General features: G+C 68.2%; 50 protein-coding genes and 2 pseudogenes (2 of these 52 running past the window's edge). 24 read left to right on the top strand and 28 right to left on the bottom strand.

Features of this window, described 5'->3' with window-relative positions; genetic code table 11:
• On the top strand, positions 1-319 hold the 3' portion of the coding sequence (locus F1D61_RS27615) for a hypothetical protein (RefSeq protein WP_203155264.1). The gene continues 239 nt to the left of window position 1, outside the view; 319 of the gene's 558 nt are visible here — the last part of the coding sequence; its start codon lies off the left edge, out of view; it ends in the stop codon at positions 317-319.
• A 77-nt stretch (positions 320-396) separates the two neighbouring features.
• Positions 397-948, top strand: a complete 552-nt coding sequence (locus F1D61_RS27610) for a hypothetical protein (protein WP_203155263.1) — start codon at positions 397-399, stop codon at positions 946-948.
• A gap of 170 nt (positions 949-1118) precedes the next feature.
• On the opposite strand, the gene F1D61_RS27605 is transcribed toward F1D61_RS27610, so the two are convergent.
• The 8 genes from F1D61_RS27605 to F1D61_RS27570 all read right to left on the bottom strand — a co-directional run bounded on the left by F1D61_RS27605 (position 1119) and on the right by F1D61_RS27570 (position 7208).
• Positions 1119-1397, bottom strand: a complete 279-nt coding sequence (locus tag F1D61_RS27605) for a hypothetical protein (protein ID WP_203155262.1) — start codon at positions 1395-1397, stop codon at positions 1119-1121.
• Between the two features lie 296 nt (positions 1398-1693).
• Positions 1694-2017, bottom strand: coding sequence for a hypothetical protein (locus tag F1D61_RS27600; RefSeq protein WP_203155261.1), 324 nt, complete (start codon positions 2015-2017; stop codon positions 1694-1696).
• Positions 2018-2447: 430 nt separating this feature from the next.
• Positions 2448-3524, bottom strand: coding sequence for an adenylate/guanylate cyclase domain-containing protein (locus F1D61_RS27595; protein WP_135414709.1), 1077 nt, complete (start codon positions 3522-3524; stop codon positions 2448-2450).
• A 160-nt stretch (positions 3525-3684) separates the two neighbouring features.
• Positions 3685-4203: a cytochrome P460 family protein gene (locus tag F1D61_RS27590; RefSeq protein WP_203155260.1), complete on the bottom strand. Its 519-nt coding sequence runs from the start codon at positions 4201-4203 to the stop codon at positions 3685-3687.
• Positions 4193-5227, bottom strand: coding sequence for an alpha/beta fold hydrolase (locus tag F1D61_RS27585; RefSeq protein ID WP_203155259.1), 1035 nt, complete (start codon positions 5225-5227; stop codon positions 4193-4195). Before F1D61_RS27585 ends, F1D61_RS27590 begins: the two co-directional genes overlap by 11 nt.
• A gap of 54 nt (positions 5228-5281) precedes the next feature.
• The gene (locus F1D61_RS27580; RefSeq protein ID WP_135414706.1) at positions 5282-5698 is read right to left on the bottom strand and encodes an organic hydroperoxide resistance protein; all 417 of its coding nucleotides are present in this window, start codon (positions 5696-5698) and stop codon (positions 5282-5284) included.
• 147 nt (positions 5699-5845) lie between these two features.
• Complete coding sequence (locus F1D61_RS27575) at positions 5846-6586, bottom strand: SDR family NAD(P)-dependent oxidoreductase (protein WP_432443327.1); 741 nt, start codon at positions 6584-6586, stop codon at positions 5846-5848.
• A 55-nt stretch (positions 6587-6641) separates the two neighbouring features.
• Positions 6642-7208 carry a TetR/AcrR family transcriptional regulator gene (locus F1D61_RS27570; protein WP_203155258.1) on the bottom strand — a complete coding sequence of 189 codons (567 nt, stop codon included), beginning with the start codon at positions 7206-7208 and terminating at the stop codon, positions 6642-6644.
• Between the two features lie 156 nt (positions 7209-7364).
• Here F1D61_RS27570 and F1D61_RS27565 point away from each other — a divergent pair, with 156 nt between their 5' ends.
• Positions 7365-8957 (top strand): ATP-binding cassette domain-containing protein, encoded by a 1593-nt coding sequence (locus tag F1D61_RS27565; RefSeq protein ID WP_203155257.1) that lies wholly within the window; start codon positions 7365-7367, stop codon positions 8955-8957.
• 16 nt (positions 8958-8973) lie between these two features.
• On the opposite strand, the gene F1D61_RS27560 is transcribed toward F1D61_RS27565, so the two are convergent.
• The gene (locus tag F1D61_RS27560) at positions 8974-10266 is read right to left on the bottom strand and encodes a sensor histidine kinase (RefSeq protein WP_246775569.1); all 1293 of its coding nucleotides are present in this window, start codon (positions 10264-10266) and stop codon (positions 8974-8976) included.
• Entirely contained in the window at positions 10263-11039 is a 777-nt protein-coding gene (locus tag F1D61_RS27555; RefSeq protein WP_203155255.1) for a response regulator, read from the bottom strand. Before F1D61_RS27555 ends, F1D61_RS27560 begins: the two co-directional genes overlap by 4 nt.
• Positions 11040-11248: 209 nt before the next feature.
• On the opposite strand from F1D61_RS27555, the gene F1D61_RS27550 reads away from it, so the two are divergent.
• Together F1D61_RS27550 and F1D61_RS27545 are read left to right on the top strand one after the other, a co-directional pair.
• Positions 11249-12988 (top strand): redoxin domain-containing protein, encoded by a 1740-nt coding sequence (locus F1D61_RS27550; RefSeq protein WP_203155254.1) that lies wholly within the window; start codon positions 11249-11251, stop codon positions 12986-12988.
• A 719-nt stretch (positions 12989-13707) separates the two neighbouring features.
• Entirely contained in the window at positions 13708-14337 is a 630-nt protein-coding gene (locus F1D61_RS27545; RefSeq protein ID WP_135414701.1) for a tyrosine-type recombinase/integrase, read from the top strand.
• Positions 14338-14541: 204 nt separating this feature from the next.
• Here the strand turns inward: F1D61_RS27545 and F1D61_RS27540 are convergent, their stop codons facing one another.
• Entirely contained in the window at positions 14542-15696 is a 1155-nt protein-coding gene (locus F1D61_RS27540; RefSeq protein ID WP_135414700.1) for an epoxide hydrolase family protein, read from the bottom strand.
• 161 nt (positions 15697-15857) lie between these two features.
• Between F1D61_RS27540 and F1D61_RS27535 the strand changes: the two genes are divergently transcribed.
• Positions 15858-16748 (top strand): LysR family transcriptional regulator, encoded by an 891-nt coding sequence (locus tag F1D61_RS27535; protein WP_203155253.1) that lies wholly within the window; start codon positions 15858-15860, stop codon positions 16746-16748.
• Positions 16749-17053: 305 nt separating this feature from the next.
• Here the strand turns inward: F1D61_RS27535 and F1D61_RS27530 are convergent, their stop codons facing one another.
• Positions 17054-17755, bottom strand: a complete 702-nt coding sequence (locus F1D61_RS27530; RefSeq protein ID WP_203155252.1) for an IclR family transcriptional regulator — start codon at positions 17753-17755, stop codon at positions 17054-17056.
• 190 nt (positions 17756-17945) lie between these two features.
• Here F1D61_RS27530 and F1D61_RS27525 point away from each other — a divergent pair, with 190 nt between their 5' ends.
• The 9 genes from F1D61_RS27525 (at position 17946) to F1D61_RS27485 (ending at position 29559) form a co-directional block, all read left to right on the top strand.
• Positions 17946-19280 carry an MFS transporter gene (locus tag F1D61_RS27525; protein ID WP_203155251.1) on the top strand — a complete coding sequence of 445 codons (1335 nt, stop codon included), beginning with the start codon at positions 17946-17948 and terminating at the stop codon, positions 19278-19280.
• Between the two features lie 17 nt (positions 19281-19297).
• Positions 19298-22351 carry a D-2-hydroxyglutarate dehydrogenase YdiJ gene (gene ydiJ / locus F1D61_RS27520; RefSeq protein ID WP_203155250.1) on the top strand — a complete coding sequence of 1018 codons (3054 nt, stop codon included), beginning with the start codon at positions 19298-19300 and terminating at the stop codon, positions 22349-22351.
• 23 nt (positions 22352-22374) lie between these two features.
• Complete coding sequence (locus tag F1D61_RS27515) at positions 22375-23289, top strand: DUF1932 domain-containing protein (protein WP_203155249.1); 915 nt, start codon at positions 22375-22377, stop codon at positions 23287-23289.
• Between the two features lie 247 nt (positions 23290-23536).
• The gene (locus tag F1D61_RS27510; protein WP_203155248.1) at positions 23537-24211 is read left to right on the top strand and encodes an RraA family protein; all 675 of its coding nucleotides are present in this window, start codon (positions 23537-23539) and stop codon (positions 24209-24211) included.
• A gap of 38 nt (positions 24212-24249) precedes the next feature.
• Positions 24250-25569, top strand: coding sequence for an MFS transporter (locus F1D61_RS27505; protein ID WP_432443181.1), 1320 nt, complete (start codon positions 24250-24252; stop codon positions 25567-25569).
• 31 nt (positions 25570-25600) lie between these two features.
• On the top strand, positions 25601-26518 hold the full coding sequence (locus F1D61_RS27500) for an SMP-30/gluconolactonase/LRE family protein (protein WP_203155247.1): 918 nt from the start codon (positions 25601-25603) through the stop codon (positions 26516-26518).
• A gap of 8 nt (positions 26519-26526) precedes the next feature.
• Positions 26527-27468 carry an amidohydrolase family protein gene (locus F1D61_RS27495; RefSeq protein ID WP_203155246.1) on the top strand — a complete coding sequence of 314 codons (942 nt, stop codon included), beginning with the start codon at positions 26527-26529 and terminating at the stop codon, positions 27466-27468.
• Between the two features lie 117 nt (positions 27469-27585).
• Positions 27586-28548 carry an amidohydrolase family protein gene (locus F1D61_RS27490; protein WP_203155245.1) on the top strand — a complete coding sequence of 321 codons (963 nt, stop codon included), beginning with the start codon at positions 27586-27588 and terminating at the stop codon, positions 28546-28548.
• Positions 28549-29109: 561 nt separating this feature from the next.
• A complete protein-coding gene (locus tag F1D61_RS27485; RefSeq protein ID WP_203155244.1) occupies positions 29110-29559 on the top strand; it encodes a tyrosine-type recombinase/integrase in 450 nt (149 codons plus the stop codon).
• Here F1D61_RS27485 and F1D61_RS27480 read toward each other — a convergent pair.
• Positions 29543-30756 (bottom strand): IS3 family transposase gene (locus F1D61_RS27480; RefSeq protein WP_203155243.1). Its coding sequence is split into 2 segments (ribosomal slippage): positions 29543-30477 and positions 30477-30756, totalling 1215 coding nucleotides; the frame shifts between segments, so codons are not numbered across the junction. The genes F1D61_RS27485 and F1D61_RS27480 overlap by 17 nt on opposite strands.
• Positions 30757-30819: 63 nt before the next feature.
• Here F1D61_RS27480 and F1D61_RS27475 point away from each other — a divergent pair.
• A pseudogene (locus F1D61_RS27475) lies at positions 30820-31089 on the top strand (IS701 family transposase); the annotation flags it as partial.
• Between the two features lie 261 nt (positions 31090-31350).
• Here F1D61_RS27475 and F1D61_RS27470 read toward each other — a convergent pair.
• The gene (locus F1D61_RS27470) at positions 31351-32175 is read right to left on the bottom strand and encodes a helix-turn-helix domain-containing protein (RefSeq protein ID WP_203155242.1); all 825 of its coding nucleotides are present in this window, start codon (positions 32173-32175) and stop codon (positions 31351-31353) included.
• A gap of 227 nt (positions 32176-32402) precedes the next feature.
• On the opposite strand from F1D61_RS27470, the gene F1D61_RS27465 reads away from it, so the two are divergent.
• Positions 32403-33227 (top strand): sterol desaturase family protein, encoded by an 825-nt coding sequence (locus F1D61_RS27465; protein WP_048427922.1) that lies wholly within the window; start codon positions 32403-32405, stop codon positions 33225-33227.
• A 20-nt stretch (positions 33228-33247) separates the two neighbouring features.
• Here the strand turns inward: F1D61_RS27465 and F1D61_RS27460 are convergent.
• Positions 33248-34962 (bottom strand): annotated as a pseudogene (locus F1D61_RS27460) (GMC family oxidoreductase).
• A 5-nt stretch (positions 34963-34967) separates the two neighbouring features.
• On the bottom strand, positions 34968-36356 hold the full coding sequence (locus tag F1D61_RS27455; RefSeq protein ID WP_203155241.1) for a UbiD family decarboxylase: 1389 nt from the start codon (positions 36354-36356) through the stop codon (positions 34968-34970).
• 205 nt (positions 36357-36561) lie between these two features.
• On the opposite strand from F1D61_RS27455, the gene F1D61_RS27450 reads away from it, so the two are divergent.
• The 3 genes from F1D61_RS27450 to F1D61_RS27440 all read left to right on the top strand — a co-directional run bounded on the left by F1D61_RS27450 (position 36562) and on the right by F1D61_RS27440 (position 39648).
• Entirely contained in the window at positions 36562-37488 is a 927-nt protein-coding gene (locus F1D61_RS27450) for a LysR family transcriptional regulator (RefSeq protein ID WP_048427920.1), read from the top strand.
• Between the two features lie 133 nt (positions 37489-37621).
• Positions 37622-39079, top strand: a complete 1458-nt coding sequence (locus F1D61_RS27445) for an aldehyde dehydrogenase family protein (protein WP_203155240.1) — start codon at positions 37622-37624, stop codon at positions 39077-39079.
• The gene (locus F1D61_RS27440; RefSeq protein WP_048436754.1) at positions 39076-39648 is read left to right on the top strand and encodes a UbiX family flavin prenyltransferase; all 573 of its coding nucleotides are present in this window, start codon (positions 39076-39078) and stop codon (positions 39646-39648) included. Before F1D61_RS27445 ends, F1D61_RS27440 begins: the two co-directional genes overlap by 4 nt.
• A gap of 2 nt (positions 39649-39650) precedes the next feature.
• Here F1D61_RS27440 and F1D61_RS27435 read toward each other — a convergent pair whose 3' ends face one another.
• From F1D61_RS27435 to F1D61_RS27395, 9 genes are all read right to left on the bottom strand, one after another.
• Positions 39651-40025, bottom strand: a complete 375-nt coding sequence (locus tag F1D61_RS27435; protein ID WP_246775568.1) for a TIGR02444 family protein — start codon at positions 40023-40025, stop codon at positions 39651-39653.
• Positions 40026-40226: 201 nt separating this feature from the next.
• On the bottom strand, positions 40227-41573 hold the full coding sequence (locus F1D61_RS27430) for an MFS transporter (protein WP_200601937.1): 1347 nt from the start codon (positions 41571-41573) through the stop codon (positions 40227-40229).
• A 152-nt stretch (positions 41574-41725) separates the two neighbouring features.
• Positions 41726-42517, bottom strand: a complete 792-nt coding sequence (locus tag F1D61_RS27425; protein WP_048427915.1) for an enoyl-CoA hydratase/isomerase family protein — start codon at positions 42515-42517, stop codon at positions 41726-41728.
• A 58-nt stretch (positions 42518-42575) separates the two neighbouring features.
• Complete coding sequence (locus F1D61_RS27420) at positions 42576-44126, bottom strand: AMP-binding protein (RefSeq protein WP_048427914.1); 1551 nt, start codon at positions 44124-44126, stop codon at positions 42576-42578.
• Positions 44119-44643: a (2Fe-2S)-binding protein gene (locus F1D61_RS27415; protein WP_048427913.1), complete on the bottom strand. Its 525-nt coding sequence runs from the start codon at positions 44641-44643 to the stop codon at positions 44119-44121. The genes F1D61_RS27420 and F1D61_RS27415 overlap by 8 nt, the downstream gene beginning before the upstream one ends.
• The gene (locus tag F1D61_RS27410) at positions 44631-45470 is read right to left on the bottom strand and encodes an FAD binding domain-containing protein (RefSeq protein WP_203155239.1); all 840 of its coding nucleotides are present in this window, start codon (positions 45468-45470) and stop codon (positions 44631-44633) included. Before F1D61_RS27410 ends, F1D61_RS27415 begins: the two co-directional genes overlap by 13 nt.
• Positions 45467-48424, bottom strand: a complete 2958-nt coding sequence (locus F1D61_RS27405) for a xanthine dehydrogenase family protein molybdopterin-binding subunit (RefSeq protein ID WP_200601938.1) — start codon at positions 48422-48424, stop codon at positions 45467-45469. Before F1D61_RS27405 ends, F1D61_RS27410 begins: the two co-directional genes overlap by 4 nt.
• 269 nt (positions 48425-48693) lie before the next feature.
• Positions 48694-49551, bottom strand: a complete 858-nt coding sequence (locus F1D61_RS27400) for an AraC family transcriptional regulator (protein WP_203155238.1) — start codon at positions 49549-49551, stop codon at positions 48694-48696.
• 60 nt (positions 49552-49611) lie between these two features.
• The gene (locus F1D61_RS27395; RefSeq protein WP_203155237.1) at positions 49612-51018 is read right to left on the bottom strand and encodes a sodium:solute symporter family protein; all 1407 of its coding nucleotides are present in this window, start codon (positions 51016-51018) and stop codon (positions 49612-49614) included.
• A gap of 1278 nt (positions 51019-52296) precedes the next feature.
• On the opposite strand from F1D61_RS27395, the gene F1D61_RS27390 reads away from it, so the two are divergent.
• From F1D61_RS27390 to F1D61_RS27380, 3 genes are all read left to right on the top strand, one after another.
• Entirely contained in the window at positions 52297-53130 is an 834-nt protein-coding gene (locus tag F1D61_RS27390) for a hypothetical protein (RefSeq protein WP_203155236.1), read from the top strand.
• Between the two features lie 336 nt (positions 53131-53466).
• Complete coding sequence (locus F1D61_RS27385) at positions 53467-53946, top strand: hypothetical protein (RefSeq protein WP_203155235.1); 480 nt, start codon at positions 53467-53469, stop codon at positions 53944-53946.
• Between the two features lie 458 nt (positions 53947-54404).
• A complete protein-coding gene (locus F1D61_RS27380; protein ID WP_203155234.1) occupies positions 54405-54641 on the top strand; it encodes a hypothetical protein in 237 nt (78 codons plus the stop codon).
• Between the two features lie 21 nt (positions 54642-54662).
• Here F1D61_RS27380 and F1D61_RS27375 read toward each other — a convergent pair whose 3' ends face one another.
• A complete protein-coding gene (locus F1D61_RS27375; protein WP_203155233.1) occupies positions 54663-54824 on the bottom strand; it encodes a hypothetical protein in 162 nt (53 codons plus the stop codon).
• 406 nt (positions 54825-55230) lie between these two features.
• Complete coding sequence (locus F1D61_RS27370) at positions 55231-56121, bottom strand: AraC family transcriptional regulator (protein ID WP_203155232.1); 891 nt, start codon at positions 56119-56121, stop codon at positions 55231-55233.
• 198 nt (positions 56122-56319) lie between these two features.
• Between F1D61_RS27370 and F1D61_RS27365 the strand changes: the two genes are divergently transcribed.
• Complete coding sequence (locus F1D61_RS27365) at positions 56320-56898, top strand: DUF308 domain-containing protein (protein WP_203155231.1); 579 nt, start codon at positions 56320-56322, stop codon at positions 56896-56898.
• A 52-nt stretch (positions 56899-56950) separates the two neighbouring features.
• Here the strand turns inward: F1D61_RS27365 and F1D61_RS27360 are convergent, their stop codons facing one another.
• Positions 56951-57222, bottom strand: partial view of a LysR family transcriptional regulator gene (locus F1D61_RS27360; RefSeq protein WP_203155230.1) — the final stretch only. 589 nt of this gene lie beyond the right edge of the window; only the last 272 of its 861 coding nucleotides appear in the window; its start codon lies beyond the right edge, outside the window; it ends in the stop codon at positions 56951-56953.

Genomic DNA, 57222 nt, shown 5'->3' with positions numbered 1-57222 from the left:
TTCGGCGCGGTCCAGCAGCCCCCAGCGGGCCTACGCCGTGGAGGCGGACGGGACGGTGGCGGAGATCCCCCTCGTCGAGGCGGAGGACCGAATCGATCCCGCGGGCGGGGCCCGGCGCGCGTGGCGACGGCGCTGCATCCGCGCCGGGCTGACGGAGAAGCCGACGCGCTTCACGTTCCAGCGCCACAGCTACGAAGTTGGCGTCGTCTACGACTGGGCTGGGGAGGACTACGTGGCCGTCGTGACGCGAGCCGGTCCCGTGTGCGTATGGGCCCGCGCCGTGACGTACGAGGAGGCCGTCAGCCTCGGGCTAGCGTGACGTACCGAGGATGGCGCGTGTCGTATGCATCGACCCGCGGCATCTTCAAGAGCGTCAGTCCACAGAGGGGATTTCACATGCTGAAGGCGATCTTTGCGGCCGCTGCCCGGGCGCTCGCCGCGATGGGACGCGTTACACTGGTTCCGGTCATCGAGGGCGGGAAGCTCATCTGGCGCGCGGTCCGCACGGCCCTCGTCCCGCCCGATCCCGTCGGGGACGCCGAGGCCGAGCTTGCGCACGAGCTGACAGCGCCTGTAGAGCAGGAGCCGTCCCCGGCGGAGCAGTGGGGCCGCGCCGCGATGCTTTATATGGCGGGCGAGCCCCAGGCCTCGGCCGGGGTCCTCGACGACGCGGCGCGGGCGTATCTCGACGGCCTTTCCGTCGATCAACAAGTCTCCCTGTCGCAGAACGACCCCGCCACCATCGGCCGGCATCTCCTCGGCGAGCGGCTGCTGCCCTCCCTGCCGCGGCCCCCGACGCCTGCGCAGTTCCGCGCCATCGAGGCGGCCCGCGCCGCCGCCGCGGCCGCCGAGGCGCAGCGGGCGCTGGACGGGGACGATTTCAGAACCACGCACTTCCGCGAGGTCCTCGACGACCTCATCGACGAGCCGCTGCCCAAGGCCGCCTGATCGCGCCTCACCGACAAGACGAAGCCCGCCCCGGGCGACCAGGGCGGGCTTTTTCGTGCCCGAAATAAATCTGCGAGAACCGCGTCTTTCTTGCTTAGAGAGCTTGATACTTGCTGCGTGCGCACAAAAAAGCATCACGTGCGCCCGAGATGGCATTCCGTGCGCCCGTCTCAGCCCCGCGCGCGCTTGGCGGCGATGGCCTTCCTGAGGATAGCGTCCCGCAGGCGGTCGTCACCGGCGCGGACCTCGGCGGCGGCGGCGACGGCGGCCGCGACGCGCCGGGCCCGGACGACCGCAGCCTGCCGACGGATGACGGCGGCCTCGGCGTAGGCGGCGTTCAGGTCCAGCCGCTGCGCGATCAGAACCGACCCGAGGCCCAGGGCCCCCGTGGTCAGGACGTTGTCGAAGCTCTCGGCAACCTGGTTGGCGGAGGTGTGGTAAGACGGCATCGGGGCGACCTCCTCGGCTGGGCGTACGTCCAGGAGATCGGGATCCCGGAATCGATGTCCAGCCTCCTCGTGCTGGCGTGGTTACCGAGACCCTGGGCGCTTGTGGATGGCCCGATTTGCCCGCCCTGTTCGTACGCCCCCGACGACAGCGTCAGTAGAGGATGGCGTTCGTATGCTCAGTGTGGCGCCCCGTTACCTCCGCACCGCGTAACGCACGAGCGTCAGACTGTAACGGAAGATCAAACCGACTTTGGCCGCCCCGGATCGACTTCTGGGACGGCTTTAGGCCCTGCCGGTCACTGCACCGCGACGTAGCCCACCAGGTCCGCCAGGGCGGCGTCCTGCGTGGCCGGGGCCGTGAGGGTCAGGACGTCGCCGGCGTTGATCAGGAAGGGGTTGCCGCCGGTCGTCGTGAACGTCGCCACGGCCTTGCCCGCGGCGAAGGCGACGGTGCCGATGTTCGTGCCTTTCAGGGCCAGGGTCAGCGTCGCCGCCCCGGCGGCCGCGGTGCCGGCCTTGGCGGCCGATCCCAGGCGCGAGTTCGCACCCGTCTGGTTCCGGCCGAGGTAGCCCCGCCGGGTAGCCGTCCCAGCAATCGATGCGCGAACTACTGACCCCAAGCGGACCCTCAATCCGCCACCACCGAAGGACCGCATGGGGTGGGTAGCGGCTGCTCAGAAGACAGGTGCCGAGCGGCAAGATCACCCCAGGAGCCATATCTGGTCGTTATTAGAAAAGCTGCCTTCGGCCTATCTCTGAATCAATCAAGCATGCCGTAGATTCATGGTTAAGTATCGAAATAACAAAATTTTATATAATAGCAGTTATTCATATTAATTGCTTAAAGCAAATTAGTGCCGCGACCATAGCTACGGCGAACAAATTACTATTTCTAGTCCGTGTCGTAGAAGCGTAACCTGCCCAGCAGGATGGCAGCTTCGAAGCCCAACATGGATACCCTATTTGACGTTGCGCTAGAAAGCCGTACCACCAGAAGCTTAGTGTGGTAAATTATAAATCACTCGGATCTTAACGTCGCTACGTCGAGGATTATGGGGCAATTTTTGCTGACTTGTGGACGTGGACTGCCGCGATCCGCAGCGACTCCTTGCGGCCCCGCAGGGCACGGACACCGAACTCGGATATGCGGATGTGCCCAGGGAGGTCCCCCAGGCGGTCGAGGAGGTCGCCCGAGACGACGATCTCAGCGCCGAGTTCCTTTGCCAGTCCTTCGAGCCGGCTTGTCGTGTTCAGGGTGTCACCGAAGTACGCGATCTTGCGCCGCTCGAGCCCGATCTCCGCCGTCACTACGGGACCGCAATGGAGCGCGGCTCGGAACCTCGGAACCTCGCCAAAGCGGGCGGTCCATCGCCCGGCATCGGCTTCTACGATACGTAGGACGTCGAACACGCATTCAAGGCAGGCCGCGTCGCGCAGACCGCGCTCCATCGACCAGCTCACCATAGCCATGTCGCCGATGTAGTCGTCGATCGAGCCGCTCGCGCGGCGGACCGGCAGAGCGAGCGCGTTGAAGATTGCCCCAAGCCAGGTCTGGGCGGCGAGGTCGCCGTGCTCCTCGGCAAAGCGCGTCGAGCCTGCCACGTCTAGGAAGAGGAAGATGCGCTCCTCGGTGATCGCTCGGTGGTAGCGCCCGACTAACAGGCTGGCAAAGACGCGCGGACCCATCAGGTCGCGCACGCGCAGGACGAAGGTGACCAGTGCCGAGATCCCGAGAGCGTAGGCAAAGCCAGTCTCCGACATCTTCATCGCAACGTGCGCGTTCGCCATGTAGCCGAAGCCGTGATGGAGGATCGTGCCGGCTACCGCATTGCCGAACACGATCATCGCCACGTAGGTCGCGAGTGTCGCCAGTCCGAAGACCGGCGTCGCGGCGCGACGGCTCCAGTCGCGCCACCGCCGCATCAGCACGCCCCGCTCGTAGAGGAGGACGGGCGCGCCGATGAAGGCGCCGCGCAGGGCGGAGACGAGTGGTTCGATATCGGAGGCAAGACCGTAGATTAGGCCTGCCAGCGCCCCTACGGTAGGCGCCAGGATCCAGAGACCGGAGTGAGAGGATGGCTTCGTATATCGCAGCCCGCCCGATCCGGTTGTCGTACCATCGATCATCGATAACCTACCCCGGTTGCGTTCTCGGAGCCGGATCGGCTTCGGGGCATCCCACCCACTGATGGGTCGCAGGAAATTTCCCGCACGCAACCGTCCCATCGATTGGGGTCCGAGATGATGCTGCGATGCGCTGAGCCACCGCAGCCACGTCGCGCGAAGGTCAACGGGCGTAGCGGGTGAAGACGAAATCGCGCTCCTTCACCCGCGCCTCGTGGCAGGCAAAGCAGGTCTGGTGCTGCGCCTCGTCGACGGGCTTGCCGTCGATGAAGCGGCCGAAGCCCCAGCCGCCCGATTGCGGGTAGCGCGCCGCGTCCTTGACCATGACTTGCACGGTCGTGGCGGGGCCCGGCACCGTCGCCGAATCGAACTCGGCGGAGGGCGTGCGCTTCCAGGCGAGCTTAACCAGGACACTGCCGTCCGGGAACGGCAGCGTGCCGGTCCGGTACGCCTGCACGGCGACGTCGTTGCCGAGCACCGCCCGCAGCTCGTTCAGCGGTGCATCCTCAAGGGCCGGGGCGATCAGGCGCCAATCGCGATATCCGTCAGGAACGGTGATGCCGTAGATCGGCGAGGCTGGCTTCGCCTCGTCTCCGAACGCCTGTACCGCGGCCAGGGCGAGGCCGGCGGCGGCACACAGGAGCAGGGCGCGCCGCCCGCTTGCGTGACGATCAAAAGCCATCGACGTCCACCACCGCTTGCGCGAAGGCCCGCGGCGCCTCCTGGGGAAGGTTATGCCCGATGCCGCCGGTGATCGTGCGGTGCTCGTAGCGCCCGGAGAACTTCCTGGCATAGGCCGCGGGCTCGGGATGGGGCGCGCCGTTCGCGTCGCCCTCAAGCGTGATCGTCGGAATTGCGATAGTTGGGAAGGCGGCGAGCTTGCGCTCGGTCTCGTCGAACCGAGCCTCGCCCTGTGCCAGCCCGAGCCGCCAACGGTAATTGTGGATCGAGACCGCGACGTGGTCGGGATTGTCGAAGGCCAGGGCCGAGCGGGCGAAGGTAGCGTCGTCGAACCGCCACTGCGGCGAGGCGAGCTCCCAGATCAGTCGGGCGAAGTCGCGGGTGTAGCGGGCGTAGCCCTCACGCCCCCGCTCGGTGGCGAAGTAGAACTGGTACCACCACTGCAGCTCGGCCTTCGGCGGCAGCGGCATTGCGTTGGCCTGCTGGCTGCCGATGAGATAGCCGCTTACCGAGACAAGCCCTTTACACCGGGCCGGCCACAGAGCCGCGAGGATGCAGGCGGTGCGCGCGCCCCAATCGCATCCCGCCACGAGCGTCCGCTCGATCTTCAGCGCGTCGAGGAAGGCGACCGCGTCGTGGGCGAGTGCAGCTTGCTGGCCGTTGCGCGGAGTCGCATCCGTGAGAAATCGGGTCGCGCCGTAGCCCCGCAGATACGGAATCAGCACGCGATAGCCCGCACCCGCGAGCACCGGCGCCACCTCGGCGTAGCTGTGGATGTCGTAGGGCCAGCCGTGCAGGAGCAGGACCGGCTTGCCGTCCGCCGGGCCGGCCTCGGCGTAGGCGACCTCAAGGTCGCCGGCTCGGACCCGCTTCAGCGGTCCGAACGACGCGCGAGGCTCCGGTGACGCACTAGGGGTCGTGCCCTGCGCCGCGGCAGGGACGATCCCGGTGACCGTGCCGGCAGCCAACGCGGTGCCGATGTGCCGCAGTAATTGGCGGCGCCCCAATTCCGATGTTGCGCTCATGTATAGTCTCCGATTGTAAGAATGGTCCGCCTCCGCCATTCGGGCGACCAAGCCTCAGGCGACCATCAGCACGACGTCGATTTGTCCGCGGGTCGCCTTCGAATACGGGCAGATCCGGTGCGCCGCCTCGACGACCTGCTCGGTCAGGGCGCGGTCGAGGCCGGGCACGTCGATCGTCAGGCGGGCACTGAGGAAAAAGCCGTCCTCGCCCTGGTTGAGCCCGATCTCGGCATCGATGCTCGGCGGTTGGGGAAGCGTAACGTCGAGCGTCCTCGCCGCACGTACCATCGCGCCCTCGAAGCAGGCGGACCAGCCGGCCGCGAAGAGCTGCTCCGGGTTGGTTCCCTCACCAGCGCTTCCGGGGCGGGACAGCCGTACGTCGAGCCGGCCGTCCAGGCTGCGCGCCGTTCCCTCGCGCCCTCCCACCGTATGGACATGGGCCGTGTACAGGTTGTTCGCGGTCTTGTTCATGGATCGACGCTCCTCCTGGCCAGCCGGACATCGCGAAGGATGTTCGGCGGAATGGGTCGGTCGCAGTAAGCCGTCAGTTTTTGTGCCGAGTGTGTGCTCGAAGGCCGTTTTTGTAAGCGGATGTACGATGCTCTGACGGGTGAGCGTTCAGAGCGTGAAGCCGCCGTCGATGGTGAGGCTTGCCCCCGTGACGAAGCCGGCCTCGGCCCGCGCGAGATAGGACACGAAGCCGGCGACCTCCGACGGGGCGGCGACGCGTCGCAACGGGCTCCGCTCGGAAAGCATCTCGACGGCACCCGCATTGATGTCGGTGTCCGTCGGACCGGGCTGGACGTTGTTGATGGTGATCCGCCGCGGCGCAAGATCGAGCGCGAGCCCCTTCACCATGCCGGCGACGGCGGACTTGGTGAACTGGTAAACGCTCGCCCCAGGCATGCCGGTCCGGAGCGCCACGCAACTGCCGATGGTGACGACCCGGCCGCCATCGGGAATGTGCGGCAGAGCAGCCTGAATCGACAGGAAGACGCCGCGCACGTTGACGTCGATCATCAGGTCGAGGTCATCGAGGGGCACCGCGTCGATGGTCCCGAGCCTCATCACCCCGGCATTGACCACGACGACGTCGAGGGATCCCAAGTTCTCGGTCGCCGCACGTACGGCGTCGCGGATCGCGGCCGGATCGGCGCTGTCTGCGCAAAGTGCATGGGCTTCCCCGCCCCTGGCGCGAACAGCTTCGCTCAGCGCCTCCGCCGCGTCGGCGCGCGAGGCGAAAGTGAAGGCGACCGCGTGGCCATCCTCGGCGAGTCGCGACACGATGGCTGCGCCAATCCCGCGCGATCCGCCGAACACGAGGGCGGTCTTCCGGGCTCCACGATGGTTCAATATCATCATTCACTCCTCTTTCTGGAACGTTCAGTCCATAACGGAACAAAAAAAGGGGGCGCTATCTCAGCGCCCGTAACGCCGTGCGGCCCAGGGCCTCCAGCCTGATCACATCAGCTCCGCCCCGGGCGGCGACCCGGATGCCCGCGAAAGCGGCAATGAGAAAGTCGACCACCTCGTCGGGCTGCAGATCCGTCGAGACGTCGCCGTCGGCCTGTGCCTCGCGAATGCGCGCGCCGATGGCCGCGCGGAGGATCCGGTCGGCTGCCGCGTTGATCTTTCCGACTTCCGGCTTGGAATTTCCGAACTCGCAGATGGCGCCGACACCCAGGCAGGGCTTGCGTGCCTCGTCGACGACCCGCTCCATCATCGCGCGCAGCCCGTCGACGGCCCTTGTCGGGGTCCTCAGCGCAGCCACATGCGCGTGCCCCTCCAGGATGTTGTACCGCTGGAGCGCCGCCTGGTAGAGGCGCCACTTGTCGCCGAACGTGTTGTAGAGGCTCTGGCGCCCGATTCCCATTGCCTCGACGAGCATGTCCGCTGATGTGCCGTCGAAGCCGTGTTCCCGGAACACGTCGATCGCCGCGTCGAGCGCCGTGTCTGGATCGAATGCCTTCGCCCTTGCCATGCTGGACCCATATTGCATTTTTGAATGAACAGTCAATATCAATCGCGCATATCTCTCGTCGGTCCGACCAGGGACCGACAGCCGGAGCCGCGACGCCGATGAGACAGATCCTGACTGCAATGCCCTCCCGCCTTGCTGCCAGGACCGTCTCACCGCATGCCCGCTCAGCTCTCCCTCCTGAACGTCACTTGGTCGGCGCCTGACGGGCGCATCGTCCTCTCGGATCTCTCCGCCAGCTTCGCGCAGGAGCGGACGGGCGTCGTCGGCCGCAACGGGGCCGGCAAGAGCACGCTGCTCGGCCTCCTGGCGGAGCGGCTGCAGCCTACCTCCGGCCGGATCGTCCGCGGCGGGACCGTCGCGCTTCTCCGCCAATTCGCGTGCCTCAATCCGGACGAGACCGTCGCCGATCTGTTCGGGGCGACTGCGGGCTTGGCGCTGCTGCGCCGCGCCGAGGCGGGGGCAGCCGCAGCCGACGAGCTCGCCGCGGCCGACTGGACACTCGAGGAGCGGGTGACCGAGGCGCTAGCCCGGATGGGTGTGCCGGTAAGCCCTGGGACGACGCTGTCCCGCCTGTCCGGTGGGCAGCGCGCCCGGGCGGCGCTCGCAGCGGCGATCTGCGCGCGACCGGACTTCCTGCTTCTCGACGAACCGACCAACGACCTCGATCGCGACGGGCGGCGGGCAGTCCACGCAGTGCTGCGGGGCTGGCGCGGCGGCGCGGTTGTGGTCAGCCACGACCGATGCCTGCTGGACGCGATGGATGCCATCGTGGACTTCGAACCAACGGGGGCCCAGCGCTATGCGGGCGGCTTCGAGGCCTATCGCCAGGCGAAGGCAGCGCACCTAGCCGCGGCCGAGAACGACCTTGCGCTGGCCGAGAAGCGGGCGGCAGACTCCGCTCGTCGCGCACAGGAGACTATCGAGCGCCAGCAGCGCCGCGACGCGGCCGGAAGCCGCCGCGCCGCGCGGGGCGACCTTCCCCGCCTCCTCGCCGGGGCACGCCGGGACAACGCCGAACGGACGGCCGGCGGGAGCGCGCGCCTGGCCGAGCGGCAGCGAGCCTTCGCAGAGTCCGACCTGGCGCGGACGCGCAACCGGATCGCGTCGGTGAAGCCGGCCGTCCTCGCAGTCCCGCCGAGCGGCCTTCACGCCGACCGTCAGGTCCTCGCGATCGAGGACGTGACGGCCGGCTACCGGCCGGGGCAGCCTGTCCTGACCGGCCTGTCTTTGGCGATCACGGGACCTGAGCGCGTCGCTTTGGGCGGATGCAACGGATCGGGCAAGTCGACCCTGCTCGCCATTGTCGCGGGCCGCCTCAGCCCGTGGTCGGGACGGGTATCAGTCGGCGTGCGCGCCGCCCTGCTCGACCAGCGCCTCGGCCTGCTCGACCGCGACCGGACTGTGGCGGAGAACTTCGCGCGCCTCAATCCGGGAGAGGACGCGAACGGGTGCCGGGCGGCCTTGGCGCGGTTCCAGTTCCGCGCCGCTGCCGCCGACCGGACCGTCTCGGCTCTGAGCGGCGGCCAGCAGGTCCGGGCGGCGCTAGCCTGCGTGCTTGGCGATGCGGCGCCACCCCAGCTCCTGATCCTCGACGAGCCGACCAACCACCTCGACCTGGAAGCGGTCGAGGCGCTGGAGGCGGGGCTTGCCGGCTACGACGGCGCGCTCCTGGTCGTCAGCCACGACGAGGCGTTCCTCGGGGCCTTGCGGATCACGCGGCGCGTCGGCCTCGACGATCCCGCCGAATGACCTGCGCGAGGCGCGTTCAGGCGAGCGTCACGATGGCTTCGAGACCGCCGCCCGCGCGGTTGCTTAAGGTGAGCTTGCCGCCGAGCGCGGCGGCGAGTTGGTCGGCGATGGCGAGGCCTAGCCCGGTGCCGCCGGTGTCGCGGTTGCGCGACTCCTCCAGTCTCACGAAGGGCAGCAGCACCGCCTCAAGCTTGTCCGCCGGGATGCCGGGCCCACGGTCCAGCACCGCGATGGCGAGCCGGCCCTCCCTCGCCCGCACGTCGATCTCGGCTCGGCCGGCGTAGCGCAGGGCATTGTCGATCAGGTTCGTGAGGATGCGACGCAGGGCCTGGGGGCGCGTCGCCACCGTGGCGTCGACCAGGGCGGTGAGGGTCACGTCCCGACCGGCGTCCTGGTAATCGAAGACGAGGCTCTCGATGAAGGCGCGCAGGTCGAGGCGGGCCGTCGGCTCGACGTCGCCGTGCACGCTGCGGGCATAGGCGATGCCCTCGCGCACCAGTGCCTCGACCTCGTCGAGATCAGCCAGCAGCCGATCCTGGTCGGGCCCCTCGGCGCCCGTCTCGACCCGCAGCCGCATCCGGGTGATCGGGGTCTGGAGGTCGTGGGAGATCGCCGCCAGGATGCGCACGCGCTCGTCGAGGTGGCGAGCGATGCGAGCCTGCAGCGCGTTGAAGGCTCGTCCTGCGCGCGCGACCTCGTCCGGCCCGGCCTCCGTGAAGCGGGTCGCGGGCCGGCCGGGCTCCAGCCGGTCGGCAGCCTCGGCGAACCGGGCTAGCGGGCGCACCGCCAGCCGGACGGCGAGCCCGACGCAGGCCGCCAGCGCGAGGAGCTGCACGCCCAGGGCCACCGGCAGCCACGACGCGGCCGGCCGCATCGCCGGCCGCACGTCGATGGTGAGTTCCGCGCCGTCGGCGAGCACGGTGTGCCCCTGCAGTCGCTCGGTCGGCGCCGGCACCGTGTCGAACCGAACGGGGAAGCGTGGCGCCAGGGCAATGCGGATCTCGTCCGCGATCATCCGCGCCCGGGACGGGAGGCCAAGCGTTCCGGCCGCGCCGGGACCGAGCTCGTAGCGATAGGTCGGCCGGTCGAGCAGCGGCAACCACCCGGCCCTCTCCTCGGCCGGAAGACGATCCAGCAGGGCGACCGCAACGGCGACGTCGCGCTGGAGCGTCGTCAGCATGACCGCCCGCGCCGACTGGTCCCGTTCCAGGAGCATGATCGCGAAGGCCAGCCCCTGCCCGCACAGGAGCCCGGCGAGCAGGATCAGGAAGAGGCGGCTGCCCAAGCTGCCCGGCAGGCGCGGCCTCATCCGTCGCGCGCCTGCGCGGCGGCAACCGACCATTCGTCGCGAGCCTGCGCGATGACGACCGGCATCGCCAGCACATAGCCCTCGCTGCGCACTGTCTTGATGTAGGCCGGCTCGCGGGCGTCGTCCTGCAGGCGCTGGCGCAGGCGGCTGACCAGGAGGTCGATCGAGCGGTCGAACAGCTCGGCCTCGCGGCCCTGCGTGAGGTTGAGGAGCTGGTCGCGCGAGAGAACCCGCTGGGGGTGGTCGAGCAGGACGCGCAGCAGTCGGTACTCGGCGCCGCTCAGGGGCACGACTGTGCCGGCTTCGTCGAGCAGGTGGCGGGCGGTCGTGTCGAGCCGCCAGGCGCCGAAGGCGACGAGGCGGCCGGCCTCGGTCACCTGGAGGTTCGGAGGCAGCATCCGGGTCCGCCGCAGGACCGCCTTGATCCGGGCGAGCAGCTCGCGGGCCGAGAACGGCTTCACCAGGTAGTCGTCCGCGCCCATCTCCAGGCCGACGATCCGGTCGGTCTCGTCGCTGCGCGCCGTCAGCATCAGCACCGGCGTCGTCCTGTGCCGGCCCGCCCGCAGCTCCCGGCACAGGACGAGGCCGTCGTCCCCCGGCATCATGATGTCGAGCACCACGAGGTCGACCCGGTCCGCCTCGAGGAAGGACCGCATCTGACGGCCGTCGGCGGCCAGACTCACCCGCAGGCCGTTCTTCCTGAGGTAGCCCGAGACCATCTCGCGGATCTCGCGATCGTCGTCGACGACCAGCACGTGATCGATGTGCTCCACGGTTCCCGTCCCCTTTTCGTGCCAGGGATAGCGGGGCCGGGCCCATCCGGCGAGCCGGTTCCGGTAACGCAATGTAGCCGGCCCGGCCGATATCCTTGGGCGGGATCGCGCGGCCGCTACAGAGCAATACAAGGAACGGGGGCGCCGCACACAGGCGGGACATGCGGGGCTGATGAGGAAGGGCGCTCGGACCAAGCAGGAGCCCGCCCGTGATTCTCGCCATCGCCGCCTACCTCGCGGGCGTGCTGACCCTTTTCAGCCCGTGCCTCGTGCCGGTGCTGCCCTTCGTGCTCGCGCGGGTCGACCAGCCCTTCCTGACAGGCACGCTGCCGTTCCTAGTCGGCCTCGGCGCGGCCTTCGTCGCGGCTGCCGGACTAGCCACCCTCGGGGGTGGTGTCGTGGTGTTGCTTGGCACGGCCGGCCGCGTCCTAGCGTTGGGTGCGCTCGCCGTCTTCGCGCTCACGCTCCTGTCGCCCCGCGCCTCGGCGTGGCTGCACCGACCCCTGGTGCGCCTCGGCGGGATCCTGTCGCGGCGCGCGGCCAAGCCGGGTGCCCGCCTGCCGAACGGGGCCTTAGGCTCGCTCGGGCTCGGCGCCGCCACAGGCCTGCTGTGGACGCCCTGCGCCGGACCGATCCTCGGCCTCGTCCTCACCGGGGCCGTCCTGAACGGGCCGGGCTGGCACACGACGGCGCTGCTGGTCGCCTATGCCTTGGGGGCCGCGACAGCCCTCGCCGCGGCCGTCCGCCTGGGCGGCGCGGTGGTCACCTTGATCCGCCCGCATCTGGGGCTAGGCGAGCGCCTGCGCCAGATCGCCGGGGCCGCGATGATCGTGGTGCTTGCCGCGGTCGCCCTCGGGGCCGACGCGGACCTGCTAGCGCGCTATCCTGCGGCAGCGACGACCGCCGTGGAGAACGCGATCCTGACGGAGCTGCGCATCGATCCCGCTCGGGCCGCTCCGACCCGCGCCCTGACTGCCAGCGATCTCCCGGTCGAGGGTCAGCTGCCGAGCCTCGCGGGCGCTACGCACTGGCTCAACGGCGAGCCGCAGACGGTCGAGGACCTGCGGGGTCGGGTCGTGCTGGTCCATGTCTGGACCTATTCCTGCATCAACTGCATCCGCACGCTTCCCACTCTGCGGGCATGGGCCGAGCGCTACCGGGCGCAGGGGTTGGCCGTGATTGGCATCCACGCACCCGAATTCGCCTTCGAGCACGACGTCGGGAATGTCGCGGCGGCGATCCGGCACTTCGCCCTGCCGTATCCGGTAGCAATCGACAACGAGTTCCGGCTCTGGCGCGCCCTGCGCAACTCGTACTGGCCGGCTTTGTACATCGTCGATGCGCAGGGACGCATCCGTCATCACCAGTTCGGCGAGGAAGGTACCGCGCAGTCGGAAGCTGCCGTCCAGGCCCTCCTGGCCGAATCTGCCGGCGGTCGTGCCTCCGGCGGCGGACCGACGCCAACGCGAGCGGCCGGTATCGAGGCCGCTCCCGACCTCGCTCATCTCGCGTCCACCGAGACCTATCTCGGCTCGGACAAGGCCACGCATTTCGCGTCGCCGGAAGGCGTGTCGCCCTGGCCACGCCTCTACACCCCCGGTAGACCGCGGTTGAACGAGTGGTCGCTGTCCGGACACTGGACCATCGACCCCGAATACGCCAGGCTCGATGCACCGGGCGGGAGCACGACGTACCGCTTCCGGGCGCGCGACCTCCACCTCGTCGTCGGGCCCGGACCTGACGGGCTCCCGGTGCCTTTCGACGTGTCTCTCGACGCCGAACCACCCGGCGCGGATCACGGCGCCGACATCGGATCAGACGGCGGCGGCGTCATCTCGGCGACGCGTTTGTACCAGCTCGTTCGCCAATCCGGCGACGTCCGCGAGCGCACCTTCGTGATTCGCTTTCATCGTCCTGGCGCTCGCGTCTATGCATTTACTTTTGGTTGAGCGTATTGAATAATATGATTTACGTATTTCAAATGGTATTATTTCTTATTTGATTGCATATATATTTTATTTAATACATCAATATCCTATAAAAATGACTCATTTCAGTCTAATATACTTATTGGCGGTATTTGAGTGTAATTTATATTTATTTCGCAAGTAATAATAAATATTTAGTAATAGCAATTTTATAGATACTTGTCATCTGGGATACCTAACCGGAATGGTAGACTCGGTTGGCCATATACGGTGAAATTATGGCCGCCGCTTTTAGATTATCCTCTTACCGAGTTAATTGCTGGGCCGGCCTGCTCCAAAGTCCGCATGGGTTTGAGAGCAGCGGCTCAGCACCGACCAACCCGACGTCGCCTGATGGCGCATACTGAACAGGCGGCATGCCGGCTGAGGTCACTGTCAAGATTTCAGTTGGCAACCGTCTGCATGTCCGTTGGAGGCATAGTTCTGGTCCACTGACGCGTGGTCACGTACCTGCACATGGTTGCGGGCGTACCCGCGGAGCGGAAGGGGAGGGGACCTGGGCAGTCGGTCAAAGGCGGCAAGAGTGCACCCGCCTTCATCGATGCACTATCGGGTCTGAGGTGCTGGACCAGCTTCCGCGACTCTCTTCTCGGCATTTGCAGAACCAAACCGCCATCAGCATTAGGCTCAGCGGCATCGGCAGATGTCTCCTGACTTGCTCCTCAATCCAGGAGCTCGTCATGCAGGAAACCTCAACCATTCCGTCTACCACGCGTGTTCCTTGGAACCGTGGCCGTATTGTCGGACCGAAACCACCCCTGAAGCCCAAGCACATCTGGGCCTTGCGAACACGCCTACAGCTCGCCAACCGTACGCGAGACCTCGCCCTCTTCAACCTTGCCGTCGATAGCAAGCTGCGTGGGTGCGATCTTGTCCGCCTACGCGTAAGCGACGTTCACCTCGGCGATGCAGTCCGCCTCCGCGCGACTGTGTGCCAGCAGAAGACCGGAAGGCCGGTGCCATTCGAGATCACCGAGCCAACCCGCGAGGCTCTTGCGGATTGGCTGGCTTCGCGCAGCCTACGAGCGGGCGACTGGCTGTTCCCGAGCCGCTCTCGGCGTGGTCAGCACCTCACTACGCGACACTACGGTCGGCTTGTTGACCACTGGGTCGCTTTGATCGGCCTGGACCCCGCAGCCTACGGCACGCACAGCCTACGGCGAACGAAGGTCGCACTGGTCTACAAACGTACTGGCAACATCCGTGCCTGCCAACTGCTGCTTGGCCATACCAAGCTGGAGAGCACGGTGCGCTACCTCGGCATCGAAGTCGATGACGCGCTGATCCTGTCTGAGCAGACCGAGATATGAGTTGGACGCCGCGGTCGACTTGACCGCGGCGTTTCAGGAAGGAGGTTTGCTTTCAGGCTTCAAAATTGGCGCACAGCCGACGAGGCGGCATGCGAACTGCTGATCCCACGCGAACGTGCGATCCGCCACCACCCAGCAACTGCATGGGGTGGGAAGCGGACCCTCAATCGACGGCGCCGGATCCGCCTGCTTGGGGAGACGCGCTTACCGGATGAGGCCGAAGGTTTCCCTTATGTCGTCGACGAACGCGGCCGGGTTTTCCATCGCGGCGAAGTGGCCACCCTTGGTCGGCTCGTTGAAAAAGCGCAGGTCCGCAAATCGCCGCTCGGCCCAACGTCGTGACAGGCGCACTGCTTCGCCGGGAAACATGCTGATGCCGGCCGGTATCGGGATCGGCGCGTTAGACATCCCTTCCGCTCGGTCCTGGGCGTTCTCCCAATAGAACCTGGCAGCACTCGCACCGGCATTGGGAAGCCAATAGAGCATGATGTCATCGATCATGTGGTCGAGCGGGATCACTCGCTCCGGCTCACCATCGCTGTCGGTCACGTCGCGAAATAGCGCATAGATCCAGGCAGCGAGGCCTACCGGCGAGTCCGCCAGCGCGAAAGCGACCGACTGCGGCCGCGTATTCTGCAGCTGCATGTATCCGGAATGCTCGCTCCAGTAGCGCCCTGCATCGGCGAGCATCGCCCGCTCTTCCGCCGTCGCCTCCGCGATTTCCTCGTCGGCGGGACGGAACATGACCATGTTCAGGTGGATGCCTGCGAGTCCCGGGGCGCGCATGTGCGCGAGAGCCGTCACGACGGCCGCCCCCCAATCGCCGCCCTGCGCCATCCAGCCTTCCCCGTAGCCGAGCCGTTGCATCAGTTCGCCCCAGGCCCGTGCGACGCGCACGACGCCCCAGCCCGGAGCGTTCGGCTGGTCGGAGAAGCCGAAGCCCGGCATCGACGGGATCACGAGGTGGAAAGCGTGTCGCGGGTCACCGCCGTGGGCTGCGGGATCCGACAGGGGCCCAATGACGTCTCGGAATTCTAGGACCGACCCCGGCCAGCCGTGCGCCAGGAGCAGCGGCACCGCGTCGGGTTCTGGCGAGCGCACGTGAAGGAAGTGGATGCCAAGTCCGTCGACGGTGGTGCGGCTGCTGCCCCAGCCGTTAAGCAGCGCCTCAGCGGCGCGCCAGTCGTAGCCGCTGCGCCAACGGTCGACGAGCGTACGCACAGCGCCGAGTGGCGGACCCTGGCTCCCATCCGTGACGGTACCCGTATCGGGCCAGCGGACTCGGGCGAGACGTTGGGCAAGGTCCGCGAGGGTCTCATCCTCAATTCGGATCGGGAACGGCGTGATGGCATCGGTCATGGCACAATCCTCGTCAACCCGCAGAGCCGGGGGTGAGGACGGCGCCCCCGCGTCCTCGTTCATGACCTATCCCCTGCGGATGATCGGGGTGTTATGGCTGGCCCTCACCCCCGTCGTCAGATGGGCGCACCGCGACAGGCTGTTGCCGAACTGGAACGACGATGCAGCTGGATGACCTGCGCGCTTTCGCCCGTATCGCCGACCTGCTAAGCGTGTCGGCTGCGGCGCGCGCGTTGTCCGTGCCGAAATCCAGCATCAGCCGCTCGCTCGCCCGGCTGGAGCGCGATGTCGGAGCCGCGCTGGTCGATCGCTCGACCCGGCACCTGCGCCTCACCGATGCGGGTGTGGCGCTGTACCCGCACGCGTTGCGCATCGCCGTCGACGTGGACGAGGCTGCGGCCGCCCTCGACGGCCTCGCAGGCGTGGCCCGGGGCACCTTGCGGGTCAGCCTGCCGTTCACCGTCGCAGTGGCGCTGGTGTCACCCATGCTGCCCGCGTTTCTCGCCGCCAACCCGAAGGTGCGGGTCGTGCTCGACGTCGAGAACCACTTCATCGATATGCCCGTGGAGCCCGTCGACCTCGTGATCCGGGTCGGAGCACTGACCGATAGCGACCTGATCGCGCGTCGCCTCATGAGCTCGGAAACTTGGACCTGCGCCAGCCCCGCCTACCTGACCGCCAGGGGCACGCCCGCCAGTGTCGCTGACCTCGGAGATCATACGCTGATCGCCTATTCCGACCGCGCAACCACCTGGGGGCCCGGTCCGTTCGGAGACGCCGTGGGGCGCGCGGAATTCCTGCCCGGGGTGGTCGTCTCGGACTCCGCGGCGCTGTTGCCGGTGGTCGTGGGCGGCGGTGGCATCGCCCGCCTGCCCGACTTTATCGCCGCCGCCCCGGTCGCGGATGGCAGGCTCGTTCGCCTCTGGCCTGGGCACGGAGGCGATCTGATCGACATTCACGCGATCTACCCCAGTCGTCACAGCCTCTCGGCGAAAGTGCGGGTTTTTATCGATGCCTTGCTGGCCTGGCTTCATGAACCCGACCGGCGCTGAACCCGCGACGCATGATCTGATCTTCCGTCCAGTGAACAGGCGTGGTCGTAGACGGTCGGGATTTCTCTAGGTTGGCATCGCCCATGAACGGCAGTGCTGAAGCGAGTAGCGCTCGATGCTGCGGGACCGCTCAGAGTCAGGAGCGGCGGTTCCGCGCCAGAAGGCCTCAGGTCGGTTCATGCCGCCAGGCGGCAGACGAACTCCTGACCCGAAGCGGCTTCTCGGCTTCCTTGGCGCCCACGTCCGGAAGGCCGCACGATCCGGACCTTCGCGGCGGCGACGTTGACGATCGGCCTTGCCTCGCTTCACATCTGCGCCCCCAGTTCAGTCGACAGGCGCTCGGCGGCGGCCCGGAGCCCCGGCGCCAGGAGACCGGCCCGCTCGGTGCTGAGGCGCGAGGACGGGCCGGACAGCGCGAGGGCTCCGATCAACCGGCGCCCGGCACCGAAGATCGGCATCGCCAGGGAGGCGACGTGGGGATCGGTGATCCCCGAGGTGTAGAGCGGCAGCTCGGGCGCCGCCGCCGGGTCCACCCGATCGCCGAAGGTCGCCAGCACCTGGGCGATGGCCGATTGGTCCATCGGCCGCATGTCGCCCGGCCGGACGTTCATGCGCAGAGGATAGGGCGAGTCGGCCCGGAACAAGCATAGTCTCTGATTGCCGCGGCGAATGTAGAACGAGGCCGTCTCCATCGACTCGGCGGCCAGGCGCTCCAGCACCGGGACCACCCGCTCCTCCAGCGCGAAGGATTGCTGGTAGACCGAGCCGATCCGCGCCGCCTCGACGCCGAGGCGGTAGCGCCCGTCGTCCAGCCGCTCGATGAGGCCGAACTTCTCGAGCGAGATGCACAGCCGCATGATGGTGCTCTTCACCAAGTCCGTGCGCCGGGCGAGCTCCGTCAGTTCGAGCGCGTCGTCGCCGCGCTGAAACGCGGTCAGGACGGTCAGCACCCGCTCGGCCGAGGCGACGCCTTCGAGCTTGGGTCTCGGTCGGGCCTCTTTCGGCATTCGTCTCACGCTCACGGGTTTCGGGCTTCGCGGTCGCTCCCCTTAGCGGCGCCGCGCGCCGCCGCCAAACCACCCGACCGGGCGCTCCCCCCCTGCGACGTTCGCGCAGGATTCGACGCGCTTGACCCGTCCAGGCGACACCGCTACTCAAAATGAAACGCCGTTGCAAAAACGGCAGGGAGCAAACGTCATGACACGGGCAGGACCGGCGCAGCCGGCATTCTCACCACCGGGTGCGGTCGACGAGGCAGCGCTGCATCGCAAGATGATGTGGCGGATCCTGCCGTTCCTGTTCGTCTGTTACGTGATCAGCTACCTCGATCGCGTGAATGTCGGCTTTGCCGCTCTGACGATGAACAAGGATATCGGCCTCACGGCTACCGCTTTCGGCGTTGGGGCCGGCCTGTTCTTCTTCGGCTACTTCATCGCCGAGATCCCCAGCAACCTGATCATGATGCGTGTCGGGGCGCGAATCTGGATCGCCCGGATCATGATCACCTGGGGCCTGGTCTCGGCGGCGACGGCCTTCGTCACCGGCCCGGTGCAGTTCGGCATCGCGCGCTTCCTGCTGGGCCTGGGCGAGGCCGGGTTCGTGCCCGGTGTCTTCCTGTACTTGAGCCTATGGTTCCCCTCCGCGGTGCGGGCCCGCGCCACCGCCCTGTTCCTGCTCGGCATCCCGGTCGCCAACATCGTCGGCTCGCCGATTTCCGGCGCGCTGATCCAGCTCGAAGGGTTCGGCCTCAAGGGCTGGCAGTGGCTCCTGATCCTCGAAGCGGTGCCGGCGGTGGCTCTGGGCATCGCCTGCCTGTTCGTCCTGACCGACCGGCCCGAGAAGGCGGCCTGGCTGTCGCCGGCGGAGCGCAACGCCCTCGTCGCCAAGCTTGCGGCCGAGAAGGCGGCGATCGAGCAGAAGCACAAGATGACGCTGGCCCAGGCTCTCCGGAACTGGCGCGTCCTGATGCTGGCCTGCATCAACTTCTGCGCCATCGTCGGATCTCTCGGCATCGGCCTGTGGCTGCCGCAGATCATCAAGCAGCTCGGTCTCGCCACCTCCCTCGTCGGGGTGGTGACGGCGATCCCCTATGTCTGCGGCGCGGTCGCCATGGTGGTGTGGGGCCGGATGTCGGATCGCGGCAGCGACCGGACGATCTACCCGGCGATCTCGCTCTTCGTGGGCGCGGCGGCCCTGGTGGCGAGCGCCGTCACGCCGACGCCGGTCCTCACCATAGCGGCGCTCTGCGTGGCGGTGATGGGCATCAACTCCTTCGTCGCCACCTTCTGGGCGGTGCCGTCGAGCTTCCTCACCGGGCGGGCGGCCGCCGGCGGGATCGCCATGATCGTCTCTATCGGCAATCTCGGCGGCTTTGCCGGGCCGTACATGATCGGCCTGGTGCGCGACCTCTCCGGCGGGTTCACCGCGCCCCTCGTCGCGGTCGGCGCCTGCCTGCTGGTCGGTGCAGTCCTGATGCTCGCCTTCGGCCGCAAGGTCCGGCAGGCCGACGGGCCCGTCGCGGTCGCGGCCTGATCCGGGGGGCTGCCATCATGATCCCGCGCCTCGCTTCCCTTCCCGAGACGGCGCCGCTCCACGCGGCCTTCTGCGCCGAATTGCGGGCGCGAAGCTTTGCCGGCGATCTCTCCCTGTCGGGCGCCGACCGCACCGTGCTGGCGACCGACAACTCGATCTACCAGCTCACCCCGCAGGCGGTGGCTTTCCCGCGCTACCGCGACGACCTCGTGCGGATCGCCAAACTGCTCTCCGAGGACCGGTTCGCCGGGATGCGGATCGCGCCCCGGGGTGGGGGCACCGGCACCAACGGCCAGTCCCTCACCGACGGGCTCGTGGTCGACCTCTCGCGGCACATGAACCGGATCCTGGCGATCGATCCGCAAGGCCGCACGGTCCGGGTCGAGGCCGGCGTGGTCAAGGACCAGCTCAACGCGGCGCTCAGACCCCACGGGCTGTTCTTCGCCCCCGAGCTCTCGACCTCGAACCGCGCCACGATCGGGGGTATGATCTCGACCGATGCCTGCGGCCAGGGCTCATGCCTCTACGGCAAGACCCGCGACCACGTGCGGGCGCTCACCACGATCCTCTCCGACGGCACGGTCTGGCACTCCGAACCCCTCGACGCGGCCGGGCTCGCGGTGGTGCAGGCGCGGGGCGACCGGGCCGGGGCCATCCACCGGGAGATCGACCGGATCCAGCGCGAGAACGCCGCGCTCATTGCCGAGCAGTTCCCGCCGCTCAACCGCTGCCTCACCGGCTACGACCTCGCCCACATCCGGCGCGAAGACGGGTTTTTCGACCTCAACGCGGTCCTGTGCGGCTCGGAGGGCACCCTCGGGTTCCTGGCGGAAGCCACGCTCAACGTCCTGCCGCTGCCGAGCCACGCGGCCCTAGTCGTCATGCGCTACGGCAGTTTCGACGCGGCGCTCCGCGATGCGCGGGCGCTCAGCGATCTCGCGCCGGCCTCGATCGAGACCGTCGATTCGACGGTGCTGGCGCTCGCCCAGGGCGATCCGGTCTGGGACGGCGTCGCCGCCTTCTTCCCCACCGATGCGGGCGAGCGGGCCCGCGGCGTCAACCTCGTCGAGTTCGTCGGCGACGGCGAGGCCGTGGTCGCAGCGCAGCTTGCCCGCCTGACCGCCCTGCTCGACGCGGCCGGACCCGTCGCGGGGCGGCGCGGCTACACGATCGCGCGGGCTGAGGCCGAGATCGGCCGGATCTGGACCATGCGCAAGAAGGCGGTTGGCCTTCTCGGCAACCGGACCGGCGAGGCGCGCCCGATCGCCTTCGTGGAGGACACCGCGGTCCCGCCCGAGAACCTTGCCGACTTCATCGCCGCGTTCCGGGCTGTCCTCGACCGCCACGGCCTCGATTACGGCATGTTCGGCCACGTCGATGCCGGCGTGCTCCATGTCCGCCCGGCGATCGACATGAAGGCGCCGGGCGCGGAGAGCCTGGTGCGCGCGGTGACTGAGGAGGTCGTCGCGCTGACGCAAGCCTATGGCGGCCTGCTCTGGGGCGAACACGGCAAGGGCGTGCGCTCCGAGTTCTCGCCGCTTGTGTTCGGCCCGCTCTACCCGGCGCTCCAGGCGGTGAAGGCCGCCTTCGACCCGGGGAACCAGTTTAACCCCGGCAAGATCGCGGCACCGGAGGGCGGCAACCTTCTTACCATCGACGGCGTGCCGACCAAAGGCAGCCACGACCGGGCGATTCCCGCCGAGGTGCGGGCGGGTTACGACGAAGCCTTGCACTGCAACGGCAACGGCGCCTGCTTCACCTACGATTCCGACGAGGCGATGTGCCCGTCCTGGAAGGGTACGCGCGAGCGCCGGCACTCGCCCAAGGGCCGCGCCCAGCTGATGCGCGAGTGGCTGCGCCGGCTGGCGGTGCAGGGAGTCGACCCGCTAGCGGAAGCCCGTGCTGCGCGGACCCGCCCCGGCTGGCGCACCTTCCCGGCCCGCCTCGCCGCGAGCCTGCGCCGACGCGACGACGACTTCTCGCACGAGGTCCACGAGGCGATGGCCGGATGCCTCGCCTGCAAGTCCTGCACCGGGCAATGCCCGATCAAGGTCGACGTCCCGACCTTCCGGGCGAAGTTCCTCGAACTCTATCACGGCCGCTACCTCCGGCCGCTGCGCCACCATGCGGTCGCGGCCCTGGAGCCGCTGACGCCCTGGCTCGCGAAGGCCCCGCATCTCGTCAACGCGGCGATGCGGCTCGGGGCGGGGAGGGCGGTCGGCCTCGTCCACGCGCCGATGCTGTCCGGGCTTGATCTGCGGCGCGAGACGGCGCGCCGCGGCGTGGCCCTCGCCGATCCGGAGGTCCTGGCGCGGCTCTCGCCGGCCGAGCGGCTGGCGAGCGTCGTCGTGGTGCAGGACGCCTTCACCAGCCACTACGACACGCCCGTGCTGCTGGCGCTCCTCGACCTCTTGATCGGCTTGGGGATCCGGCCCTGGCTCGCGCCCTTCCGGCCCAACGGCAAGCCGTTGCACGTCCACGGCTTCCTCGGGGCGTTCGAGCGGGTCGCCGCCGCGAACGCCGCCGACCTCGACCGGATCGCCGCGGCCGGCATCCCCCTCGTCGGCCTCGACCCGTCGATGACCCTGACCTACCGCTCCGAGTACCGCCAGGTCTTGGCCGGCCGCGACCTGCCGCAGGTCCAGCTCGTCCAGGAATGGCTCGCCGGACGCCTCGATCCCCGCGCGACCGACCCCGACGGGGAGCCCTGGTGGCTGCTGGCGCACTGCACCGAGCAGGCGACGGCGCGAGCCGCCGTGACGGCCTGGGCGACGGTCTACCGAGCCTTCGGCCTCTCCCTCGCGGTGCTGCCCTCGGGCTGCTGCGGCATGGCCGGCACCTACGGCCACGAGGCCGAGAACCGGGCGACCTCCGAGCGCATCTACGGACTGAGCTGGGCGAAGCCCGTGGCCGACAAGGGCCGGACCGGCCGCCTCCTCGCCGACGGCTATTCGTGCCGCTCGCAAGCCAAGATCGTCGACGGCGTGCGGCTGCCGCACCCGGTCGAGATCCTGCGCGACCGCCTTGCCACGACGATCCCCGCGCCCCGCCTCACGGCAGCGGCGCACTGACCCCGACATCACTGGAGTTACCCATGACCGAGCGCACGCAATTCCGGTTCGGCCTCGTCGGCTACGGCGAGATCGGCAGCACGCTGGGCGCAGGCCTGCGCGGGGCCGGCCTCGAGCGCATCGCCTGCTACGACAAGTACGCGTTCGACGGGCCATACGCCGACCTGATCCAGGGCCGCGCGCGGGAGGCCGGGGTCACGCTGGTGCGCTCGAACGCCGAACTCGCCGAGGCCGCCGACCTGATCGTCAGCGTGACGCCCGGCGTCGCCTCCCTCGACAGCGCCGAGGCCTTCGCGCCGGTGCTCTCGGAGCGCCACACCTTCCTCGACTTCGCCTCCGCCACCCCGAAGGTGAAGCAGGGCGTCGCCGAGCGCCTGTCGGCCACCGGCGCGCTCCTCGGCGACGGCGCGATCGAGGGCACGCCGCTCCACGGCTATTCCATGCGGATGCTGTCGAGCGGGCCGGCCGGCGAGCGGGTGCGCGACCTCCTGGTACCCTGGGGCATGCAGATCGCCTTCATGGGCCCGGCCCTCGGCACGGCGTCGGGCATCAAGATCCTGCGCTCGGTTCTGATCAAGGGCATCGAGGCGCTGCACGACGAGATGCTGCTCGCCGCCCGGCAATACGGCATCGACGAGGTGGTGCTCGCCTCCGCCTCGAAGACCCTGGCCCGACCCTGGATGGACACGGTGCAGAGCCTGACCCCGTCCGGCGTCATCCACGCCAAGCGCCGGGCCGAGGAGCTGGAGATGTCGGCCGAGGCGGTCGCCGATTCCGGCGTCGAGCCGATCATGGCCCGGGCCATCGCCCAGCGCCTGCGCTGGAAGGAGAGCCTGGGGCTCAAGGACCACTTCAAGGGCCTCGTGCCGGCCACCTACCAGGAGGCACTGGAGGCGATGGCCGAGAAGGCGGGGTTGAAGGCGATGAAGCCGGACTGATCCCAGATCGTGCAGCGACAATTCTCCGCCAACGGTAATCTTGCTCTCCATCGTCATTCCGGGGCCGCGTAAGCGGAGCCCGGAATCCAGAACCGCAGTTCTTTCCGAAGAATACGGAACGCTGTCCGCCTTCTCGTCTCCCACCTGAGCGTCTGGATTCCGGGCTCCGCTTTCGCGGCCCCGGAATGACGCGGTGGATGTCAGATGCCTTGAGCGAAATCAACGCTCTCAACTCCGGAACGCCCCCATGCCCATCGGCTTCAAGATCCATCCCCGCACCCGCACGGTCGACGCCGCCACGGTCGAGAAGTTCAAGGCGATCGCGGTCGCCAACATCAGCGATTCGATGAGCCGCATGGTCCATGCCGGGCCGCGCCTGCGCCCGATGCATGGCGGCGGCGTGCTCTGCGGCGTCGCCCTCACGGTGCGGACGCGGCCCGGCGACAACCTGATGGTGCATGCCGCCCTCAACCGCGCCAAGCCCGGCGACGTCCTCGTCATCGATGCCGGCGGCGACCTCACCAACGCGCTGATGGGCGAGCTGATGCTGGGCCACGCGCAACAGATCGGCGTCGCCGGCGTGGTGCTGAACGGCGCCGTGCGCGATCTCGGCTGGATCCGCGCCAACACGCTGCCGGTCTTTGCCGCCGGCGTCACTCATCGCGGGCCCTACAAGGACGGGCCGGGCGAGATGAACGTGCCGGTCGCCCTCGACGGGATGGTGATCGCGCCGGGTGACCTCGTCGTCGGCGACGACGACGGCGTCGTCTGCGTGCCCTTCGACCAGGTCGAGGCGGTCTATGCCGCCGCCGCCGCCAAGCAGCAGGGCGAGGCCAAGACCATGGCGGCGATCCGGGCCGGCACCGTCGACCGCTCCTGGGTCGAGCGCGCGCTGGAGAAGGCCGGCTGCGAAGGCCTCTGAACGACGCGACAGACACCAGGAATTCGGGAGGACGGGACGTGAGCGCCGCAACAGACGAGCCGCAGACCCTCGAGGCAACGACGATGCGCCGGGTGATCCTCCGGCTCGTGCCGTTCCTGATGGTCTGCTACTTCTTCGCCCTGCTCGACCGGGTGAACGTGGGCTTCGCCGCCCTGCAGATGAACCAGGATCTCGGGCTGACGCCTGCGATGTTCGGCTTCGCCGCGAGCCTGTTCTTCGTCTCGTACTTCCTGGTCGAGGTGCCGAGCAATCTGGCGCTCCAGCGCGTCGGGGCGCGACGCTGGATCGCCCGGATCATGATCACCTGGGGGCTCGTCACCATGGGCATGGCGCTCGTGACCGGGCCGCACTCGCTCTACGTCATGCGCTTCGTGCTCGGTGCGGCGGAGGCCGGGTTCTTCCCCGGGGCGATCCTCTACCTCACCTACTGGCTGCCGAGCCGGTACCGGGCCCGCGTCCTCGCCACCTTCACGGTCTCGATCCCGCTCGCCACCTTCCTCGGCTCGCCGCTCTCGGTCTCGCTGCTGGAGCTGCACGGCCTGTTCGGGCTCAAGGGCTGGCAATGGCTGTTCGTGTTGGAGGGGCTGCCGACGGTGCTGCTCGGCATCGCCTGCCTGTTCGTGCTGACCGACAAGCCGAAGGACGCGACCTGGCTCGAGCCCGCACAGCGCGACTGGCTGGTCTCCCGCCTCGCCGAGGAGGCTGCGGGCAAGACCCCCGTCGGCCACATCTCGCTCTGGGGGCTGATGCGCAACAGGTACTTCCTCACCATGGCGCTGGTCTGCGCCGGGGCCTCGGCCACCGGCAGCACCCTCTCGGTCTGGCAGCCGCAGATCATCAAGTCGTTCGGGCTCACCAACCTCCAGACCGGCTTCGTCAACTCGGTGCCCTACGGCATCGCCACTGTCCTGATGATCCTGTGGGGCCGCCACTCGGACCGCCGGGCCGAGCGCACCTGGCATACCGCGATCCCGCTGCTGCTCGCCGGACTCGGCCTCGCCGTCCTCAACCTCGCGGGCGGCATCACGATGACGATCGTCGCGGTGTCGTTCGCCCTCGTCGGCGCCTACGCCTTCAAGGGGCCGTTCTGGGCGCTCTCGGCCGGCTGGCTCTCGGCCGGCACCCTGGCGGCGGGGCTCGCCGGCATCAATGCCATCGCCAACCTGATCGGCGGCGGGCTGATGGTGAACGTCGTCGGGCTGGTGAAGACCGCGACCGGCAGCTTCGCGCTGGGCCTTCTCCCGGTGGCGCTCCTCGACCTGGCGGCCGCCGTCAGCGTCGTGATGATCAGCCGCTCGCACGCCCGCTCCGTGCGGGCGCAGGCGGTCCCGGCCTGATCGCGCGGTCCCAACCCTTTCGAGGCACCCGATGTTCTTCTCTCCGCCGCCGGCCGTCACGGCCGAGCTCTTCACCCGCCTGCCGGACCACTACCGCACGCGGAAACCCACGGCCTGGGCCAACGCCAACCGGGGCGGCGAGGCGATCGATTCCTTCCTCGAAGGCCCGGTTTTCGACCGCCAGGGCCGGCTCTATGTCACCGACATCCCGCACGGCCGCATCTTCCGGATCGCGCCGGACGGGACCTGGGACCTCGTCGCCGAGTATGACGGCTGGCCGAACGGGCTGAAGATCCACCGCGACGGCCGGATCTTCATCACCTGCTACAAGAACGGCCTCATGCTGCTCGATCCGGATTCGGGATCGGTGACGCCGTTCCTCGAGACCGCGGGCTCGGAGGGTTTCCGGGGCGTCAACGACCTCACCTTCGCGGCGAACGGCGACCTCTACTTCACCGACCAGGGCCAGACCGGCCTCCAGGACCCGACGGGCCGGGTCTACCGCCTGCGCCCCTCCGGCGAGCTGACCTGCCTGATCGACACCGTGCCGAGCCCCAACGGCATCGTGGTCGACACCGCGATGAAGAACCTGTTCGTCGCGGTGACCCGGGCGCAGCAGATCTGGCGCATCCCGCTTGGCACCAGCGGGCTGGTCTCGAAGGTCGGGGTGTTCGCGCAGCTTCATGGCGGAATGGGCGGGCCGGACGGCATCGCGCTCGACGAGGAAGGCTGCCTGATCGTCGCCCATACCGGCTTCGGCTCGATCTGGCGCCTGTCGCCGGTGGCCGAGCCGCTGCTGCGGGTGAGGTCGCCCGCCGGGATCTCGACCACCAACGTCGCGTATGGCGGTTCCGATCGGAAGACCCTGTTCATCACCGAATCCGCCACCGGCAGCATCCTCACGGTCCCGATGCCGGCTCCCGGCCAGCCCCTCTTCTCCCACGCATGAGCGCACCGATGAGCACGATGACGCGGCGCGACCACCTCGCGCTCCTCGCAACCGGCTCCCTCGCGGCCGGGCTCGGCGGCGCCGGCCCGGCCGCCGCCCAGGCCGTGCGCTGGTCCGGCGGCACCGAGAAGCCCCGGATCGCGGTCCCGGCGAACGCCGCCGATTGCCACCACCACATCTACGATGCCCGCTTCCCCCCGGCGCCGGCCGCGACGCTGCGCCCGCCGGATGCGAGCGTCGAGGATTATCGCGCGCTCCAGCGCCGGCTCGGCCTCACCCGCAACGTCGTGGTGCAGCCCTCGACCTACGGCACCGACAACCGATTGCTGGTGGAATCGGTAAAGGCCTTCGGGCCGAGCGCCCGCGGCGTCGCGATGCTCGATGCGAGTGTCACCGCCGACGAGCTGCGCCGCCTCGACGAGGCCGGCATCCGCGGCGTGCGCTTCGGCACGCGGCTGCCGGGCGGCGCGCCGATCACCGATCTCGAACCGGTCGCCCGCAAGATCGCCGATCTCGGCTGGCACATCCAGCTCGTCTCCGAGGGCGAGAAGATCGTCGAGCTGCGCGACGTGCTGGAGCGTCTGCCGGTCCCGGTGGTGTTCGACCACATGGGCCACCTGCCGGAGCCCGCCGGGCCCGACCATCCGGGTTTCCGGGTCATCGCCGATCTGATCGCGAACCGCGGCGCCTGGGTGAAGCTGACGGGCGCCTACATCCTGTCGAAGTCAGGCCCGCCGTTTTACGCCGACCGCGGCCGGCTTGCCCGCGCCTATGTCGCGCTCGCGCCCGAGCGGCTGGTCTGGGGCTCTGACTGGCCGCACCCGACTTCCCCGGCCGAGGGCAAGCCGGACGATGCCGGCCTCCTCGACCTCCTCGCGGAGTGGGCGCCCGATCCGGCCGTGCAGGCCAAGATTCTCGTCTCGAACCCGGCCCGGCTCTACGGGTTCTGACGGGTTTCGGACGAAGCGGCGCAATAAGGACAAGTCGCAGGATTCCCTCTCCCGCACGGGAGACGGGAGATGCGCTCAATGGTCAAACGGCAGAGAAGAACAGAAGGGGAGGTCACCATGACGGCTGTGTTCAATCCGTCGCGACGCGACATGCTGAAAGCCGCCGGCGCTCTTGCCGCCGCCACCTTGCCCCTCGGCGATGCCCTCGCCCAGACCGCCGTGCCGTTCTCGGCCGGCACCGAGCCGCCGAAGACCGCGGTGCCGGCCCACGCCTGCGACTCGCACATCCACATCTTCTCGACGCGTTTCCCCGCCTCAGCCCACTGGAAGGGCCAGCCGGTCGCCGACAGCGACGTCGCGGCCTACCGCCTGTTCCAGAAGCGGATCGGCACGAGCCGGACCGTCGTCGTGACCCCGTCGACCTACGGCATCGACAACCGCGCCACCCTCGACGGGGTGGCGCAGCTCGGGGCGTCGGCACGCGCCGTCGTGGTCGTCGACCTCGACGTGACCGAGGCCGAGCTGAAGGACATGGCCGCCCGCGGCGCGGTCGGCATTCGGGTCAACTTCGTCACCCCGCAATCCTGGGGCGCCACCACGGCCGAGCGCCTGGAGGCGATGGCCCGGAAGGTCCATCCCCTCGGCTGGCACGTCCAGGTCTACATGACCGGCGACCAGATCGCCGACCACGCCGAGGTCCTGGCGCGCCTGCCGACCCCGCTCGTCATCGACCACCTCGCCCGCCTGCTGCCCGGGCAGGGGCTGAACCACCGCGCCGTCCCGGTCGTGCTCAAGCTGCTCGATGGCGGCCGGACCTGGATGAAGCTGTCGGGCGCCTACCTCAACACCACGAGCGGCCCGCCGGCCTACGCCGACGCGACCGAGGTCGCCCGGCTCTTCGCGAAGGCGGCGCCGGAGCGGATGGTCTGGGGCAGCGACTGGCCCCATCGCGGCGAGAAGCACATGCCGGACGATGCCGGCCTGTTCGACCTCCTCGCCGACTGGGCTCCGAGCGAGGCTGCACGGCGGCGCATCCTCGTCGACAACCCGGCGACGCTTTACGGCTTCGGTCGGTCCTGAGCGGCGAGCCCTCAGCGAGGCGTGGGACCCTGGAGCCCCGCGCCGCTGCGTGACGGGTGCCGGGCCGACGGTCGAGGGACAGCCACGGGTTTCGGCGGTGCAATCTCGCCTCGGGCTCGGAAGCAGCCGAGCTCAAGGCGCGCGATCGACCGCCTTCGAAGATCCGCTATCAAGCGTTGAGCAGCCGTTTCTAGAGCCATTGTAGAAGGTCCGCAACTGGCGCATACTGAACAGGCGGCATGCTGGCTGAGGGCACTGTCAAGATTTCAGTCGGCAACCGTCTGCATGTCCGTGGAGGCATAGATCTGGTCCGCCGGCGCATGGTCACGTACCTGCACATGGTTGCGGGCGTACCCAGGGAGCGGAAGGGGAGGGGGCCTGGCCGGGGGTCGAAGGCGGCAAGAGTGCAGCCGCCTTCATCGGCGCACTATCGGGTCTGAGGTGACGGATCAGCTTCCACGACTCTCTTGTCGGCTTTCTCAGAACCAAACCGCCAACAGAGTTAGACTCAGCGGCATCGGCAGACGTCTCCTGACTTGCTCCTCAACCAAGGAGCTTGTCATGCAGGAAACCTCAACCATTCCGTCTACCACGCGTGTTCCTTGGAACCGTGGCCGTATTGTCGGACCGAAACCACCCCTGAAGCCTAAGCACATCTGGGCCTTGCGAACCCACCTGCAGCTCGCCAACCGCACGCGAGACCTCGCCCTCTTCAACCTTGCCGTCGATAGCAAGCTGCGTGGATGCGATCTTGTCCGCCTACGCGTAAGCGACGTTCACCTCGGCGATGCAGTCCGCCTCCGCGCGACGGTGTGCCAGCAGAAGACCGGAAGGCCGGTGCCCTTCGAGATCACCGAGCCGACACGCGAGGCACTTGCGGATTGGCTGACTTCGCGCAGCTTACGGGCGGGCGACTGGCTGTTCCCGAGCCGCTCTCGGCGCAGCCAGCACCTCACGACGCGACACTATGGGATTGCCCCGTTTCTGTGGACGGTTATGGGGCTCGGCTGACCAGGGTCCCGGTTGCGGGTTTTGGGCGATGCTCCTGTTCGTAGACGAGGAGTGATCGGTAGGCCAGGGCGGAGTGTCGCCGCACTGGATTGTAGAAGCCCTCGAGGTAGCTGAAGAGGGCCATGCGAGCCTCGGGCCGGGAGTGGAAGCGCCGGCGAGCGAGCAACTCGCATTCCAGGGTTGAGAAGAAGCTCTCGGCCATGGCGTTGTCGTAAGTATCACCGACCGAGCCCATCGAGGGCCGCACACCCGCCTCGCGGCAGCGACTGCCGAAGGCCAGCGACGTATATTGCGAGCCCTGATCCGAGTGGTGGATCACATCTCGTGGCTTTCTCTGGCCGACGGCCATCTCGAGCGCGTCCAGCACCAGTTCAGTTCTTAGATGATCCGCCATGGACCAGCCTACGATCCGGCGGCTGAATGCATCGAGTACGATGGCCAAGTAGAGGAACCCGGCCCTCGTCGGGATGTAGGTGATGTCCGCGACCCACAGCCGGTTGGGCTCGTCAGCCGTAAAGCTGCGGTCGACCAGATCCGGGGCCGGCCGAGCCTCCTGGTCGCGCCGCGTCGTCACCGGCCCGCCGCGGCGATGGCATGCCCCGACGAGACCCGCCTGTCGCATCAGCCGGGCGATGCGCTTGCGGCTGTGGGCCTCGCCCTGGTCACGCAACTCTGCCTGGACCCGTGGCGAGCCGCAGGTCTGGCGCGAGCTCAGGTGGATCGTGCGGATGCGCCGGAGCAGCACCTCGTCCGCCTGAGCCCGCGCCGAGAGAGGACGGCCGGACCAAGCGTAGTACCCGGCCTTCGAGACGCCCAGCACGCGCGCCATGATGGCGATCGGGAAGTGCGCCTGGTTCTCGCTCATGAACCGGAAGATCCCGACGGCAGAACTCCGGTCTCGCGCGCAAACCAGGCTGTCGCGCGAGAGAGGATGTCGCGCTCCAGCTTCAGCTGACGGTTCTCGCGCCGCAGCCGAAGCAACTCCTCGCGCTCGCTCGCCGACAGGGCAGCCTCCACGGCAGGAGGCTTCACCTCCCGGCGCCCTTCCAGTTGGTCGGCCTCGGCCACCCAGTTGCGGATGGCCTGAGCCGACGGCTCGAACTCACGGGCGAGGTCGGTCGGATCGCGTCCGGCGCGGACCAACTCGACCATCTGGCGGCGGAACTCCGCCGGGTACGGGGGACGGGTTCTCGGCATGGCAAAAACACCTCACGCGAAAGCGTTCTCGGTGTGCACCAATCCGGGGCAATCCCAATCCCAGTTCAGGTCGAGGGGCGGCGCTGGGCGATCGAGGAAGCTTTCGAGACCGGCAAGACCGAACTGGGTCTGGACCACAACGAGACATGCTCCTGGCATGGCTGCCACCGGCACGTCAGCCTGGTGATGCTGGCCTTCGCGGTGTTGGCGCGGGTGCGCCAGCGGGCCAACGGCCCGCCCCCAAAAACCGAGCGAAGAGCCAAGCTCGCCCGTGCCATGGTCGCTCCAGGAGATCCGGCGGGTCGCGATCCGGCTCGCGCAACGGCGCATTGAACCGGCTCTCGTCATCGCATGGTCAGCGTGGCGGCGCGCTCACCAAGCTGCGGCCCGCCAAGCTCACATCAAGAGGCACATGCAACTGTAATGCTAGGAATCGCGAATTTCCACCCCATGTAGTACAGCAACCCCTTTATCCTGATGTCTACGATTAATAATGAGCGCTGATCGCGCCGTTAACGACCCTTTATCGAGCGACCGCCTCCAGCTCCCGATCAGATTATTCGCTACTCAATCGCGATTCTAACTCGATATCACTTACGGAAGCTCAGCGACGACGCGCCTAAACTGACTGGGTATTATACCGGTATGTTGCTGAAAGAAGCGGGTAAAGTTGGCTGGTGCGCTGAAGCCTAGATCGTCAGAGACCACGGCAAGGGTTGTGGCGGGGTCTAGGATAGCCGCGACAGCAGCTTCGACGCGCACGGCGTTGGCGTAGACGGCCGGGCTCAGCCCCGTGCAGCGGCGGAAAAGTGTGTTGAAGTGCGGCCGCGATAGACCGGCCGACCTCGCGACGGTGTCGAGATCGCGGGGTACGGCACCCGATTCCCCCATAAGTTGAAGGGCCCGCCGGATGCGGTGATCGGTCAACAGTGCCACACGCGGGGGCTGCCGGTCTCCATAGCGATGCGCCAAGGCGATGATCAGGGCACGGATCCGGTTTTCGAGCGTTACTGCGTCAGTATCGTGGCAACCTATGCGCCGTACAAGGTCCTCGCGCGCTCTCCACAGGGTGCGGTCGAGTGGCACGCAGGACACTTCGAAGAAGCGGCCGCCGCCGCAGGGCCGGAACGCGCGATCAATCCCAGCGAGCCAAGCGGGCTCGATGTAAAGGGCGAGGAAGGCCGTCCGCTGCAGCCCACCCCGGTGCAGGTAGCGGTGCGGCTCCCAACTGTTGATCAAGATCGCGGTGTCGTCGCGCACGGGCAGCGCTCGGCCCGCGACGATAAAATCCTGGTCGGGGCCGCTCGCCTTCAGGATCACGTGGCAATGATGGTGCGCGTGATCAACGAGGGAGGTGTCCATGTCGAGGAGCGCCACCCGGCCGAACGCGCCGCGCAGGATTCCGAGAGCCTGGGTCACGATCCGCGATCACCTTCCCTGCCGGCCAGGGCCGGCATCACCATAGTTCCGATTGGGGAGATTAACCCATGCGCACGCCTACATTTTCGGTTGGGCGCGCGAAAAACATCCGGATTGATAAGTCAGCCTCCGGGGTGATTAGGGTTCTGCGCGCGAGCTGCGCCACACTCCACGTCTCGCAAGCAGGTTCCCCGTTCGAGAGGGAAAGCGAGACGAGGAGGAAACCAATGACACCCGTCTTCCAAAGCCCGGAGCGCGACCGGCGCGAGCAGGAGCGCCAGAGCACTTTTCGCGAACGCTTCGTGGCCGAAACCCCGCCCTGGTACCACGGCGCGATCCATCTCGGCTTCACGCTGCTGATCACCGGCGGTACGGTCCTGTACTGTTGGAACCGAATCGAGGTCTCCTCGGCATGGGAGTGGCTGCTGGTCGTGCCGATCGTGCTTCTCGGCAATTGGTGCGAGTGGGCCGCGCACCGCTACGTGCTGCACCGCCCGGTGCCCGGGCTCACAATGATCTATAAGCGCCACTGCACAGTGCACCATCAGTTCTTCACGCACCATGACCTTGGCTACAGTGGCCACAAGGAATGGCGGGCTCTGCTGTTTCCGCCCTTCGCCCCGATCGGCTTCGTGCTCGCCGCCCTGCCGCCGGCGCTTCTGGCCGGCTGGCTGATCTCGTCGAATGCCGGGTACATCGTCGTGCTCACGATGGCCGCCTACTACCTGCTCTACGAGGGCCTGCACACGCTCTCACACCTCGATGACACGCGGCATCCTTACCTGCGGCACATCCCCCTGGTGAACACCGTGCGGCGAATGCACTACATTCATCACGTGCTCGGGTTCATGCAGACCCGCAACTTCAACCTCACATTCCCGATCTGCGACGCACTGTTCGGCACCAGCGACCTCGACCGATCCCTCGTCGGGACGCTGTTCAACGGCGCATCGCACGACCACATGCGGGCCGACATCCGGTCGGCGGATCCGGATCTGTCGGCGACAAGCATCGAGGAGGCCGAGCGGCGTACGCGGGCTCGCCTCGCCTGACGCCCCGGGTGCCGGCGGCCTCAGGCCCCGGCTCCCAGCTGCGCGACGAGGTGATCGGCGATCTTCTCGCCGATCATGATGGTCGGCACGTTGGTATTGGCACTCGGCAAGCTCGGCATTACCGAGGCGTCCGCGACGGAGAGCCCTTCGACGCCAATCACCCGCCCGGTCGGATCGACCACTGCACCCCTGTCGGTGGAATCGCCCATGCGGCAGGTGCCGCTCGCATGCCACACGCCGAAGACCGTCTCGCGCACGAAGTCTCGCAGGGCTGCGTCGTCGGCAGCGATCCGGCCGAGATCGACCCCGCCGGACACGGCGCGTAGCATCAGCCGGCGCAAGGGGCAGGACCGTCGAGGAGCCGGGCCAGCAGGGCAGTGACGCGCCGGTTGCGAGGCGTAACCCGGCTGAGCCGCTTGATCGCAGGCGTGAAGCTCGCCGGGAAGATCGCCGCGGGATCCGGGTTGAGCTGCGGCGAGACCACGAGCGCAACGAGGTCGCGCAGGCCCGTCGCCAGCCGTTCGAGATCGCGCGGGTCCGACAGGAGGCCGAGGTCGACGTCCGGACGGCCCGCCGGATCGGCCGGGTTGAGGCGCAGCCGCCCGATCGAGTGCGGCTGGTTCACCCATAGGAAATAGAGGGCGAGGCTCGCCCCGAGCGCGTGCCAGCCGCCGCGGGCGGAGGCGGTGAGGTACATGTCGGAGGGTGTACCGCCCGGCAGGCCGGAGGAGGAGCGCAGGGCGACGAAGCTCGCCCGTCTGTAGCTCAGCGGCAGGCGAAGCCGACGGGGCAGGTACTGCGCGATGGTCAGGGCTGGGTGGTCGCGCAGGTTCTCGCCGACCCCGGGCCGGTCCGCGAGGACGGTCACGCCGCAGGTACGCAGGTGTTCTGCGGGTCCGATCCCGGCCCGCAGGAGCAGGACCGGCGATTGCAACGCGCCTGCGCAGACCACCACCTCCCGCGCCGCCACGCGCTGCTCGCGTCCGTCCGCTTGGCGCAGCTGCGCGCCGACGGCGCGCCGTCCGTCGAACACCAGGTCGGTGACCTGCGTGTGCGCGGCGATGACGAGGTTCCCGCGCGCCCGCGTGGGCGCGTCGAGATAGGCCGCGGCAGAGGAAACCCTGGCGTCATCCCGATTGGAGAAGGCCGGCGGGAAGATCCCGTCCTCGAATTCGCCGTTCTGATCGAGGCGCCGCGGCAGGCCGGTCGCGTCGAGAGCCGTCGCAACCGCGTGTGCAAACGGCGGCCAGGCCGGTTCGAGGATGCGTCGGATCGGCAAGGGGCCGTCGCGCCCGTGCAGCGGGCCGTCGCAGTCGAGGTCGGTCTCGAGCTTGCGGAAGTAGGGCAGGACGTCGTCCCAGCCCCAGCCCCTCGCCCCGGCCGCCGCCCAGGCGTCGTAGTCGCGCGGGAGACCGCGGTTGGCCGCCTGCACGTTGATGCTCGACGAGCCGCCCATCACGCGGCCCTGCTCGTAGGCCCGGCGCCGGATCCGCCCATCGGCCCCGCGGGTGACGGCCGCGTCGAGGCCGGGCCAGATGTAGGTGTCGCCGAAGAACAGCGGCATCGGGTAGCTGTCGAGGATCTCGGCCGGCACCTGTCCTGGGGGCGTGTCGCAGCCGGCCTCGACGAGAAGCACCCGCCGGTTCGGATCGGCCGAGAGACGTTTGGCGAGGACGCAGCCGGCCGAGCCGCCGCCGACAACGAGCACATCGACCTCATGGGGCAGTTCGCTCATGCGCATCAGCCCCCGAGTACCGCGCGCCAGTCCGCATCCGGCACGACCACGGCCGCGAGGTCGATCTCGGCCTGGCCTGGCACGCAGATGCGGGTGAACTTCATCGGCGGCGCGTCCAGCGGTGCCGTGGCGTCGAGGCCCATCTTGGCGCCCACGCCCTCGCGCGCGGATGGGTCGAGCTTCGAGCCCTGCGAATGCGCGACCACCACGAGGTCGCGGTCGGCCTGGAAGCGGGTAGCGACCGCCCACTCGACCTCCTTCGGATCGTGGATGTCCACGTCCATATCGACGACGACCGCGTGCTTGATGTCGTAATGGGCCGCGAAGGCGCCAAGCAGGACGTTCTTGGCCTCGCCCTCCTGCGTCTTGCGCAGTTTCACGTAGAGATGGTAGCGGCCAACCCCGCCGAGGGAGAGATGGACGTCCTCGACCCCTGGGAAACTACGCTTGAGGGTTGCCAGGATCGTGGCTTCGCGGGGGATTGCCCCAAGCAGCAGGTGCTCGAGTCCGCCTCCGACGATCATGTGGAAGAGCGGCCGCTCGCGGTGGGTAACGGCGTCGACCTGCATGACGTGGCGCTCGGCCCGCTCGCCGTAATATTGCGGGAACTCGCCGAACGGCCCCTCCGGCTCGCGCAGCTCCGGCAGGATTCTCCCCTCGATCACGATCTCGGCTTCTGCCGGCACGCGCACGTCGTTCGTGAGGCACTTCACCACGTCGAGGGGAACGCCCGTGAGCGCACCGGCGATCTCAAGTTCGTCCTGGCCGAGCGGCACGATCGCCTGGGAGGCGAGCAGGCAGGCGGGATCGACGCCCACGACGAGCGCGACCTCCAGGCCGCGGCCGGCGGCTTCGGCGCGGCGGTAGAAATGATCGGTGTGGCGCGGCAGCACGAGAACGCCGATGCGGTCGGGCCCGTTGATCTGGCAGCGCAGGATGGCGACGTTCTGCGCGCCGGTCTCGGGATCGCGCGAGATCATCAGCCCCGCCGAGATGTAGGGACCTCCATCGTGCTCGTTGAGCGTCGGCACGGGCAACAGCCGCAGGAGATCGATGTCGGTGCGGTGGACGATGCTCTGGGCGGGCCCGGTCTCACGCTCGCGCCAGGGCAGCGGCGCCGCACAGGCCTGCTGGACATGCGCGACGAGGCGGTCCTCCGTCGTCCCGAGCGCTTCGGCCATCCAGGCCCGGCTGGAGACGAGGCCCGAGACGATGGTGCCGTCCTGACCGTCGGGGCGGGGAAACAGAGTGGCGCTGCGCCCGTCAAGCCGGTTCGCCACCGCCGCGGCCTCGTGGCGAAGCCCGATGCCCGGCCGTGTCACGCTGAGGCGCCCGCTCTGCCCGAGGCGAGCGAGCCAGTCGCGCAGGGATCGGGTTGGGGCCGGCACGCTCATGTTGTCCTCCCGGTCGCGGCCCGCGCGGGGCGCCGTCGTCCCGTCTCGTTAGGCTGCTGCGGCGACGGACTGAAATAAGGATTGCTGATGGGGCCGATCAGGCGGTCTGAATTGCCGTGGCAGCAGGCTTATGCTCCTGTGATACGGCGTGTTTTCGACGGCCGACCGCCGTACTGGAGCACCGCCGGAAGCCAGGATTCCGCACGTGGATTTGCGCCAGATCTCCTACTTCGTCGCTCTGTTCGAGGAAGGCAGCGTGACGCGCGCGGCGCAGCGGATGAACGTGGTGCAGCCAGCACTCAGCATGCAGATCGCCAAGCTCGAGCGCGAACTGGATCAGCGGCTCTTCGAGCGGCAACCTAAGGCAATGGTGCCGACCGCCGCAGGCCGGCTGCTGCACCGGCTCGTGCAGCCGATCCTACGCGACGTTGCCGAGGCCCGGGCCACGATGGCGCAGCTCTCCCAGAGCGTGTCGGGGCGGGTGACCGCAGGCATCCTGTCGTCGCTCTCGATGAGCGTGGTGCCGAGCGTGCTGGCGCGCTTCGCCGCCACCTACCCGCAGGTGGAACTGTCTCTGGCGGACGGCTATTCCTCGACTTTCATCGACGGCGTTGGCGACGGCAGCCTCGACCTGGCGGTAATCAACAAGCCCAACCGCCGCCTCGGCCTGATGATGGAGCCACTTCTCGATGAAGAGATGGTGGTGGTGGGCGGGAGCGCGACGCCGCTGCCGATCCCCATGCCGGTGCGCACGCGCGATCTCGTCGGACTCGACCTCGTCCTGCCCTCGGCCCGCCACGGTCTACGCCTGGAACTCGACCGGCGGGTCGGCGCGGAGGACATCACCTTGAGCCCCCAGATCGAACTCGACCTGCCCTCCGCGATCGCGGATTTCGTCGCGCGCTCGAACCGCTTCACGGTCCTTCCCAGCATCGCGGTGAGCCGGCAGCTCGTTGAGGGCTCGCTCAAGGCCTACCGCATCGTGGCGCCGCGGATCACCCGCCAGCTCGTCATCATCCATCACCCAAAATACCCGCTCACCCCCGCGGCGATGCGCTTCGTCGAGATCCTTGGCGAGGAGCTGTCGGCAGCAGCGGCCGCGCTCCAGGCCCATATCGTCACGGGTCCCTGACCGGCGAACCGACGTCCCGCTGATCGCCCGCATCATCCATCCTTATTCGACAGGAAAACACCCTCAACCCTACCATTCCGCCCCAACCCGGTGCCCAGGCCCGGGACGCACATCAGAGAGCGGGGAAGCAGGCATGGACGCGGTGGCACGCCACTGGATCGACGGGGAGGCCTACGGCCGGCCGGAGGCGGACAGCCTCGATCCGGCGAGCGGCGAGCGGGTCGGCTACCTCGCGCAGGGTGGCGCCCGGGAGGCCGAGGCAGCCGTCGCCGCCGCGCGACGGGCCTTCGACCGGGGCTTCTGGGCGTCGTCGCCTCGGTTGCGGCAAACGGTGCTGCTGCACTGGGCGGCCGCGCTCGAAACCGGCAAGGAGCCCCTCGCCGAACTCCTGACCCGCGACAACGGCAAGCCGCTCGCGCAGGCGCGCGGGGAACTCGCGGGCGCGATTTCCGAGATCCTCTACTACGCGGGCCTCGCCCGCCACATACCGGGCCACGTGCTGGAACCCGAGCCCGGCGTGCTCTCGACCATGCAGCGCGAGCCGGCCGGCGTCGCCGGCATCATCGTGCCGTGGAACGCGCCCGCGGTGCTGCTCGTCCGCTCGCTCGCTCCGGCGCTGGCCGCGGGCTGCACCACCGTCGTCAAGCCCGCCGCGCAGACGGCAGTGTTCAACGCGGCCCTGATGGCGCCGCTCTTGACCGCCCCCGGGCTGCCGCCGGGCGTCGTCAACGTTGTGGTCGAGACCGGGCACGCAGGTGCCCAGCACCTGTCGGTGTCGCACGACGTCGACGTCCTGAGCTTCACCGGTTCGACGGCGACCGGCAAGGCGATCATGCGGGCCGCCGCCGACAGCATGAAGAAGCTCTCGCTGGAACTCGGGGGAAAATCCGCCTGCCTCGTTTTCCCCGACGCGGAGATCGGCGACGTCGCGCGCAAGCTTGCCGCCGCCGCGACGGTCATCTCGGGCCAGCAATGTACCGCTGCGCGGCGCGTCCTCGTCCACCGTGCGGGGCTGCCCGCGATGCGCGACGCTCTGACCGCTGCCCTGGCCGACCTGCGGGTCGGACCGGGCCTCGAGGCTGGCACGCAGATGGGCCCGCTGATCGACCGGGCGAGCCGCGACGCGGTCGCGGCCCGGATGGAGGCAGCCTGCGCAGCGGCCGACCGGGTGCTGCTGCGGGCCACGATTCCCGACGGGGCGCGGGCGCGTGGCGCCTTCCTCACGCCGGCCCTCGTCGCGCACGACGATCCGCATGCGGACTTCGTGCAGGAGGAGATCTTCGGGCCCTTTGTAGTGCTCGAAGCCTTCGACACCGAGGCCGAGGCGGTGGCGCGGGCGAACGATACCGTGTTCGGTCTCTCCGCCAGCGTCTGGACCCGCGACGGGGCGCGGGCGCTGCGAGTGGCCCGGGCGCTGCGCAACGGCACGGTCTGGATCAACGACCACAACAAGCTGTTCGCCGAAGCCGAAACCGGCGGTTACCGGCAGAGCGGCCTGGGGCGCTTGCACGGCTACGACGCAGTCCATGACTTCACGGAACTGAAACACATCTATCAGGCGCCGGGCCTCGTCGAGGGTACAGTGCCGTGACGAACCTGCCCCTGGTGGTCGGCATCTCGGGGGCCTCGGGCGTGATCTATGGGATCCGCCTGCTGGAGATCCTGCGCGACCTCGACATTCCGGCACATCTCGTGATGTCGCGCTCGGCCGAGGTGACGCTCGCCCACGAGACCGACCTCAAGGTCTCAGAGGTGCGCGTACTGGCCGCCCGGACGTACGCGCAGGCCGATATTGGCGCGGCGATCTCCTCCGGTTCCTTCCGCACCCGCGGCATGGTCGTGGCGCCATGCTCGATGCGCAGTATGGCTGAAATCGCCACCGGCGTGACCTCTGGCCTGCTGACCCGGGCCGCGGACGTGGTGCTGAAGGAGCGGCGCCGTCTCGTCCTCATGGTGCGAGAGACCCCCCTGCATACTGGCCACCTGCGCACCATGACGGCCCTGTCGGAGATGGGGGCGATCATCGCGCCTCCGGTCCCTGCCTTCTACGCGCGGCCCGAGAGCCTCGCCGAGATGATCGACCACACGCTCGGCCGGGTACTCGACCTCTTCGAGATCGAATCCGGGCGGGTCCGGCGCTGGCGCGACGCCAGTTCTTGAGGTCATGCTTCTGCCAAAGCCCGGAGCAGCGCCTCGCGGGGGACTCGCGGCAGGGGCCGGCCGAGATGAACGGCGTAAAGGTCGAGGTATCGGTTTGCCGCTGCGAGGGGCTCGGGAGCGGACGGCTCCGGAGCGGGCGCGCCCCCCGCGAGTATTACCAGGGCGAGGCGCTCCGCCTCGATTTCCGAGGCCTTGATCCTGTCCCGTAGCGACTCTGTCGCGAGGCCGGGCAGGAGGGGCGCCTTCATGGCCCTGCGCACGGCTCTGAGCGGTGCGACCACGGCTGCGCGCCACGGCGCGACGGCGGCGTCGGCCGACCGGACCGCTTCTGCATTGAGAGGCCGGCCAGTCTCCGCGCACCAGATCAGGTAGAGCACGAGTGTCACGTCCGCCGCCGCTTCGTCCTGGAGGGCGAGGCAGGCCGGCGCGGCCCCGGACGGCCATAGAGAGCAAGGGCAAAGGCCCAGAGCGCGTGGGCGTCCATCGCACATTCCTTCGGGAACGGGAGTGACCGGCCAGGTATGCCCTGGCCGGTCCCGGAATCAGCGGCAGGTACAAGTCTGCAGCGAAGGGAGCGCTCAGATGCGCTCGAGGTTGCCCCGCGTCTCCTCCGTCATGAAGGCGCCAACGAGGTAGACGGCGGTGACGGCGGTCGTGAAGATCGCGAGCATCATCGGGATCTGGCCGGGACCGTCGACCGCCAGCGACACCAGCGTCGGCAGCATGCCGCCCAGCGCGAAACCGACGTTCCAGGTCAGGCCGGTGCCGGTGGCGCGCAAAGCGGTCGGGAACTTCTCGTTGAGAAAGATCAGCAGCGGGCCGTAGCTCGCGTTGGCGATGAGGGACAGGAGCATGACGTAGACTGTGAGGAGCACAGTGTCGGTGGTCTGGGCCATGGCGAGGAAGAGCGCCGGGAAGGCCACCAGTCGCACTGCGCCCATGAGCAGGAAGCTCGATCGGCGTCCGATGCGCTGACTCAGTTCGCCGAGCGCGCAGGCGCCGAATGCGGCGGCGACGTTGGCGGCGATGAGCATCATCGACGCGGTCGCATTCGGAACGCCATTCACGAGCTTGAGGTAGGTCGGCAGGTAGCCGGAGGTGAGATAGTAGGCTGCGCCACCGCCGAACGAGATCAGGGTCGAGACCAGGAAGGCCCTGATGTACTCGGCCGAGAACAGGGCACGCACCGGCGAGGCGACCACGGGTGCCCCGGCGCGACGCGCCGACTTCTCCGCCTGGAGCTGTCGGAAGATCGGCGATTCCTCAAGGTTGCGGAACAGGACCAGGCCGACGGCCGAGGTCAGGAGCCCCGAGAAGAACATCGCCCGCCAGCCCCAGGAGGCGAAGGCCTCGCCGGGTGCCAGCAGGGAGATCACGTAGAAGACCAGCGAGGCCAGTAACCCGCCGATCGCCGCGCCGCCGCCGCCGACTGCGCCCGACATCAGGCCGCGCCACCGCTCGGGGACGGATTCGGTGCCGATCGTGTGCGAGGCCGCGACCACGCCGCCGACGAAGATGCCTTGGATCAGGCGGAATGCGAGGAAGATCGCCGTAGCGGCCCAGCCGATCTGGCCGACCGTGGGCAGGAGCCCAAAGGCCGCGGTCGAGACGCCGACCCCGACCACGGCGATCATCAGCGCGCGCCGCCGGCCGAGGCGATCGGCGTAGGACCCGAACAGGGCCGAGCCAAGGGGACGGATCAGCAGCGTGACGGCGAAGGATGCGTAGGCGCCCGCAAGCGACAGCATCGGCTTGTCGGCGGGGAAGAACAGCGTCCCGATGACGGGAGCAACGTAGAGCAGGATGAAAAGGTCGAACAGGTCGAGGCCCCATCCGAACAGCGAGGCCATGGCGGCGGTGGCGGTCTGGCGGGTCGTCGGCTTGGGCAAGGCCTCGGACACGGGAATCGTGGTGGCGGCGGACATCGGGTTTCCTCCTTTGGGCACGCGGCATCGTTGGCCCGGCCGGTGCGGCCGGGCCTTCCGATGGTCATGAGGGTCGATTTCGGGGCCGCCCGGCCGGCTCTTGGCGCTGGTTCTTGGCGCTGGTTCTTGGCGCCGGCTCGGGCGGGGCAGCGCTACGAGCCGCGGAAGCTCGGCTTGCGCTTGGCGTGGAAGGCCTCGACGCCCTCGCGGAAGTCGTCGGACTGGCGCAGGCGGCTGTAGCAGTGGCCCTCGAGTTCGATGGCGATCGAGAGGGTCGAGTCCTCGGTGTCGTTGAGGAGCTTCTTGGCCGTGCGCTGGGCGATGGGCGAGAAGCCGCGCAGCTCCTCCACCAGCGCGTCGACGGCGGCTTCGAGTTCGCCGTCCGGCACGCACTCGGTGGCGATCCCCCATTCCAGCGCCTGCCGGCCGGGAATGCGCTTCGAGCGCATCACGATATCCTTGGTGCGGGTGATGCCGACGATCTTCTGCAGGCGGGCTGAGCCCCCGGAGCCTGGGATCTGGCCGAGCTTCTGCTCGGGCAACGCGTACCGGCAGGTCTCCGAGACGATGCGGAAGTCGCAGGCGAGCGAGATCTCGAAGCCAACGCCGAACGTATAGCCGCGGTTGGCCGCGATCACGGGCTTGGCACAGCGGGCCGGCGCCGCCATGTTCCAGGCGAGCTTGGAGACATGCTCGGGCGAGGCGTCGAGGAAGCCCTTGATGTAGCCGCCGGAGGAGAAGTGTTCGCCCTCGGCGCGCAGCACGATCACGCGGACGCGGTCATCTTCGTCGAGGGCCTCGAACACCTTCCGGATCTGGTCACGTTGGGGCATCTCGATCACGTTCATGGGCGGGCGGGCCAGGATGACGTCGGCGCGCTCGCGGGCGGGGTCGATTTCGACGCGGAAGCCGTCGAGGTTGGAAAGCCGGGGGTCGCTGGTCATAGGGTCACTCTCTCGTTGACCTTGGAGACAAGGCCTTTGGGGGGGGGAGGGAATTGCCTCAGGCGGCGGCGGAGGGGTCGCTCGCCGCCTCTGCCTCGTACGCGCCCGCGACGAGCTGGCGGCGCAGGAGCTTGCCGACCGGGGATTTCGGGATCGCGGCGACGAACACGTAGGCGCGTGGGAGCTTATGGCTCGGCAGCCCGGCCGCGCGGCAATGCGCGTCGAGAGCGGCTTCGTCGACGGACGCACGGCGCTTGACGAAGGCGGTGACCACCTTCCCCCAGCGCTCGTCGGGCAGGCCGACCACGGCGATCTCCGAGACGGCCGGGTGCAGCGACAGGCAGCTCTCGATCTCGACCGGAGAGACGTTCTCCCCGCCCGTGATGATCATGTCGTCGACCCGGCCGGTCACGAACACGTCGCCATCGCCGTCCATGAAGCCGGTGTCGCCCGTGAAGTACCAGCCGTCGCGGAACGCCTTCGCGTCGGCCTCCGGGCGGCGCCAGTAGCCCTCGAAGGCCTCGTCGCCGCGCGCGATCACGGCGATCTCGCCCTCCTCGCCTGGGGCGGCGGCCGCGTGCGGATCGGTGGCCGCGAGCGGGACGATCCGCACCAGGGTGTTGAGGCCGGCCCGCCCCGCCGAGCCGGGCTTCACCGCGGCGTCCTGGTTGATCGTGAAGGTGTAGACCTCCGACGAGCCGTAATGGTTGACGAAGAGGTCCGGCCGGAACGCCTCGGTCAGCCGGCCGAGGAGGCCGTCCGTCATCGGCGCGCCCGCGAAGCCGAGCTTGCGCACCGACGACGTGTCGGTCGCGGCGAAGTCCGGATGGTGGACGAGGTCGTGGTAGAGCGTCGGCACGAGGTAGAGGTTCGTCACCCGCTCGGCCGCGATCAGACGCAGCGCGCCCGCCACGTCGAAGCGCGGCAGGCACACGAAGGTGCCACCGATGAGCGACATGGCGAGCAGCGAGCGCACCCCCATCGTGTGGTAGAGCGGCATGACGCCGAGGGTCCGCTCGCCGCGGCCATAGAGGTTCTGGGCCACGTGGGCGAGGGCGGCGGCGCGCTCCGTGCGGTGGCGGCGCGGCACGCCCTTGGGTTTCGCCGTGGTGCCCGACGTGTAGAGCATCAGCGAGACCGCCTCGGCATCGGCCCGTGGCGCGACCGGCTCGGCCGGCACGGCGGCGAGGTCGGCAAAGCGCGTCTCGCTGGGCTCGGGCTCCACACCGACGACGATGCGCGGGCAGAGGCGGGCGGCGGCACTCGCCCGCACGCTCGCGGCCGAGACGCCCTCGTAGGCGACCGCCTTCGCCTCCGCGTTCTCGACCACGAAGTCGATCTCGTCGGGATTCGCCCGCCAGTTGACCGGCGTGAGCACGAGGCCGGCGAACTGGCAGGCCCAGTGGAGCGTCGCCGCTTCCAGGCGGTTCTGCAGCACCGTGACGAGGTGGTCGCCGGGCTTAAGGCCGAGCGCGTCGAGGCCCGCGACCACGGAGGAGATCAGCCCATACCACTCCGCGTAGGTGAGGCGGATCTCCCCGTCGACGATGGCGATGCCCCGCGGGTCGCGGGACACGCTCGCCAGGAAGCTAGTGCCAAGGTCAAGCATCGGATGGGGTCTCCTCGGTCGGTTCGCCGCGCAGCAGGGCGGCGGCCTCGACGGCGGCCGCGATGATCGGGGCGTAGCCGGTGCAGCGGCAGAGATGCCCGCCGATCACCTCGGTGAGCTCTCCCTGCGTCGCGTGCGGGCGGTGCCGCAGGTAGGCGTCGAGCGACATCAGGATGCCGGCGGTGCAGAAGCCGCATTGCAGGGCGTGGTGGCGCCGGAAGGCCGCCTGGAGCACGCCGAGCCGGCCGGGTTCCGGCGCCAGCCCTTCGACGGTGCGCACGTCGCTGCCCTCCACGGCGACGGCGAGCGTCAGGCAGGCGCGGGCGGGCAACCCGTCGATGGTGATCGTGCAGGCGCCGCAGACACCGTGCTCGCAGCCGACATGGGTGCCGGTCATTCCGAGGCCGTGGCGGAGCGCGTCGGTGAGCAGCGTCCGCGGTTCGACCTCGACCCGGGCGGGGGCGCCGTTCAGCGTGAAGGCGACCTCGTGGCGTCGCGTCGCGTCTAGCCGTGGCATCGGCGGGCCTCCTCTGCGGCCTGTTCGAGGACCTGGCGGCCGAGGCGGCGCACGAGGTTGCGGCGGTAGCGGGCAGTGGCGTGGACGTCGTCCCCTGCGCTGAGGTCCCAGGCGAGGGCGTTGAGGGCGTCGTCGAGGGCGGCGCCGTCTAGGAGCGGCCAGTCGCGGGCGGTCGGCCGGTCGGCGACGCCGCCCACCGCGAGGCGCATCCGCTGCCCGTCGACCACGGCCGCGCAGGCCACGATGGCGAAATCGCCGTGGCGCCGGGCCATCTCCGCGAAGGCGTAGCCGGAGCCCGGCCTGCGCACCGGCAGGGCGATCGCCTCGACGAGCTCGTCGTCGGCCCGGTCGGTCACCATCATCCCGACGAAGAAGTCGTCGGCCCGCACCCGCCGCGCCCGCTTGGCGGAGCGCAGATGCACCTCGCCCTCGAGGGCGACGAGGCAGAGCGGGATCTCGGCGCTGGGGTCGGCATGGGCGACGGAGCCGCACAGGGTGCCCCGGGCCCGGGTCTGGACGTGGCCGACGAAGGGGAGGGCTGCGGCCAGGAGCGGCACCTCGTCAGCGAGGCCCGGCCGGTCGAGCAGGAGCGTCTGCCGCACGCCCGCCGGGATGACGAGGGCGCCGTTCTCGCGGCGGGGCGACCGCAGCGTCTCGATCCGCATGAGGTCGACGATCAGCGCGGGCTTCGTTAGCCGCATGTTCAGCATCGGCACGAGCGACTGGCCGCCCGCGACGATGCGGGCCTCGTCGCGATGGCGGGTCAGCGCCTCCAGAACCTCGTCGAGGCTCGCGGCGCGCAGGTAGTCGAAGCGGGCGGGCTTCATGCGGAGACCCCCAGGCGCGCGAGGAGCCGGCGCAGCAGACCGGGCCGGGACTCGCCGCCGGCACGGCGCGCGAGGGCGGAGAAGAAGCCGCCGATGATCACCCGGGCCGCCCCGTCGAGGAGACGGCCACCCACCGCCGCGACCTTGCCGCCGACGGAGGCCTCGTAGGCGTAGCCGATGCACGTCCCGCCCCGGGCGTCCGGCGCCAGGGTGATCCGCCCGCTGCCGCCGCCGTTGCCGAGCGCCCCCGTCACGGTGCCCGACAACGTCGCGGCCCGGGGCGGATCGAGATCCGAGAGCGTGATGTCGGCCTTGTAGCGGCCCTTCACGGGGCCGACGCCGAGGGTCACGTCGGCTCGGAAATGCGTCTCCGACAGCTTGCGCACGCCATGCGCGCCCGGGATCACCGAGGTCAGCACGGCGGGGTCGAGCAGCATCGCCCAGACCGCCTCCGGGGCCGCCGCCACCCGGGCTTCACCCTCGCCGCGCATGGTCCGGTCACCCGGGCGGGCCTGCGCCTGCACGGTGCGGCCCTGCGGGGGAGCCGGCTCGTCGCTGCGCTCGCTGAGCGCGGCGAGCTTGGCGGGCGTCAGCGGCAGGTCGATGGCGTCGATCCCGAGCGCGTCCGCCACCGCATTGGCGAGGCAGACCGGCGTCGACATGCAGTTGCCCTCGCCCACGCCCTTCGCTCCGAGGGGTGTGAAAGGAGAGGGACTCTCGAGATGCAGGACGACGAGGTCGGGGATCTCGGTTGCGGTCGGCAAGAGGTAATCGGCGAAGGTGCCTGACAGGAAGGCGCCGTCCTCGCCGTAGGCGAGCTCCTCGTACACGGCGGCGCCGAGCGCCTGGGCGAAGCCGCCGCGCACCTGGCCCTCGACCATGCCGGGGTGGAGGATCCGGCCGCAATCGTGCATCGAGACGTAGCGGTCGATGACGAGCTTGCCCGTCGCCCGATCCACCTCCACGCCGCAGAAATCGAAGATGAAGCCGTGACACAGCGAGGAGTTGACGGCATCGCCCTCGTCGGGTGCTGCCAGCTCCGGCGGCGTCCAGAACGCCGTCTCGCGGATGACGGAGCCGACCTCGTCGGGCACGAGGCCCGGCGACCAGTGGCTCGTCGCGGCGACGCGCGCGAAGGGCAGCGCGGCGTCCGGGTTCGTCCGCGACGCTACGCGGCCGCCCGCGAAGACGAGGTCGTCGGCCCGCACGTTGAGCTGGGCCGCCGCCACCTGGGCGAGCCGGTCGCGCAGGCGCGTGGCGGCCTGGTAGGCCACCCCGGCGACCGCGGCGGCGAAGCGGCTCGAATAATTGCCCGAGGCGATCGACCACGCGTCCTTGGCGGTGTCGAGATCCGTGGTCACCCGGACCTGATCGAGCGGGATGCCGAAGACGTCGGCCACGACCTGGGCGAGAACGGTGCGATGGCCCTGGCCCTGCGGCACCGAGGCGACCTGCACGGTCACCGAGCCGACCGGATCGAGAGTGACGGTGGCAGTGGCCTGCGCGCCGTTCTTCGGGCCGGCCTTGGCGCGCTCGGCGGCCGTCAGCACCGTGGTGATGTAGCCCATGTTCGAGACGCTGGGCTCGACCGCGGCCGTGAAGCCGATGCCGTAGAGCCGGCCCTCCGCCCGCGCCGCCTCGCGACGGCGGCGCAGAGCGTCGAGACCGCCATCGCGAACGGCCTCGTCGAGGGCGCGCTGGTAGTCGCCCGAGTCGTACAGTGCCCCGGTCGCGGTGCGGTACGGGAAGGCGTCCGCCGGGATCAGGTTCCGGCGGATCACGTCGAGCGGGTCGAGCCCGAGCGTCGCGGCGATGCGCTGCACGAGGCGCTCGAGAGGGTAGTAGACCTGCGGGCCGCCGAAGCCGCGCACGAGGCCGGTCGGCGTCTTGTTGGTGACCACCACCCGGTTGCGGATGCGCACGTGCCGGATCGCGTAGGCGCCGGTCATGTTGCCGTGCATCCGGTACAGGGTCGCCGGCTCCGGTGCGCGCAGGGTGGCGCCGCAATCCTCGACCTGGTCCCAGTCGAGGGCAGCGATGCGGCCCTCGCCGTCGAAGGCGGCCGTCAGGGTGGTGACGCGGTTCGTCGCCGAGACCGAGGCGGCGAGGTGCTCCATCCGGTCCTCGATCCACTTGACCGGGCGCCCGACCTTGCGGGCGGCGGCGCAGATCAAGACCGCGTAGGGGGCGACGCCCTGCTTCACGCCGAAGCTGCCGCCGGAATCCGGCGGCGTGCGCAGCCGCAGGCGGTTGCCCGGCACCTTGAGGGCGCGGGCCACCACGGCATGGATGCTGAAGGGGCCCTGGAAGTTCGCGAGGAGATCGTAGGAATCGTCGCTCGGGTCGTACTCGGCGACGACCCCGTAGGTCTCCATCGGCGAACCGGTGTTCCGGGGATAGCGGACCGTCACCGAGAGGGTGTGGCGGGCCTGCGCGAAGGCGGCGTCCGGGTCGCCGTACCGGAAGGCGCGGTCGCTGACGAGGTTCTGCCCGACGCCCTCGTGCAGGACGGGCGCGTCCTCGGCCAGCGCTGCCAGCGGATCGACCATCGCCGGGCGGGCGCGGTACTCGACCTCGATCAGGTCGCAGCCGTCCTCGGCGACGTAACGATCCTGCGCCACGACCACGGCGACCGGCTCGCCGACGTAGCGCACCCGGTCGACAGCGATCGCCCGTGCGTCCACGGCAGCGCGGAGCGCCGGGACGAGGGGACCGGCGACGTCGGCGAGATCGTGTCCGGTGAGCACCGCGACCACGCCCGGGAGCGCGCGGGCCGCGTCGGCGTCGAGGCCGAGGATGTCGGCGTGCGCGTGAGGGGAGCGCAGGATCGCCGCGTGCAGCGTACCGGGCTTGTGCCCGAGATCGTCGATGTAGCGTCCGCGTCCGGACAGCAGAGCGGCGTCCTCGACGCGCTCGACCGACTGCCCGACGAAACGGCTGTGCTCGATGCCCAATGCTCGCTTCCTCGTTCGAGGCTCTAGGGAGGCCTCGTGAGTGCAAACTGCATCGACCCCGCCGCGGGACGTGAGACGCCCCCGTCTCACAACTTACCGAAACGTCTCAAAATCCGCGGACCGGCATCGTGACGTCCGGGCGGGCTTGCTGGTGCAGGGGTGCGACCCTTGCTTCTCCGGCGCACGGGACAGGCGAGCGTCGCACCCCGTCCGGCAATGGGCGGCGGTCGTGCAGGCAGGGAGCAGCGCGTGAGTTGCGGCGGGTGGGATCAGGCCGCGAAGCCGGCCGAGCGGCGGACGATGCCGCGGAAGACGCTCGGGGGCACGCTGACGTGGTCGCGGAAGAAGCGCGAGAAATGCGCGGGTGCCGCGAAGCCGAGCTTCGTGCCGAGATCCGAAAGGCTCTCGTCGCCCGCGACGATCGCCTCGACGGCGCGCTCGATCCGGATCGAGTTGAGGAAGACGTGCGGCGAGGCGCCGGTCGTCTGCTCGAACAGGCGGTAGAAATGGGCGCGCGACAGGCCGGCTTCGCGGGCCAGGGCTTCGGCGCTGAGGCCGAGCCCGTCCTCGCCGCGCATCCGGGCCATGGCCCGCTGCACACGCCAGTCTCCCCGCGGGCGCCGCCCTGCTTCGCGCAGGGAGGTTCCGATCTCGCGCCACTTCGTGAACCGCTCGATCAAGGCGATCATCAGTCCCGGCAGCAGCTCGTCCCGGATGCGCGGTGAACCGGGGGTGTAGACCATCTCGGCGGCGAGATCCCGCACGAGACCGCGGATCACCGCGGTGATCAGCCCGGCGGGCTCGTCGAAGAAGCCCGGTGCGGCGCTCGCCGACCAATTGTGCCGGAAGGCGCCGAGCCATGCCGGCTCGATGTACAGCGCGAGGATCATCGACGGCTTGCGGCGCGGATCGTGGACGTAGGCGTGGGTCTCCCACGCGTTGACGAGGACCGCCTGGCTGTCGGTCAGGTTGACCACCCGGTCGCCGACCAGGAACTGCGTGTCGTCACCCTCGACCTTCAGCAGCACGTGGCAGTGCGGATGGGCGTGGCGAACCAACCCGCGATCCATGTCGAGCAGGGCAACGCGGCCGAAATCTCCGTACGTGATTTCGAGAGCATCAGACATGAGAACAGCCTAGCACCCGGTGCCGAACGCAGCCAGCCGTCGCCATGCCCAGCCTCGCTGCTACTTCTGTCGCAGGGATACCGGAACAGAGGCCGGGATGTCCGCGCCTGACCGCTTCAGCAGGCGATCCGTCCCCATCACGACCAATGGGATGACCAGAGCCACGTAGGCATTGTCGATCCCAAATGGGTCGCCCGCCAGGAACCAGCCGATCGTCAGCACGAGGGACGCGACGATGCTGACGAATGCGGCCCGCGGCCGCGCCACGTGTGGCGCGTAGAAGGCGAACAGGACCAGGACCGCGAGAGTGGTGCGCAGGGACTTGGCGAGGAAGGTAACCTTCAGGATATCCGGCGCGTAGATCGCGAGCGGAATCGGCAGCAGCCCCACCGCGATCGTCGCCGCACGCACGAAGGCGAGCGAGCCGCGTCCTTCCACATCGCCGCGAAGGGGTATGTAGAAATCCTTGTAGAGGAGCGTCGCCGCACCGATGCTGAGCGCCGAGATCGTGCCGAACAGCGAACCGGCGAGGCCCGCGACCACGACCGCGGCAAGGACGTCGTCCATCCGGCCGATCAGCGCCGGCAGCACCCCGATCGGCGGCACGTTCGGCATCAAGGCGCCCGCGCACACGCCGACGAGGGCAGCCAGCAGGCCGAACGGAACGAGAAGGATTGCGCACCAGAAGCTCGCGGCCTGGGCGGTGCGACCGTCCTCCACGGTGTTGATCGCCTGGATCACGTATTGTGTCGAGAAGACCGCGCCGATCCCGGCCACGAGCCAAGCCAGGATCTGGGACCAGCCGACGGTGTCGACGGCAAACATCCGGGCCGGAACCTGTGCCTGCAGGGACCCGAGGCCGCCGATTTGCGAGACGGCGAAGGCCGCTGCGACCAGGATGCCGACGTACTTGACGACGGCGTGCAGCACATTGGTGGTGATCACGGAGCGCATGCCGCCGATGCCGACGTAGAGCGTCGCCACCGCGCCGGTGATGACGATCGCCGTGGTGCGGTCCATCCCGAGCAGCCCCGCCAGGATGGAGCCGCCGCCCGCGTAGGTCGAGATCGCCACGATCTGCAGGGCGAAGATCATGATGACCGAGGTGGCGAGCTTGGTCGGGCGTCCATAGGCGCGGGCCAGCGCGCCCGAGATGGTATTCTCGCCGAGGGTCTTGAAGCGACGGGCCAGGAAGAAGGCGTACAGCATGAAGCCGATGCCGAGGGCCACGATGTTCCAGGCCGCCGAGAGGCCGACCTTCACGGCGGTCTGCGTCGTGCCGACGCTCGCCGCCGTACCGATGAACTCGGACATGAGCAGGAAGCCGATCAGGACTGCCGGGTAACGCACTCCTCCCGACGTGAAGCTGCCGGCGCTCCTGGCGTGACGGCGCGCGACGACGCTGATCAACCCCATCGCTGCCAAGTAGGCCAACGTGAGCGACAGCACGACCCAGTTCGGCTGCATGATGCCGCTGTCCGTCAGACGTCAGCGAATGTGCGCAGGTCGCGGTGATTGGGCATGATTCCTCCGGTTGTTCTTTCGGGCGACCGCGCGTGACGGCGTTCTTGTATGCGCCCAGTCTGAAGGATCGTGCGTGCAGAGCGGTTGTTCATCAAATAGAGAAAAATGATATAGGTGATCATCAGCCATGATGGCTCCGGCCTCCCAGACATGACCAGTCAGTGGCCGACGATACGTGGCGGGGCGCGGAACCGTTGCTGATCCGAAGACGATCGAAGTGGAGAGGGATGCTGTCGCAGCGCCTGCGTGACTGGGAACATGTCAAGCATGTGCCGCCGGGCCGGCTGCAGGGGGCGAGCCGGGATCGGTGGAAGCGGGCGCCGCTGCCCTGGCGCAGATCGACTGCAACGACCCTGATGTCCCAGCAAGCCGGCAGCCGCAGCGCAAGCTACTGCGCAGCCCTTGGAAACGCCGCCTCCACATGCGGATCGGGCAGTCTTGACAACGGGATAGAGCGCGTCGCCGTACCCGGCCTTGGTCGCACGTACCTTCGAGCGCCAGTGCGCTCGCTTTCGCTATGCCAGTGTGAGGCCCCGATCCTTCCGCTGCGATTCCTGCCAAGCCCAATTCTGCAGCATTACAGTCTAATCCTTGGCCATGAATGCCACTAAAATTGTTAGCTTAGTGGTCGCCGCCAAGAATGCGCCGCTATTTTATATTTGTCGACGAAAAACTATCGCAACCAACTGTTAATGGGGTTTTTTGATAATGGAACTCGCCGGCCTGCGATAGGTCCGCTATCAGGTGATGAGCTGCCACTCCAGCTGAAGTGATTGAAGGTCGGAAAGTGGCGCTATGCAGGCGGTTCGATCGCTACCTCCCTCCCAATGACTGCGTAGGATACGAACTCCTGCTCCGCGGCGACATCGTCCCGGCCCTTTATGCGGCGGCGGGATCGCTGCCTGGGCGGGGGAGGGGACTGAAGGCAACGAGAGGGTTCGGCAAACAGTGAAGGTTAATCAGATTGCATGCTACCTACGTAGTTTACGCGGTTGCAGGGCATATCCCACGAACATATCATGGCTTTGAGTTCCATGCGTGGGGCTCTAAGTGGTAGCTGCGCAAAGCATTTCCGCCGCGTGATGAGAGTAAAAAGCTCTATTGCGCACTGAGTGATGAATGCGTAAGTTGACAGGCCGTTCTTTTCAGGACAAGCCCTGCGGCCACACGGTTTGATCGTTCAGCGCTTTCGCGCGCTGCCAACCCGTGGGACGCACGACCATGACGACATCTATAACCCTGCAAATGGCAGCGCTGTCGCCTAAGGCGCGCAGCATTGTTCTTGATCTGGCCAATCAAAATAGGCCAGTTCTGCGCAAGGATGCGTATAGCGCACTTATCAGTATTTCATTGGAAGAGCGCGGAGGCCTTTCTCTGGCAGAAGGGAGGAAGCACCTTGCGGATCTGGCAAATGCGGTGCGCTCTTTCCGATTTAACCGACAGCATCGCTACAAACAGAATTATGGTTGCGGATTGAGATCGCCGCGAGCTAATGAGCGTGCGAAATTAGCTAATCGGCTCACATGCTCGATTACAGAGCGCATACGTTTGCATACCCGATCTATTGTAACAGCGGCGGCAAAGAGCATCATGCCTGGATGGGCAATCGATGGCGCAGGCTGGCTAGTCTACAGTGCCGATTTAAAAAAGCGGCGCCATGTAGATTACAAGATGACGATAGAGGTTAATCGTCGTTCAGATTCGCATATTCGGCCATTTGAAGCTGTGCATACAATTGTTGTGAGCCAGGGGTGGCATCAGCAAATCCGGCGTATCGGCCTTAGAACCGGCGTTGTTGAAGGCTGCTTAATCTTATCCTCGAGGCGCGTCGCGCATACCGCATCAGAAGAACTCGAGATATTCGAGGTCAGGTTTGCACGCCTTCAGGAAAAAAATTTAATGAATGGAATCGCATACATATCTTCCGGGCGACATCAAAAGATTAAAATGTATCAAAGCTTTGGGCAAGCGTGTGATGATTGGCGTCAAGACCATATATTTGGAATGATCGATTATAATGACAGTAAAATGTTATTTCCAAATACAATATGCTGACTGAGAACAGAGAAACAGATTCTGAGGCGTCGCTTCGCACCCTTCAGGATGAGTAGCGGATGGTGGACGCGGAGCCCCTCCGCAAGCCGCCGTCGCTGCCCGCTATCGCACCTCCCGAGTCGCCGGCGCCGGTCGAACAGCGCGGCAGGGCGTCCTACGACGACGCCCAGTTCTGAGCCTGCCGCGCCCCGCTCCGGTCGCCCCCCTAGGGTGATCGGGTCATCCCCTCCTCGAAGATCACGCCATAATCGACCGAATTCTCAAGTCGGTCATCGCCCGCATCCAGGTCGTCATGATCTTGATAATACACAATAATCTAACGCAGGAGCCCCCTTTATGACTGCAATCAATCTTGTTGCTGCTATCTGCAGCGCGCCGAACGCAGTGGCACTAATGCGTGCCATTGACCGTGCCGTTCCAGGTAACGCCATTCGCGTCAAACGCTACCGGTCCACAAAGATATGGGATGCGACAGACGGAGGCTACCCGCTGATCGGCCCCTGCGGCTTCCGCGACCTCAAATTCCGGCTTGCTCGCATTTGCCACGAGGGTCAGGACGTCTGGCACACGAAAGGGCTATACTTGGATCCGGAATGCCGCAATCTGATTGATGGCGACTCCAGTTTGCCGAGCACCTTCTACTGGCCAAGAGTGAGCGAAGTTCGACGTTACTCGCATATGGGCCATAAGATCTACATGGTGTCGGGTTCTCGCGAAAATACCGCGTGGGGGCGCTGGTGGTTCGATTACCTATCAGTCCAGATTAATGACGACGTGACCGCTTCTAGATTCCTCAAAGCGCGAGTGACCGACTAAAATCATCGCAACTGGGCATCTTTCCCGGCCGCCCGCCAGGGCTATAGCGAGAGCGCCTGTCAGGGGCGGGACAGTTAAACCTCAGGCAGATCCTGTATCCATTGCCTCTGGATACGATGGCCGTCCACGACGCGGAGAATCCTGCACTCCCCGAAAGTATTTTTCGGGGAGCAGGGAGGCCCGCTGCCCGTTTTAGCCAGCGTCCTTTAACAGACTATCTGGTTTGCCGTCGCCCGCCAGCTGTCGGGTCTCGCTGTAGCATGGCGATCCGCTCGCCATCGGCTTGCCCCTTCTTGAATTTCAGGCCTCTGGCGGTCCGGAGGGGCGCCGGAGCGGGCCTTCAAAAATGCCGACGATGTGCCGACTATCCCAAAATTCGCGCGTCGGTGCGGTGTCCGGCGACCGGGCTCGGGCCCCTCGTGCCAAGGCCCGCGGCCCCGCGCGATCGGTTTGGCGACATGCCCTGCGGCTTCGTCGCTGCAGCGATGCGAGAGCCTGACGTCGCGTGGGTAACGCTCAAGCCGGGACAACCGCCCGCGCTCGTGCGCAGGCTCACCGGCACGCGCCTGGAGGTCCTCGCGGTGATCGCCGATGAGACGCATTACGAGGCGAAATGGGATTTCTATGGGTTCCTGACCCGGGCGGTGGCCTCGTACGTAGAGCGAGCGGGCTCTTTGACTGTGTTCGACACGTGACGTCGCATCACGTACGCGGCCTCAGACGAGGAACAGGGGCACGGCGGATCGGAAGCCGGGTAGGTCGGGGTTCATCCGGATCGGGGCTGAGCCGTTGGACTGGGACGACCAGACCACGGCGCTCGTCCACGTCCGCCCGCCGTCTAACGAGATCTGGACGAAGCCGTGGTCCTGGTAGGCCAAGCCGCCAGTATCGCTCCACGACAGCGGGGCTCCGAGGTGCCGGATCCCAGCAGCGCCGCCGACCGGCATGCTGAGTTGCCGCCATGCGTGGACCGCTTCTCTGAGCGCTCGCTCACTCCGTCGCGCAAAGCTTTCCGTCGTGCAGGGTCCGCAGGCTGACGATATTGTCCAATCAAAGCGTAGAAAACTGAGCAGATTGACCCTGCGAATAGCTGCTTCCAGCCCCCTTGGACATCATTTTCGCGGGCTTCCAATCAACGCTGATTACCCTTTGCAGACATTCAAGCCTGCCGGCTGAGACGTCCGCTCGGCAGGAAGAAGCGGACCTTCGTGCAACAGTCACGACAGCAACATGACCTGGCCCACAACGTGCCTGCCATCCCAAGCCGAAGGCTCGTGGTTGCGATCATTTCTCGCTCGGCGGTGCAGGCTCGTCCCTCGGGGGATGGCCGAACATCGCCTTGTAAGCACGGCTGAACGCCGCTTCGGATTCGTAGCCGATGCGCAGCGCGACCTCGCCGACCCGGGCCTCGCGGGCGACGAGCATGTCCCGGGCGAGCGTGAGCCGCCACTCGTTCTGGTAGCGCAGGGGCGAGCGTCCGACGAGGGCGGCGAACCGTTCGCAGAAGCTCGACCGGGACATGCCGCTGACCTCGGCCAGGGCCTCGACGCTCCAACGCGGCAGCGGTCGCTCGTGCATGACCTTCAGCGTCCGGGCGATGCGGGCGTCGGACAGCCCTCCCAGCCATCCGGTGGTGTGCCCGCGTTGCACCCAGGTCCGCAGGGTGCGGATGACGATGACGTCGATGATCCGCGAGATCATCAAGGCCGCGCCGGGCTCGTCGTCGGTCACCTCGAGCATCAGGAAGGGGACGATGCCGTCGAGCCATCCGGCTCCTTCGGCATGCCGGATGTGGATGCGCCCGGGCAGGGCCGAGATCATGCCGCGAAGAGAGTGGGGATCGAACCAGAACCGGCACACGATCACCGAGGCGTCCGACGCGGCGGCCACCAGCCTCGATCCTCCGAGCCCGCGGGGCAGAAGCACGAGATCGCCGGTGTCGATCGCGACGCGCTCCCCCGCTTCGTCCACGACGTCGAGCGAGCCGTCGGCGACCACCAGGACATTGGCGGCGCCGGCTTCGAGGTCCAGGCCCTTCGACTGCGCGACGACGTGCGACCGGACATGGTCCCCGGTGAGCCGGATCTGCGCCAGCACGTGCGAGAGCAGGTCGCCAGAGGCCGGGTCCGGCCCGCCGTCCGGATGAACGGTCAAGTTTTCCAGTGATCCGGTCATGGGCGTCATCGGCGTCCGATCGTAAACAGTCCTTCCGAAGCGACGCGCATCTCACTGAAAAGACGCCGCTTTCACGAAGCCTGGCGTTCGCGTCGCCGGGTCCGCCGCGTGATGGCCCGTCGCCCCGATCCCCCACGGAACACGGGCCTGCCCGAACTCCGCACCCTTCGCCGCGCCGCACCCCCGAAAGGACCACCGATGACGACCATCGAACAACCGGGCCACGACACGTCGCGCTGGCTGCGTTCCTATTACTGTCTCCGTGCCGGGGTGTCAGTTGCTTGGGTCGCGGCCGCCCTCACCGTCGGGCCGGCCATACCGCCGGCCGCGGCGGCGCTTCTGGTCGCCTATCCCGCCTGGGACGCACTCGCCAATGTCGTCGATGCGCAGCGCAGCGGCGGCTTGGCCGCCAATCCCAGCCAGGCGCTCAACGCGGCGGCCAGCACCGTCGTCGCCGCCGCGGTGGCGGTCGCGCTCGGATGGGGCCCGCACGCGGTGCTGGCGGTGTTCGGGGCCTGGGCCGTCCTCTCCGGCCTGCTGCAACTCGCGACTGGCCTGCGGCGCTGGCAGGCCGGGGCCCAATGGGCGATGGCGCTGAGCGGAGCCCAGTCGGCCCTCGCGGGCGTCCACTTCATTGTCAAGGCGAATGGTGCCGCGACACCCGGGATCACGGACATCGCCCCCTACGCCGCATTCGGCGCCTTCTACTTCCTGGTCTCGGCCGTGTGGCTGACCGTTGTGCGGGCGCGGAAAGACGCGGCGGAACGGACCGTCTGATCCTGGCGCGGCGCTGGCGGAACGCTCGAACCTGGGTCGTCCCATGTCGGCATTACGCGGTCGCGTTCACGAGATGAGCCGACACGGTCGCGATGAACGCGCGAAGACGCTGAAGACGCCGCAGGTCGCGGTGATACCCCATCCAGATGTCTCGCGCCGGTGGCGGCGTCGGCATGTCCAGCCTGCGGATGCCCGGGATCTGATCGCCGACCACGCGGGGCAGGACGGCGATGCCGACGCCTTGCCGGCACATGCGTCCCTGGACGTTGCGGTTGTTCGATCTGAGCACCGGTCTCGCGTTGGGGAAGCTCTCGACGAGCCACG

It is taken from the genome of Methylobacterium aquaticum (genome assembly GCF_016804325.1).
Lineage (GTDB): Bacteria > Pseudomonadota > Alphaproteobacteria > Rhizobiales > Beijerinckiaceae > Methylobacterium > Methylobacterium aquaticum_C.
The sequence above is the reverse complement of the archived record's forward strand: the minus strand, read 5'-3'. Positions and strand labels throughout refer to the sequence as shown.

What these genes read in the sequence shown, in the direction of transcription:
- F1D61_RS27390 (WP_203155236.1), top strand. Translation starts at nt 52,297, where the DNA reads ATGACGACATCTATAACCCTGCAAATGGCAGCGCTGTCGCCTAAGGCG.
- F1D61_RS27595 (WP_135414709.1), bottom strand. Translation starts at nt 3,524, where the DNA reads ATGATCGATGGTACGACAACCGGATCGGGCGGGCTGCGATATACGAAG.
- F1D61_RS27515 (WP_203155249.1), top strand. Translation starts at nt 22,375, where the DNA reads ATGACCGAGCGCACGCAATTCCGGTTCGGCCTCGTCGGCTACGGCGAG.
- F1D61_RS27485 (WP_203155244.1), top strand. Translation starts at nt 29,110, where the DNA reads ATGCAGGAAACCTCAACCATTCCGTCTACCACGCGTGTTCCTTGGAAC.
- F1D61_RS27420 (WP_048427914.1), bottom strand. Translation starts at nt 44,126, where the DNA reads ATGCTTGACCTTGGCACTAGCTTCCTGGCGAGCGTGTCCCGCGACCCG.
- F1D61_RS27430 (WP_200601937.1), bottom strand. Translation starts at nt 41,573, where the DNA reads ATGTCCGCCGCCACCACGATTCCCGTGTCCGAGGCCTTGCCCAAGCCG.
- F1D61_RS27365 (WP_203155231.1), top strand. Translation starts at nt 56,320, where the DNA reads ATGACGACCATCGAACAACCGGGCCACGACACGTCGCGCTGGCTGCGT.
- F1D61_RS27455 (WP_203155241.1), bottom strand. Translation starts at nt 36,356, where the DNA reads ATGAGCGTGCCGGCCCCAACCCGATCCCTGCGCGACTGGCTCGCTCGC.
- F1D61_RS27525 (WP_203155251.1), top strand. Translation starts at nt 17,946, where the DNA reads ATGACACGGGCAGGACCGGCGCAGCCGGCATTCTCACCACCGGGTGCG.
- F1D61_RS27500 (WP_203155247.1), top strand. Translation starts at nt 25,601, where the DNA reads ATGTTCTTCTCTCCGCCGCCGGCCGTCACGGCCGAGCTCTTCACCCGC.
- F1D61_RS27580 (WP_135414706.1), bottom strand. Translation starts at nt 5,698, where the DNA reads ATGAACAAGACCGCGAACAACCTGTACACGGCCCATGTCCATACGGTG.
- F1D61_RS27490 (WP_203155245.1), top strand. Translation starts at nt 27,586, where the DNA reads ATGACGGCTGTGTTCAATCCGTCGCGACGCGACATGCTGAAAGCCGCC.
- F1D61_RS27565 (WP_203155257.1), top strand. Translation starts at nt 7,365, where the DNA reads ATGCCCGCTCAGCTCTCCCTCCTGAACGTCACTTGGTCGGCGCCTGAC.
- F1D61_RS27465 (WP_048427922.1), top strand. Translation starts at nt 32,403, where the DNA reads ATGACACCCGTCTTCCAAAGCCCGGAGCGCGACCGGCGCGAGCAGGAG.
- F1D61_RS27545 (WP_135414701.1), top strand. Translation starts at nt 13,708, where the DNA reads ATGCAGGAAACCTCAACCATTCCGTCTACCACGCGTGTTCCTTGGAAC.
- F1D61_RS27400 (WP_203155238.1), bottom strand. Translation starts at nt 49,551, where the DNA reads ATGTCTGATGCTCTCGAAATCACGTACGGAGATTTCGGCCGCGTTGCC.
- ydiJ (WP_203155250.1), top strand. Translation starts at nt 19,298, where the DNA reads ATGATCCCGCGCCTCGCTTCCCTTCCCGAGACGGCGCCGCTCCACGCG.
- F1D61_RS27535 (WP_203155253.1), top strand. Translation starts at nt 15,858, where the DNA reads ATGCAGCTGGATGACCTGCGCGCTTTCGCCCGTATCGCCGACCTGCTA.
- F1D61_RS27575 (WP_432443327.1), bottom strand. Translation starts at nt 6,586, where the DNA reads ATGATATTGAACCATCGTGGAGCCCGGAAGACCGCCCTCGTGTTCGGC.
- F1D61_RS27495 (WP_203155246.1), top strand. Translation starts at nt 26,527, where the DNA reads ATGAGCACGATGACGCGGCGCGACCACCTCGCGCTCCTCGCAACCGGC.
- F1D61_RS27530 (WP_203155252.1), bottom strand. Translation starts at nt 17,755, where the DNA reads ATGCCGAAAGAGGCCCGACCGAGACCCAAGCTCGAAGGCGTCGCCTCG.
- F1D61_RS27385 (WP_203155235.1), top strand. Translation starts at nt 53,467, where the DNA reads ATGACTGCAATCAATCTTGTTGCTGCTATCTGCAGCGCGCCGAACGCA.
- F1D61_RS27570 (WP_203155258.1), bottom strand. Translation starts at nt 7,208, where the DNA reads ATGGCAAGGGCGAAGGCATTCGATCCAGACACGGCGCTCGACGCGGCG.
- F1D61_RS27425 (WP_048427915.1), bottom strand. Translation starts at nt 42,517, where the DNA reads ATGACCAGCGACCCCCGGCTTTCCAACCTCGACGGCTTCCGCGTCGAA.
- F1D61_RS27590 (WP_203155260.1), bottom strand. Translation starts at nt 4,203, where the DNA reads ATGGCTTTTGATCGTCACGCAAGCGGGCGGCGCGCCCTGCTCCTGTGT.
- F1D61_RS27605 (WP_203155262.1), bottom strand. Translation starts at nt 1,397, where the DNA reads ATGCCGTCTTACCACACCTCCGCCAACCAGGTTGCCGAGAGCTTCGAC.
- F1D61_RS27395 (WP_203155237.1), bottom strand. Translation starts at nt 51,018, where the DNA reads ATGCAGCCGAACTGGGTCGTGCTGTCGCTCACGTTGGCCTACTTGGCA.
- F1D61_RS27540 (WP_135414700.1), bottom strand. Translation starts at nt 15,696, where the DNA reads ATGACCGATGCCATCACGCCGTTCCCGATCCGAATTGAGGATGAGACC.
- F1D61_RS27585 (WP_203155259.1), bottom strand. Translation starts at nt 5,227, where the DNA reads ATGAGCGCAACATCGGAATTGGGGCGCCGCCAATTACTGCGGCACATC.
- F1D61_RS27610 (WP_203155263.1), top strand. Translation starts at nt 397, where the DNA reads ATGCTGAAGGCGATCTTTGCGGCCGCTGCCCGGGCGCTCGCCGCGATG.
- F1D61_RS27410 (WP_203155239.1), bottom strand. Translation starts at nt 45,470, where the DNA reads ATGAAGCCCGCCCGCTTCGACTACCTGCGCGCCGCGAGCCTCGACGAG.
- F1D61_RS27380 (WP_203155234.1), top strand. Translation starts at nt 54,405, where the DNA reads ATGCCCTGCGGCTTCGTCGCTGCAGCGATGCGAGAGCCTGACGTCGCG.
- F1D61_RS27445 (WP_203155240.1), top strand. Translation starts at nt 37,622, where the DNA reads ATGGACGCGGTGGCACGCCACTGGATCGACGGGGAGGCCTACGGCCGG.
- F1D61_RS27415 (WP_048427913.1), bottom strand. Translation starts at nt 44,643, where the DNA reads ATGCCACGGCTAGACGCGACGCGACGCCACGAGGTCGCCTTCACGCTG.
- F1D61_RS27370 (WP_203155232.1), bottom strand. Translation starts at nt 56,121, where the DNA reads ATGACCGGATCACTGGAAAACTTGACCGTTCATCCGGACGGCGGGCCG.
- F1D61_RS27510 (WP_203155248.1), top strand. Translation starts at nt 23,537, where the DNA reads ATGCCCATCGGCTTCAAGATCCATCCCCGCACCCGCACGGTCGACGCC.
- F1D61_RS27560 (WP_246775569.1), bottom strand. Translation starts at nt 10,266, where the DNA reads ATGAGGCCGCGCCTGCCGGGCAGCTTGGGCAGCCGCCTCTTCCTGATC.